This window comes from Rahnella rivi (assembly GCF_019049655.1).
GTDB classification, from domain to species: domain Bacteria; phylum Pseudomonadota; class Gammaproteobacteria; order Enterobacterales; family Enterobacteriaceae; genus Rahnella; species Rahnella rivi.
The window spans coordinates 115,344-173,014 of sequence record NZ_JAFMOX010000063.1; the positions used below are offsets into that span (position 1 = coordinate 115,344).

Below are 57,671 nucleotides of genomic sequence, written 5' to 3' on the forward strand. Positions count from 1 at the left end.
CGGGTAGCGACCCGTTTGGCCGGGCTCCCGATGTGGTCAGGCGTATCAGGTAGTTCAGATGAGAGTGACAAAAGGCGTTCTCCGACGGTCAGATGAGTTATTAAAAGTCTTTTAATAAGTGCCGAGTATATTGGCGTCCGGAAACTAAAGTCAATGCGCGCCGGTCTGCGTGCTGAAGGCGACGTGACGGTTATAGTTGTTTAACGTCAGTTCGGTGATGCCTTGCAAGTAATCCTGACGCATCGACGGCCTGTACACCAGTTCAGGCATATGCTCCTGTGGAATGTGCTGGTGGCAGCGCGCGAGTAATTCCGGGATGAGCGCCTGGCTGATTTTCGGGCCGGACAGCGCGATAGTCATTGGGTTGATGATCGCCGCCAGCGAGACGATGACTTTTGACATTTCGTCGGCCACCGGCAGTTTATCCATCCCGCTGAACGGCAGATTAGACACCTCACCGGCAAACTGGCTGGCACCCTGCAACACCTGCCCGTTGATCACCATGCCGCAGCCGAGGCAAGGCACTTCCGGTTTGAAAATATAGGCCACCGGCGCAGTGATTCCGGCGCAGCTGCTGCGATAAAAGCCGTAGGCGGTGTAGTTCATGTCATTGTCCACCTGCACATAAATAGCGAAACGGTCGCGCAGCTCCTGCTCCACCGGCACACCGGCGAAGGCGCTGATGTCGCAGGTCGCGACCTGCCCTTTCACCACCACCCCCGGCAACCCCAGCCCCAGCGCGGTGATGTTCGGATACTGTGCCAGGATACCGGCGACAAGGCGATAAAACCCCTGCCGGTCCTGTGGCAGAAACCGCTCTTCACCCTGCGCCAGACATCCGCCAATGGCAGTATTCACGGTCCAGACGATCTGCGCTGCGGCGTCACTTCCCTGCACATAAATACTGAGCACCGAGAAATAATCCGGGTTGTACGCATACCGCTGCGCAGGGCGGCCACCGCGCGACACTTCACGTTCCAGCGCCAGCACTTCACGGCTGCCGCTCAGTTCATTCAGCACGGTGCCGCAGGTGGCGACGCTCAGCCCCGTCGCCACCGCCAGCTCAGCTTTGGTCGCAGAGCCCAGTGATTTCAAAGCATGGGTGACCAGCACCACATTATTGATTTTCATTTCACGGGTTGTACGGTTGAGCGGAGTAAACATATGGCCTCGGGCAAACAGGTAAGAATGGCGGGTAATTTAGCACAAAGTGGAACCGGTAAGCGCCTGCGGTTACCCCATGTTCAGCACGCGTCGGGTGAGTTCTGTCTCGGCCACGCCTTCGTCATGCCCGTCGGTAAAACAGGCACCGGTCACCGCTTCGTGCAGATCCGGGAAGTGATAGACCGCATTCACGCACGACGGCCCGCCGCCAGAATGCCCCACAGACCGCCCGCTCTCGCCCATTGCTCCGCTCATCAGCCCCAGCGCGTAACCGCATTCGGTCCATGGCCGACCTGCAAGGGCACCGGCGAGAAGACGGGTCACCTGCATGTCGGCCAGCGACGCCGCGCTCAGCAGGTTGCCGCTGAATAATCCGTGCAACAGTCTGGCCGCGTCGCGTACGTTGCCGGTCAGGCAGCCGTGATACACCCAGCCCGGATGGTAAGTGCCGGCGGCGGCGCAGTGAAGCCGGGCGAACTGTTCGCGGGTGGTGGCAAGGGTTATGCTGGTCAGCCCGAGCGGTGTCGTGATGAAGTCAGCCACCAGTTGCGCAAAACTCCGCCCTGATGCGGCTTCGATGTGTTCCCTGGCCAGCATGTAGCCGACATTGGAATAAGACCAGCCCTCGCCTGGCGCAAACAACATGCCGTTGGCTAACGTGGCACTCAGTAACCTGTCGCGTGACCAGGGTTGATCACCGGCAGCCACCGCGGCGTGATAAGCCTTCAGCGCGCCGTAATCCGGCAATCCGGCGGTGTGACTGAGCAGTTGGCGCAGCGTGTAAGCCCCGCCGTCAATCCCTCTGTCCAGATCCACCGCACCGTTTTCACGCAGCTTCAGCGCACAAATCGCGATCGCGGTTTTGGTGAAGCTCCAGTAAGGAAAGCGGGCATCGGCATCGCCTTCGCTCCTTTCCTCACCCGAGGCGGAAATACAATACGAATGGAATTCAGGCATGACTGACCTCATGACATGAAAGAAAACGGGCGCTGATGAAAGCGCCCGTCGGGTTATAGTACTTTACTCAAAAATTCACGGGTTCGCGGATTTTCCGGCGCGGTAAACAGTTGCTCAGGCGGCCCCTGTTCCTGAATCACGCCCTGATCGATAAACACCACCCGGTCGGCCACTTCACGGGCGAAGCCCATTTCGTGCGTGACGATCACCATCGTCATGCCTTCCAGCGCCAGCTGTTTCATCACCGCCAGCACTTCGCCCACCAGTTCCGGATCCAGCGCCGACGTCGGTTCATCGAAAAGCATGATCGACGGTTCCATCGCCAGCGCACGGGCAATCGCCACGCGCTGTTGCTGGCCGCCGGACAAACTGGAAGGCCAGGCGTCGATTTTGTCGATCAGCCCGACTTTTTGCAGCAGCTTTTCGGCACGCGTGACCGCTTCGGCTTTCGACAACCCTTTCAGCGACATGGGCGCCATGATCAGGTTTTCCAGCACGGTCATGTGCGGGAACAGATTAAAGCGCTGAAACACCATGCCCACGCCGGAACGCAGCGTATTCAGATTGGTTTTCGGATCATGCACCGCAAAACCGTTCACCACCACTTCACCGCCGTTAGGCTTTTCCAGCGCGTTCAGACAGCGCAGGAAGGTGCTTTTGCCAGAGCCGGAAGGCCCGATAATGCACACCACTTCTTTCTCTGCGATGTCACAGGAAATGCCGCGCAACACGTGCGTTTCGCCAAACTGTTTCTGTAAATCCTTAACGTGAATCACTTTTGCCAAACCTCTTTTCCATGTGTTGAACCAGCAGCGAGAGCAGGAAAGTCAGCACCCAGTAAACCAGTGAAATGGTCAGGTAGGGTTCCCAGTAGGTGGCGTAAGCGCCGGAAACGGTACGCGCGGCGTAGGCCAGATCGGCCAGACCAATCGCCGAAGCCAGCGAGGAATCTTTCACAATCGCGATAGCGTTATTCCCCAGCGGCGGCAGAATGCGGCGGAATGCCTGCGGCAAAATCACTTTGCGCATGGTTTTGCCCCAGCCCATCCCCAGCGCACGGGATGCTTCCATCTGACCGTTGTCGATAGACTGAATACCCGCACGGAAAATCTCGGAGACATAGGCTCCGGCGTTCAGGGTGATCGCCACCACGCAGGATAAAAACGCGCCGTAATCAGACCGTAATGCGCGGGCAAACTCCGAAGACATCAGGCCGTTAGCGACCAGAATGCCGTCACGCGGATTGATAAACAGCGGCACCAGCGCAAAGTGAACCACCATGATCTGCACAAACAGCGGCGTACCGCGAAACGCACTGACGTAAATGCGCACCGGCCATTGCACGGCAAAGCGCAGAATGTGTTTCCACGGGCCGTCGTCGGCGCGCGCCATGCGGCCGAGGCCGAGCAGCAACCCCCAACTGGTGCCTAAAATGACGCAAATAATGGTGCATTTGATGGTCATCAGCGCGCCCTCGACAAACAGCGGCGCGTATTCTGAGATTATCTCCCAGCGAAATCCGGTCATACCTGTCCTTGTTCAGGGGCGTGTTACCGCCCCTGATTAACGTTGTTCGTGTTGAAAATATTATTGAGCGGGAAGCGTTGGAACGTTCTTATCAAACCAGGTTTCGTAGATTTTCGCGTAGGTGCCGTCAGCCACGATTTTCTTCAAACCGGCGTTGATTTTACCCAGCAACTCGGTGTTGTCTTTCGCCACCGCAATACCGAAATACTGACGCTCAAACTTGCTGTCCGGCACCAGTTTCAGGGCTTTTTCAGGATGGGATTTGATGTAGTACTTCACCACGCCCACGTCGCCGACGGCTGCGCCGATGCCGTCTTCCGCCAGTTCCTGCAACATCAGCGGCGTGTTATCAAAACGTTTGATGTCGGTGCTGTTTTTGCCGAGCGTGTCGGACACCACAATATCCCCGGTGCTGGAGTTCACCACGCCCACTTTCTGGCCTTTCAGCGCGGCAACGGAATCTACTTTAGAATCCACAGGCACCACGATGGACTGTTCGGCCGGGAAGTAAGGCGCGGAAAAATCGACCATCGCTTTACGTTTGTCGGTAATGGTGATGCCGGAAATGATGATGTCGCGGTCGCCGGAATTGAGCGTAGCGAAAATACCTTCCCACGGCGTGTTCACCAGTTTGATGTCAAAGTTTTCCGCTTTGGCAATGGCTTTGATGATGTCGATATCAAAACCTTCCAGCTGTTTCTGGCTGTTTTCATATTCGAACGGACGGTAAGTGCCGCCGGAACCGACAACGTAGGTCGTCTGTGCGGCAAAGGCTGATGTGATTAAAGAAGAAAGCAGACACCCGGTGAGAATTAAGGACTTAAGCATGGTCACTCCTGTGTGATTGTGTTTTTATGCATATAATTTGCATAAAAATACACAAATTGACGAAGCGCTTCAACTTAAAGTTGTGTGGCGGTTACAAACTGAAGAGAAGATTGTTCCGAGTTCCCCGTCATCGCATTCATCTCAATCCTCAGATCGGGTATATTGATACGCAGATCACAAAAATCCCTCAAAGGAAGATACCGAACTATGAGTTATCGTTTTACCCTTGCTGCCGTTGCAGCCGTTTTTGCCCTCACAGGATGCGCAAAACCGAAAACCGCCGAACAGGCACCGGCTTTCGATTTCGGCTCGACGCGGGTAACCGTGACGCATATCCCGACGAAAACCGATGATGGCACCAAACTTTACGTGACCGTGGATGACAAAGACGCCGGAGCGCTGGGCGTCGGCGAGTCTCTGGAGGTCAAACTGCCTGAGGGCAAACATAAAGTGGGTGGCTATGCCCGCTCACTGATTGGCCGCGTGTCGATTTCCCCTGTCGACGTCACGACATCCAGCGATGTGATTAGCCATGTCACCTATTCTGTGGCGGATCTCAAACCCACCTTCTTAGTGCGTGCCGCCACACCGGTGCCGAAACCTAAGTCAGAATCCATTCCGGCAGAACCTGTTCCTTCACTGCCGAATATTCAAATGGAAGCCCCGGCAGCCGCTGAGCAAACGCAGGCGGCAACGCCAGCTACACCGGCGACCACTGAGCAAACCCAGGCCGCAACGCCAGCCACACCGGCTGCCACTGAACAAACGCAGGCGGCAACGCCAGCCACACAGGCGACCACTGAGCAAACGCAGGCCGCAACGCCAGCCACACCGGCCGCCACTGAGCAAACGCAGGCCGCGACGCCAGCCGCACCGGCCACCACTGAGCAAACGAAAACTGTGACGCCAGCCGCACCGGTCACCAATGAGCAGGCGAAAACCTCACAGGAATCTGCCACTCAGGACGTCACAAACCTGACGCAAACCCCGCAGGCGTAGCCCTCTTATCACCGCGTATTCAGCCTGAATACGCGGTGATAGCCGTCAGAATTTCACCACAGCCCCCAGCTCGATCACCCGGTTCGGCGGAATATGGAATTGCTCCGGCGCGCGCAGCGAGTTGCGCTGCAACACCTGGAACAGTTTACCCCGCGCTTTCAGATACCACGGACGCGGATCGCCGAGAATAAAGGTATCGCGGGACATAAAGAATGACGTTTCGTTCATGGTACATTTCAGCCCTTCCAGCCCGCAGCGATACAAAATATCCTCTACGTTAGGTTTTTCACGCCAGCCATAATTGGCGATCACCCGCCAGAAAGTCGGAGAAAGCTGTTCAATGTTCACGCGTCTCACGTTGTGCACATAAGGCACATCCGCCGTGATCATGGTCAGTAAAATCACCCGCTCATGCAGGATCTTGTTATGTTTAAGATTGTGCAGTAAGACCAGCGGGACCTCGTACAACCCGCGCGACATCACCACAGCGGTGCCGGGCACCCGTTTCGGCGGCGCCTTTTCCAGCGAGGTGATCAGTGCTTCCAGCGCTTCCGGATCCTGACGCAACCGGCGCAACAACCGCGAACGCTCCGTTTTCCAGGTCAGCATAATCAGCAAAATGGTCAGGCCGATCACCACCGGCAGCCAGCCGCCGGAGAACAGTTTTGTCAGGTTAGCGGCAAACAAGGGTACGTCAATCAGCAGCATCAGCGTCATCACCAGCCCGCCAGCCCAGGTTTTCCATCCCCAGTTTTTCACCATCACAATCCCAATCAGCAAAGAGGTGATGACCATGGTGCCGGTGACCACAATCCCGTAGGCCGAAGCCAGATTGCTGGAATGTTTAAAGCTGAGAATGGCGATCAGTACCGCGACGTAAAGCAGCCAGTTGACCACCGGGATGTAAATCTGTCCGGATTCGACGTCAGAGGTATAGATGATGCGCATCGGAGGCAGATACCCCATGCGCACAGCCTGACGCGTCAGGGAGAACACGCCGGAAATCACCGCCTGCGAGGCAATCACCGTCGCCAGCGTCGCCAGCACCAGCAGCGGGATCAACGCCCAGCCGGGCGCCAGAAGGAAAAACGGATTCTGGATAGCGTCAGGGTGGCTGAGCAGCAACGCGCCCTGACCGAAATAATTCATCACCAGCGCCGGGCCAACCAGCACAACCCACGCGATGCGGATCGGTTTCTTACCAAAATGCCCCATATCCGCGTACAAGGCTTCGCCACCGGTTACCGACAGCACCACCATGCCCAGCGCGAAGAACGACACCGTTTTGAATTCGACAAAAAAATGCAGCGCCCAGTAAGGGTTCAGCGCCTGCAACACGTCCGGGTTGCGCATAATCCCGCCGATCCCCAATATCGCCAGCACCACAAACCACACCACCATCACCGGCGCAAAGATTTTTCCCACGCTGCCAGTGCCGTTTTTCTGAATGAAGAACAGCAGTGTCAGCACCGCAACGGCCGCCGGAATGATAAAGCGATCGAAAGACGGCGCAATAAGCTCCAGCCCTTCAATGGCGGAAAGCACGGAGATTGCGGGCGTGATGACGCCGTCGCCATAAAAGAAACTGCCGCCGACCAGGCCGAGAAACATAATGACCGGCACCCAGCGCGGATTCAGGTGACGCACCGCCAGCGACATCAGCGTAAGGATCCCGCCTTCCCCGTCGTTATCCGCGCGCATCACAAAGCTGATGTATTTCACTGACACCACCAGCATCAGCAACCAGAAAATCAGCGACAAAAATCCGAACAGCGAACTTTGGGTCAGCGTGATCCCGGACTGCCCGGTCAGACATTCGCGCAAGGTATAAAGCGGGCTGGTACCAATATCACCATAAACGACACCGATGCAGGCGGTCGTCGCGCTGAGCAGCGACGACTTATTTTGTATGTGTTTCATGCGTCTTCGCCATGTTTTGGGGAAGCCTTTGCGGCCCCATTCACGCAGTATAGATGCTGGTGTGAATTTGCCCTGCTGCGGGCAGAAAAATGCCCATAACTCAGAGAAATAAGCGGATTTTTTCAGCGCAAAGCGTGACCGTGTTTGGTGTTTTGACAAGAATGTGTCTATTACTTTAATGCCGTTACCCTGCGGGGTGACATTGTTTGTCCGTCCTTATCGCCCAATGTCTGAGGTCAATCCCATGGTGAGCGAGAAAAGAAAACCGCCAACAATCAATTTGCCGCTGTGGAAAAGGCGTGAGGAGATGGTTGCCTACGCGCTCTCAAAAAGTGTGCCCTGGTTTGCGTTCATCAACTTCAGTTTCGCGGTCATCGTTCTGTGCCGCAGCCAGATTTTCGGCCATGCCGATGCCGCCGTTCCCCCGGTACCCGCCTCTGTGCTGGACATCATCGATATCACCATGGGCGTGGTGATCGCCCTGGCGGCGGGCAGCCTCGGCGTCGTCTTTATCGGGGAAAAGCGGCTGACGTCGTTACGGTGTCTTTTGTTCGATCTGGTGTTCCTGCTGACGGGGGCAATCTGGGCATACAGCTGCTACTACTTTGTCACCTTATGGCAGTTGCCGGTGTCGTATCCGCTGGTCATTATTCTGATCCTCACGGCACTGTCAGCACTCTACTTTTATCCCCGCGGATTATTGCTGTACGCCACCCCGCTGTGGTTATCCGCGTTACTGTCCAACATCAGCCTATATTCAGATCTTAATTTGCGGTTTTTCGTTATCTGGTGTCTTTTCTCGCTGATTCTGATTTACGGGCGTCATATTTTGCAGCACTGGTTCGATGAAAACTGGCAACGCCATCAGGATAATCTGGTGCTGATCTCTTATCTGGACACGCTGGCCAGCCAGGATCCGCTGACTGAAACCGCCAACCGGCGCGGAATGGAAAGCCATCTGGACATGGCGGTAGCTCAGCGTCTGCCGTTTGCGCTGATCATGCTGGATGTCGATTATTTCAAACGCTACAACGATCACTACGGGCATCAGGCCGGCGATCACTGTCTGGTGGCGATCGCCCGCGCGCTGAAAGACGCCGTGCGCACCCCGAAAGATCTGGTCGCACGCTATGGCGGGGAAGAGTTTCTGGTTCTGCTGCCAGGCGCATCCGTTGAGGAAGCCATCGCCGTGGCTGAACGTATTCGCGCCAAAATCAGCGAGCAGGCCATGCCTCACGCGCAATCGCAGGTGAGCGAACACGTCACCGTCAGCATGGGTGTGACCGGTTATGATCACGGAAAACGCGTTGCCGAACTGATCGCCGCCGCCGATGCCGCGCTCTACCGGGCAAAAGAACAGGGCCGCAACCGCTGGTGCCAGTAAGCAGCGTTGATTTTGCAGATTCAGACGATGGGAAAGCCGGACGCAGGAAAAAATCTTTCCCACCCGTCAGCGGCTCATCCGTCACCCGCCGCTGCCTCCTGCTCAAAATAAGACCCGCTGCATAATTAAGCGGGCGCGTAAATTATTATGATAACTCACGTTTTTCCTCCTCAACCACCAATACCCTTGCATTTTTGAAGCCTTTTCATACAAATATAGCCTGTGCTAACATTCTTAACGCATGCTATAACTGATTGAATATTATGGTTTTTTTATTTTATCTTCTGTGGCAAACTGCACGCCTCTTTTAATAAGGCGCCTTTTGTTTGACGAAAGGCCTGACTGGTCTGTTTTATGCAATTTTATACGGTCGTTATTCTGGCGTTCGGCATGTCGATGGATGCGTTTGCTGCGGCAATCGGTAAAGGCGCATCCCTGCACCGCCCGCCGCTGAAAGAAGCGTTACGCACCGGGATTATTTTTGGCGTGATTGAAGCCATTACGCCAGTGATCGGATGGGCCATTGGCCTTGCAGCCACTCAGTTCATCATGGAGTGGGATCATTGGGTCGCGTTCACCCTGCTGCTGGTGCTGGGCAGCCGTATGATTATGCAGGGATTTAAGAAAGATACCGGCGAAGAAACAGAGATACCGCACCGTCACGGATTCTGGCTGCTGGTCACCACCGCCATTGCCACCAGCCTTGATGCGATGGCCGTGGGCGTCGGCCTCGCCTTCCTGCAGGTTAACATTCTGGTGATGGCGCTCGCCATCGGTGCCGCCACCACCATCATGGCCACCTCTGGCATGTTGCTGGGCCGTTTTTTAGGGGCGGCCATCGGAAAATGGGCCGAAGTGCTGGGTGGCGTTGTGCTGATAGGCATCGGCACGTCCATCCTGGTCGAACACCTCGGGCTGCTGAACTGATCGTTCAGAACGCCAGCTGAAGACATGAAAAAAGGGAACGCCGGTTCCCTTTTTTGCGTTTTACGCCTGCTCAGATCCTGTCAGCTTTTCGCCGCGGTCACCGGTAACACCGAACCTTTAAACGTTTCACTGATGAACTGCGCCACCTGCGGCGATTGCAGGTCTTTTGCCAGTTGCTTAATCCGTGGATCGTTTTGCAGTTTCTCCGTGGTCACCAGAATATTGGCATACGGGTTGCCCTGCGCTTTCTCCAGACCCAGCGCATCCTTCGCCGGGCTCAGCCCCGCTTCCAGCGCAAAGTTACCGTTAATCACTGCCAGATCAACGTCCGGCAAAGAACGCGGGATCTGCGGGGATTCCACTTCCAGAATTTTCAGGTTCTTCGGGTTAGTGGCAATGTCGCGCGGCGTGGCCTGATTTTTAGCCGGATCGTTAAAGCCGTCCTTCAGCGTGATAAGCCCCTGACTTTGCAACAAATACAACGCGCGGCTCAGATTGGTTTCGTTGTTAGGCACGGCGACGGTGCCGTTTTGCGGCACATCCGCATAGCTTTTATGACGGCTGGAATAGACGCCCAGCGGCTCGATGTGAACCTGCGCCGCCACGACAAACTTCACCTTCAGCGCCTTTTCCTGTGACAGCAAATACGGCACATGCTGGAAATAATTGGCGTCAATATCGCCATGCGCCAGCAGTTCGTTAGGGTTCAGCCCGCTGGGAATTTCGATCACTTTCAGATTCAGGCCGGGGTCAATTTTCTGCACATACGCCAGAATTTCGGCGTGCGGCACGGCATCAGCCTGCACCCGCAACGGCTCCGCGGCCCAGGCCGAAACGGAAGAAAGTAACAACGCCACAGCCGACAAACGTCCGGCAATAGAAACGGGGGCAGAAGACGGCAGAACAAGATTTTTCAGCATAAGCATTCCCTTCAGATAAGCCTTTAGAATAAGTGTGATGGCGGCTTTTCGCCCCGACGGGCGCACCCCAGACACACCTATGCTGACACATCCTGACAGCGTTACTTATGCGCATTTCTCTCTTGGATATCTGGAAAATTGAGATGCCACTGAGGCTGCCGTTTCACCGCCCCGCGCCGCGCACCAGCGATCCGGCGCCAATCTCACCGATGGTCTTCGCCCCGGTCAGCGTCATTGCTACACGCATCTCCTTTTCAATCAGGTTAAGCAAATTAATCACTCCCGCCTCACCCGCTGCGGCCAGCGCATACACAAAGGCGCGACCAAGCAGCACGCTGTCTGCGCCGAGCGCAATCATACGCACCACGTCCAGACCGGTGCGGATGCCGGAATCCGCGAGAATGGTGATGTCACCTTTCACCGCATCGGCGATGGCAGGCAGCGCGTGGGCGGTGGAGAGCACACCGTCGAGCTGGCGGCCACCGTGGTTGGACACCACAATGCCGTCAGCGCCGAATTTCACCGCGTCTCTGGCATCTTCCGGGTCCAGAATGCCTTTAATGATCATCGGGCCTTTCCAGAACTCGCGGATCCACTCCAGATCTTTCCATGAAATGGACGGGTCAAAGTTCGCCCCCAGCCAGCCGATATAATCTTCCAGCGTGGTCGGTTTCCGGCGATAGGCGGAAACATTACCGAGGTCGTGCGGCTTGCCGTTCAGGCCAACATCCCACGCCCATTGCGGGTGCATCACCGCCTGCAACATACGACGGGCGGCTGCGTTCGGGCCGCTCATGCCGGAATGGGCGTCGCGGTAACGTGCGCCCGGCACCGGCATATCCACGGTAAACACCAGCGTGTTGACGCCTGCGGCCTGAGCGCGCTCCAGCGCATTGCGCATAAATCCGCGATCTTTCAGCACGTAAAGCTGGAACCACATTGGCCGGTCGATGGCCGGCGCAACCTCTTCAATCGGGCAGACGGAAACGGTGGAAAGGGTGAAGGGAATGCCTTTTTTCGCCGCCGCGCGCGCGGCCTGCACTTCGCCGCGGCGGGCATACATGCCGGTCAGACCGACGGGCGCCAGGATCACCGGCATCGCCAGTTTTTCACCAAACAGCTGCGTCTCAAGGCTCAGATCTGACATGTTTTTCAGGACGCGCTGACGCAGGGCAATATCAGCCAGATCGGCGGTGTTACGTCTGAGCGTATGCTCGTTGTAAGCCCCCCCGTCGATGTAGTGAAACAGAAATGGCGGCAACTTACTTTTTGCCGCAGCGCGGTAGTCCGTCGATGCTGAAATGATCATGATGTTTTCTCGTTGTCTTGCGCTCTTTTTAGCGGCGCTGTAGGGGTGTCAGAAGTGTAGTTGATAAACACAACCCCTGAGAAAACAATGACAACGAATGCGGGTGTTTTTAAGGTCAGAAATACTGCGGGGTGAAGGAGAAGTTTACCGGCAGGAAATATGGGGAATTGGAGCGAAATATGAGTGCGCCACTAACGGCGCATTTTTCGGGCGATCCTGATAATCAGAAAGTACCCCGCCAAAGAGAACAGCATCGAACATGCGATCCAGGTCAAAACCCACAAATCATCAAAATTTTCCTGATTTACATCACCATACGTCCATTCTGCAAAACTATTGGCCGTATCCAGACTGATAAATGTAGCGGGATCAATAAGCATGGCTCCGGTGCAGAACAGGAGAACCAGGAGTGCAGACTTAGCTACCCAGCGCACAAGTGTCAGCATGGCGAAATCCACCGTAAACGACTTCTATATATCCATATGCCATGAGATCTTTCATGCAGGGCACTTCCATCAGCCTGGTATGCAGCAGCGCATTTCTCAGCAGGGCGAAATCTGAATTGTTGGCCAGTGTTATACAACCGTCAGAGAGTATCCCAGGGTGCAGGCGAAAGTGCTCTCGCTTAACGCCTTCAATCCAGGTCATATCGTCTATGCTCCGGTCATCAGGATAGAGTGCAAACCACTCTGAACGTCTAAACTCCGCGCCACTGTGATATTTGTTATAACTGTCTTTTACCCACGCGACTTTTTTTGAAAAAAAACCACCGCCCCCTCTTTCAACAACCCAATATCGGCCCGTGGGTATTGGTCCATTTCCTGCAATTTTTCCGCACCCTCCGCGATTGCGATAGGCCCCATTCCCTGAAAATGCCATGAACGTCCCCACACCACTGACACTAAGGGGGGAATAATCGGCATCGTTGATCACAAATTTCCCTTGTATAGCCATGAAAACTCCTTGTGAAATTTAGCTAAAAGAAAAACACGGTAATCACACCACAAAAAACAGGCACTTAAAATGCTTTATTTGATAATAAACTTCTGAAAAGTCAATATATTACAACATCCACTCATTGCCCAAAATGGCATTAAGGGCATAACGTAAAGCTCGTTTTTTTTAAGGAAATGACAACCATGCCAATACCCGCTTATATGTGGCTCTGCAATGACGGTGGTGCTGCTATTAAAGGTTCTGTGGATGTTGCAAATCGGGAGGGAAGTATTGAGATCATCGGTTTCAGCCACGGTCTGAATATTCCCGTCGACAGCCGTAGCGGCAGTATTACCGGAACCCGCACCCACTCTCCGATGATGCTTGAAAAAGATTTCGATTCATCGAGCCCTTATTTGTATAAAGCAGTCGCTAAAGGACAAACGTTAAAGTCCGCTGAAATCCGCTGGTATCGCATTAATGATGCCGGCAGGGAAGAGGTTTATTTTATTATGACGCTTGAGGGGGTGAAGATTACCGGCGTAAATCCGGGCATGCCCAACGTGAGAATGTCCGGAAATTCGCAGCTTAATCAGGGGTTCGGGGGCCGATGATGTAAAAAACCACTCTAACGAAGTAATTATATGAAATATGGGTATTTATTTGGCAATTCACTATTAATAGAATTCCTCCTCTCCCAATGGCTGAAAACCGGAGCTGTTTTAGGATCGGAGGCATTCCGGATACGTTCCAGCTTCTGGGAACTTAATCGACGTGATACGTGGGATAATCTATATAACCTGCATCTTGCCCGGTATAGAACGTATCCTTATCAGGAATAGCTATCGGCCACCCATTTTTCATGCGTTTAACGAGATCTGGATTGGCTATGAAAGGACGCCCAAATGCAATTAAGTCGGCAAACCCCTCTCTGAGTGCCATTTCTGCACGCGCCTGTGTATAGCTGCCTGCGACGATAAGAGTTCCCTCGTAGGCCTCACGAAACTTTGTTAGAAAACCAGCAGGAATGGCCTGAGCTCCGAGAGATTCCTGATCGCTCAAATGCACATATGCGAGATGTCGACGACGCAGTTCGATACCTAAAGATAACCAGGTATCCTGCTCATCATCAAAGCTATGCATATCCTGCAGGCGGCCAAAGGGTGCAATACGGATACCTGTCAGATGACTCCCGATGGCTGCAGAGATAGCATCCACAGTTTCCAGCGTAAACCGCAGACGATTGGCAATATTACCGCCATAACGATCTGTTCTGTCGTTAAGTCCACCATTGATAAATTGCTCGAAGATGTAGCCGTTAGCTGCGTGGATCTCCACTCCGTCAAAACCCGCCTCGATGGCATTTTTAGCTGCCTGAACGAAATCCTGTGTCACCCGCGGGACTTCATCCGTTGCTAATGCGCGGGGCTGGCTGTGAAATACGCGTACAGACTGACAGTTATCACCAGGAATGTGAGTGGTGCAGCCTTCTGCAACGCGTGAGACGGAGCTGACCGGGGCCTGCCCATCAGGCTGGTGAGCAATGTGTGAGGAACGTCCTACGTGCCAAAGCTGGATGAATATTTTCCCACCCTGCGCATGTACTGCCTCTGTCACCTTTTTCCATCCCTCTATCTGTTCGTCAGTGTAAATTCCCGGCGTGTAAGCCTGTCCACGGCCTTCCATTGAAACAGGTGAACCTTCGGAAACAATTAAACCTGCTGTTGCGCGCTGGCGATAGTAGGTGACCATACTGTCAGTGGGAACAAGGTCATAGGCCCGCGATCGGGTCATTGGTGCCATAACGACACGATTATTAAGCTTTATTCCATTCATTGTATAGATATTCAGCAACTCACTCATTCTGTCTCCTGACGCCATTTCATGGTAAAAATCTGTTAGCAACGATCTTATCCTTATTTAAAGGCCATGATTACCTGGGCAAAAAGCCCCTCAGTGTTGAGATAAAGGAACCAATATTTGTGACGGCACAACTCAATGGCGTACAGGAATTTACTGAAGTTGTCAGAAAAGGCAGTTTCGTTGCTGCAGCTGAGGGTTTAGGCGTGACGCGCTCTGCACTCAGTAAAAGCATCAAGCGTCTGGAAATCCGCCTGGGGGTTCGCTTACTCAACCGCAGTACGCGAAGCCTGTCGCTGACGCCGGAAGGTGAGATCTATTTCAATCGCTGCACTGCTGCTATGGATATGATTTCAGATGCTGAAAGCATAATAGAGGCGGGGATAGTGGAGCCGTCTGGACTGATGCGGCTGACGGTTCCCGTGGCCTTTGGGCATCTTTTCATTATGCCCTTACTCAATATCATGGCGTTAAAATACCGGACCCTGAACATCGAAGTTGATTTCAGTGATCGGGTTCGCGACCCGGCGACAGACGGCTTTGACCTCGCGCTGAGGCTTGGTCCCCTGCCTGACTCAGGTGATTTGGTTGCCACCCGCCTTGGCGAGCAAAAGCTTATCATTTGCGCCTCTGAGGGATATCTGGAACGAGCAGGCACCCCCATTGATCTTCGTGAGCTTTCATCACACAGATGCATTTCAGGGTTACCGTCAGACGGGCAAACTTACTGGCTAATCCGGGGCAAAGAGGGACACGTTGTAAGGCATGTTGTTTCCTCAGCCTACCGTTTTAATAATGGTCAAGCCATGCTGGAAGCGGCTATTGCCGGATGTGGGGTGACGCAACTTCCTGACTGGTTATGTGGTGATGCCATCAAAAAGGGGCAGCTTCGTGCAATTCTACCCACATTTCAGGCACCGCCCACCCCCATTTCTGCAATGTGGCCCAGGACTCACACGGTCCTTCCTAAAGTGAGAGCCTTGATTGAAGAACTGAAAAAAGAGTTGCCGGCACGCTTGTCGAGCGCGCAGCGTTCATCTGTTGCGCGGTAATGCAGTATCAATGCCGGATACATCGTCTGTTGAAAGCCAGCCAGGATTATATTCGCTCCAGCAAATTGACCACTGGTTGTGAGCGTCTTTTTCCATTCCAACACGGTAATGCGCGCCGTAGATTTTGCGACCCACTGAATCATGCGTCTTCTCGGCAATAACCCGGCCTATTATCAGGAAGGCCGACTGGCGATCGGGGTGGACACATACTTTCAGAGGTTTACCAAAATGCTGCATCCAGGGCCACGGAAGCCGGAAGGCTTTCATGGCGGCAATGATATTTCGTCTCCCGGAGATATAGCCCAGGGGGGTAAAGTTACCCGCGGCGTTTTCACTAAAGCATGTGCTGAAAAGTGTGAAATCTGCCTGGTCCAGCGCCCACGCGTAGCGATACCAGATATCGATCACCTCCTGTTCGTCACCCGTAGCACGGTGGTTTTCTGGCACAATATGCCAGGGAGCATCAAGTTCACTGATAATGGCGACTGGCGGAAATCCCTGATGCCAGCCGGACTCTTCAGCCGGTAGCTGCCATCCCGATAACAACTGTCTTGCACCTGAGGTCCAGTGTATCTGGAGGTGAAGGGTATGGATCACAGGTTGGGCTTCATCTGTGCCAGCCCTCATCACGACCGTCCCCCCGAACCGTACCGGGTTATGACGTCCGGAACCTGTGCGCGAAGCCTGTCCGTGCAGGTATGCACTGGCGACGTAATCTTTATCGTTCCTGCGCTCAACGGTGTTTGTCAGCGTAACGGACACGTTGTCCAGGTCAGCAAAGTCATTTTGCAAAAGGGCGGTGACATTTTCACGGCCGGAAACGGTTCCACGATGACTGCTGACTAATCTGACCGAGGGGTCCAGCCATTGGCTATTGTCGGAGCAAGCGTTACCGGACCAGGCTTCACAAAACGTATTCAGGCTCTGCACTGAAGAATGAAATAAACAGTTCATTTATTACCCTGCATTTATTCAGAAGGAAACTCGGGTAACACAAATTCTGCCATTTCAGCCATCACCTCGGCTGCTGGCCGTGTCAGCGGTTTCAGATTTAACGCAACGTGGTTTACTCCCTGGCGCTCCTGCTCCTTCCATAGCTTTATCAGCGCATTGCGGCCGACGGTGATGCCATTCATCAATCTGCGAAGCGGCGCGTCAGGGTTAGCATCCAGGTCAAAAAAGGTGGCATAGCCATAAGGTCTGAAACGATTGTCGTCGTAACCGCCACACCAGAATTCAAGCAGTTCCGGGAGCGTTGAGAAATCACTCAGATGCCATATCCATCCGTCGCTTTCCTCTGCTATCCAGCTCAGGTCCTGCCGTGCTCGACCAACCACAATCATTGGAATGCGGGATTTAAAGGGTTTGGGAATAAGATCAAGGTTGCCTGAAAGCTTGCCGTAGTACGCCGTTTCAGCCACCGGGAAGGACGTCTCACAGACGGTTTTTATCAGACCAAACGCCTCGCGATAACGTTCGGCCCGGTTATCGTAATCGGCACCAAACGCAGGGTATTCAACAGCGCGATCCCCGCTGGATAGCCCCAGCAAAAGGCGTCCACCACTTAGCTGGTCCACTGAGGCTGCCTGCTTGGCCAATATAATCGGGTCCCTCAGGGGTAACACCATACCGGTGGTACCCAGCGTTATGCGTGTGGTTTGAGAGGCAAGAAATCCGAGGTAGACCATGGGGTCAAGCATCTGTCCTGTGTCACCAAACTGTGGATCATAAAAGGGCACATCTCTCATCCACAGAGCGGAAAAACCGGCGTCATCAGCAAATTGTGCCAGCGCCTGATGATCCTGCAGGGTCGGAAAAGGCGAATCCGGATAACCTTCAAGCGGCATAATAAAGCCAAATGTCAGACTACCCGGGCGGAATACGCGCTTATATGCGCTATGTGAGGCAAGATCCGACGGATAGGTTGGTTGTGTCTGTAGAGGGGGCATTTACACTCCTGACGGGCGCAGTCAGCTGCGCCCGTTATTTAGTCAATCATCAATGATGATTACTTCGCTGCATCACGTAGAGCCTTTTCAATAAAGGCGACTGAACTCTCAAGCGCCTGTACCGCTTCTGGCTGCAACGTGGAGAAGAAATGCCAGGCGTGGAACATGCCCGGCCAGACTTCCAGATTTACGCGTACGCGGTTATCACCCAGATGAGTTGCCAGACGCATCGCGTCGGTCAGCATCAGTTCGTTTTCACCTATCTGAACGAGCACCGGCGGCAGGCCCGTTACATCAGCAAACACCGGTGATGCCATTGGATGGTTAGGCAATGCATCGCCGAGGAACGTACGTGCGAGAAAATCAAGACCTGCTTTGGTGTTTAGAGGATCAAGGCCTTCTCTGTTGGTCATAGAGACACCCGTGTGCTCAAGGTTAGCCCAGGGTGAAATAGCGACCCCGCCGGCTGGAAGCGGCAGGCCCTTGTTGCGTGCCGCAACCATAACGGTAACCACCATCGCGCCGCCCGCAGACTCACCCGCCAGCACGATTTTGCTGGCGTCAAAGCCCTGTTCAATCAACCACTCATATGCACGAACGGTATCGGTAACGGGCGTAGGGAAAGGATACTCCGGTGCCAGTCGGTAATCTGGCATGTAAACCCGTGCGCCCAGCATGCTGGCATAGTTGCCACCAATACCGTGATAGCCAGCAGATTCACCGACAATGTATGCCCCACCGTGGATGTACATAACGATGGCATCGGTTTTTAGATTTTCAGGAGTCACCAGCGTTCCCGGCACTCCCCCCATATCGACCTCAGTAAAGCCAACACCTGCGGGTGCAGGATTTTTAGCCAACATACGGGTATAGGCGTCACGCACTTCACTCATTGGCGTTACGGTATCTTCACCCGTAAGGATTGGTCCCAGACCGGCCAGGCTTTCTGACCATTCTTTTACGGCTTTCTTAGTTTGTTGATTCATCATCGGTATTCCTGTTTGTATTTGCGTTAAAGTGGAACAGGAATATATAATATACCAACATTTGGGGAATGTGCTTCCCATATAAGGGTACAACAACGCCCGTATTGGATGAGAAAAATATAGTATGGAGATCAACAGCATTGGTGATATCGCCGCGTTCGTCGCGGCTGTAAAAGCCGGGAGTTACACACACGCCGCAAGTTCCCTTGGGCTTACACGTTCTGCGATTGGTAAAAGTATCGTCCGGCTCGAAACGCGTATGGGGGTTCGTCTTCTTAACCGTACCACCCGAAGTCTGAGTCTCACCGATGAAGGGAGGGTCATGTTTGATCGTTGCCGCCAGATACTCGAGGACCTGGAAGAGGTCGATGCCGCCATGGCCATGCGCAGGGGTAAGCCAACGGGGACTCTCCGGCTGAGTGCGCCGCTTTCTTTTGGGCAGCGACATATCCTTCCCATTCTGGATATTTATCTGAAAAAGTGGCCGGAAATTCGTGCCGAAGTGTCCTTTAGCGACAGGTTTGTTGACCTGATAGAGGAAGGCTTTGATATTGCCATTCGTATAGGTGAACCTCGCGATGACTCACGTATTCTTACCCGCACGATTGCTTCGCAGCATATTGTCACTTGTGCATCCCCCGAATACTTATCTTCACGGGGCGTTCCGGAAACACCCGCAGACTTAACCAGGCATGACACTATTTTTCTTCTGAGTGCAGAAAAGAGACGCAGCTGGCGGTTTGCGACTCCGGAAGGCACTTTTGTTTATGAAGGGCCCGGGCGACTAAACCTCGACAATTCGGAAGCCATGCGGGCGTCGGCAATTTCCGGATTTGGTATCGTTCACTTACCGACCTATTTGCTAGGGGAGGATTTGCGTAGCGGTAAGCTGATACCTGTGCTTGAGGAGTTTCCTTTCCCTCCGGAACCTATTCGGCTCATTTATCCCAGTAAACGACATTTATCACCGCGAATTCGGGCCTTTATTGACCTGCTTGTCGAAAGCTGGGAGCAAGGATTACCCTGGGAATAATGCTTTGATAATAAACTCATTATTTTTAACTTGAACCAGAAAATCACGATCCAGAAGCGCCGGTCGTTAAAGCTTAACAATTCAAGCATTATCGCAGGCGGGGGACAGGACAGACCGCCCTGGTACGATTAACGTCATTCTGATTTTTCTCGTTCGGAAGACGAAACAGGACTGCGTAATACGATGGGATATTATGAGAGTCTGATACACTGCGAAATTCGCGCGGTATGAAAGCGGATTGTCATTGGGGGATCATGGAAGACCTATCCTGTTGGAGGCACAGTAAGTGATGATGAACTCCATGATTTGAGCCTGTGGCTGAAGAAAGTTTTGGCTTAGTCAGATTGCACTTGTAGTGGTTTACTGAAACTGCCCACAATGGATGCTGACCAAATTCAGTAAACGACTACAAGTGCGTAGAAACCTGTCAGACGGTGTTAACTTTATGCTAACGCCGACATGACCGACGCGCTATCGACGTACTGCTCCATGGTCATAATTTTCCCATCCTCAAGGCGATAAAGGTGCGCAAATGATGCCGTCATCGCCTTGCCGGTTATTTTATAAACGCCGGAGTAAATCCCAAAAGCAGCAACATAGTTACCGTCAGCAAGAAACGTATGCGTCTTTGCCTGATAGTCTGTCCACTCAGTTGCCAGTCGCTGAAATACGTTAGCGATTATCTCTTCTGCACCGGTGTAAGTCCCTGCATAGGGGAACCCAGCCGCTTCAGTCCATGTCGCATTGGGCGACAGGACAGCAAGCAGGTTCTTTCCATTTTCTTCAGAGGTACCTTCATAAGTCGCGCGTATAATTTCCACATTACTCTTCATTATTCTATCCCCAACTCATTTCGCCCTTGGCGACTTTTGCACCAATTTGTAAAGCGACACTCATGCCAGCATCAGGATAACGTTTTGTCATGGCTGCAATCAGTTCGCTACTGTCGCTGGCCAGACTTAGCTCGTTCTCAAAAGCCAGAAGATAGTCGCGGGTATAGGTTATTGCTGAAATATCGGTAGCACCCTCAGGTAACATATGCCCTGCGATGACCGTAGTGGGATGTCTGGATGCCATGGTGTCCAGATTTTTTATCCAAAGTGCGCGACCCTCTGGACCTTGAGTGTCGGCGGTCCACACATGGGTACCAGAGAACACCAGTACACCGCCAAAAATGGCGTTAAGCGAAGGTACCCAGAGATAACGACGGTTAGCGAGGCCATCAGCATCAATAATTTCGAGGGCCTGGCCTTCGAGAGATAACGCATCCTCGTCAAATACCTCGGGCATAACGATGTCTGACAACGTTTGCGGGCCGTTGTCCTGGAGTTGTGGGCCCCACACTGCCAGTTTCTTATCAACACTTTTCTTAATGGCATCGATTGTCGACGATGCGGCAACGACACGAGCTTCCGGAAAGGCTGCTCTTACCGGACCGAGGCTAAAGTAGTAATCAGGGTCGCTTTGGCTAATATAGATTGTGGTCAGCTTTTTACCTGTTTTCTGGATAGCCTCTGCCAGCAGTCTGCCATCGGCGAGCGTAAAACCACCGTCAATAAGTACGGCTTCCTTATCGCCAGAGATCAGCACTGGCGAGCGATAAAAACCGTGCTCGCCGGCAGGAAAATGTGTCCAACTCAGGGGAATGTCCCTCCCTGCATCAGGGATGTTGGTTTGTAGTGTCATCGTATTTTTCGCCTTCTGTTAAAGTGGTAATTAGGTGAGCATTGCTTTCACCAGACGTTATGAATCCACTAACTGACGTACCCATTCATGAGGGTTTGAAAACAATATGCTTGAGTTTAGCATCCAGCGCTTTGAGCCGGATTCGGCAATAAAAGTGGGAACACCGCGTGCGCCAAATTCCCGCATTAATCGTTTCGCACGCTCAGTACGAATATGGTTTGCTTCGAGCAAGTCTGCTGCAGGATCCAACACTTTCTTCGCCGCATTTTCCAGACCCTGAGAACTTAACACACCCGCAAGAACCGACAATGACGTGACGTCAAGCCCCTCAACATAACGAGCGTGTTGTATTGCTTTCAGCGCTTCAATTTCCCGCGAAGGGTTTGACAGTGATACTGCAGTAATCGCAAGCGTGGCTGAACCACTGTCAAATTTTTTCTGCTGGCCATGAAGCACTTTTTCGCGATAAATCTCGGAAAAAGGCTGCCCGGTGATATTAGAAATTCGCTGGTCGTTTTCCCACGCAAAAGCAGCAAATTCATTGTTCATGGGACGTGCGCCGGCATCTGAAAACAGGCCGGTTGGCATGAACTCAAGTTTAATGCCCGGAATGTCATTTAGTTCAGTAAGCACAGGTGACGCGCCGTAGCACCAACCGCAAAGCGGATCGAATAAGTAATTAAGAATCATGTTCACAGGTGCCCCCTATTTTTAAAAGTAACTCATCATAGAAAACTTTTATTGGATATTAAATACATCCATGGTAAACAGCTTGTCATCTAAAAACATACAATTGGAATGCGGTAGTGAGAAAACTGGGAAATATCAGACGCCTTGCCTACTTTGTCTCCGTGGTTGAGGCTGGCTCATTTACTGCAGCTGCCGAGCGTTTGGGTATAACTAAAGCGGTAGTCAGTCATCAGGTCGCGCGTCTTGAAGAGGAGTTGAACACCACTCTTCTTATCCGTACTACTCGTACCATTCGCTTAACGGATGCGGGAAAAGTCTTTTATGAGCACTGTGCGTCTATTCTACGTGAAACAGAGGAAGCCTTTGCAGAGTTAGACGCACTGGTGGCAGAGCCTTCTGGGACATTGAGGCTGACAGCGCCTTTTGACTATGGGATCAGCGTCGTCGTTCCAGCTATCACGGCATTCAGTCAGCGCTATCCAGACTGCAAAGTTGATGCCGTGATAAGTGATAACAAGTTTGATATCGTGGACAAAGATATAGAAATAGCCATCCGTGTGGGCTGGTTAGACGACTCATATTTGCAGGCAAGGAAAATCGGGCACTTCCGGCAGTTGCTGATAGCCCCGCGCAATATGCAGCCGCAGCTAGAAAAAATTAATAAACCACAAGATATCAAACCACTGCCTTTTATAGCCAATACAGCTCTGCGTGAACCTTCTCAGTGGCATTTCACGCTGAATGGATCGGATCAACAAAGTGTCAACGTTCAGCCCTCGATATTCATTAATAACACACTGGCGGTCCGTGAAGCGGTGAGAGAAGGTGCTGGCATCTCTGTGTTGCCGGATTACGTTGTCAGTGATGATCTTATTTCTGGCCGCTTAATTCAGGTGCTCCCAGAATGGGAACTACCTTCAGGTGAGATTCATGCAGTTTTTCCCGCATCTCGATTTCGCCCGACAAAGGTTCGCTCATTTTTAAATATATTGATGGAGAAAGATAAAGAGCGCTGATTGTGCTTATCTTTTGCATGCCAGCTTAGATTCAGGAATACGCAGCATACCGGTCATCGTGGCAATTTCAGCAAACGTAGACGTGTTTTCTTCCACGAAGATGGCAATACCAGGTCATCAAGGCTGAGCGCTCGTAAGGGAGGAGTCTTCCTCAGACGACGTGGTCGATTTCCGGGAAATTAGCATTCATAATAACATCTTTATTTTCCTTTAATATTGAGTTTACGTTTGAATTTTTCGCATTCAATTTCCGGCCATCATGCATAGATGGGCCCGGATGATAATTTTTTCCGTCTATATTATTTAGTATTTTATGCTCCGACCCATGATTTTGGCTGGCTCCTTCCCGCGAAATACGCCGATAAAGCAATACACGCACTTAAAACACTGCACAAACAAAGATAGGCATTCAGGGCTGTTTCCTGGGGGAAATGATCCATCATCACACTCAGCGAAAACGGCAGCCAGTTACCCACGTATCCCACAATGTAAAGAAGGTTTATCAGGTGGTGCCGCTGACTCTGTCTGGCGACCACATTAACGATAGTGGCGGCACCGACCAGTATTGCCCCATAGGCGAATCCTTCGAGCATCACGGCTATGAAAAGAAGGAAGGGATCCGTTGTGTATACACTGCAGAGGACGAGCAAAACCGCAGAAAGTTGGGTAACAATTCCGATTTTCAGCGACGAATAATGGTGTTTTTTTCTCATCACTATCTGGGTGATACCTGCAACCAGCAGGAATACCGACAGTGAATAGCTTACCAGCTGCACGCTGGTAACATTGAAGTAGGTGCGGGCGAGGGTGGGTCCCTGGGACATAAACGTGGACGCCATCGCCCATGAAAGAAATATGGCCATGCAGCAGACGATGACGTCCCGGAAAGAGAGTACCTTATGACCTTGAGCTTTGATATTTTTCCGTTCACCGGTTACGGGTGTACTGTGCCTGTTAATCATCAGACGACTGCCCCTGATCGCAAATACTGACGCTGTAACCAGAATAAAAAGAATTACGTAGGGAGCCTTAAGTACATAAAAACCGCGATGCACGATTTCCCCCGTAATTAATGGGCCAATAGCCTGTCCAAGGATCAACGAGGCAGAAGCCGTCAATGCCGCAGTATTACTTACTTCCGTATCAAATAATTTAATCAGCGAGCGGTTAATATAGGCCATTAAAATACCTGAACCCAGACCGGTAACAAAACGGCCTAGGATAAGTATCATAAAGTTATCTGCGAGCATCATCAGTAGTGATGACAGCAAAACGCAGGCCAGACCTGCATACAGAGGTTTTGTATACTGCTCAGGCCTGATATTAACCCTGGCGGTAAATGCAAGCGCTAAAAGGACTCCAGCCGCGTAGACGCCAAAAACCGCCATTATTTGAGAAGCGCTGAAACCATATAAACTGATGTATACGGGATAGAGAGGAGTGGGAAGACTGCTGCTCAGCATGCCGGAAAAGAAAGCCAGGGCCAGTGCAATCCCTGCATGCGATGTTTGTTTGTCTGACATAGTAATATCTTCAGTCCTGGAAAATGGATTCGTTCTGTAAAAATCCATAAAACAGTAACACGATCCCTTAGCGACGGGATTCGAGCAGCAGGAATACCCACTGTGACGTAGTTTCACAGTGAGTATTTAAATATGACCTTGGGGACAAGTAGTAAGGGGCTGGCTGAAAATTCAAATGCTCCAGGGATGCAGGGCTATCTGTTTTTCCATGAATTCAATAAAACAGCGGATGCGCGGGCTGAGATGCTGCCTTTTCGCGTAAATTATATAGAGCGGCTCTCTGACAGGAGACTGGAATGCCTTCAAAAGCGGTATTAATCTTCCTTCTCTGATATCCCGGTGAACGTGAAAGTCAGCCAGGCGGACGATACCTTCTCCCTGAATAGCCAGATCTCGCAGCAAATCGCCCTGCGACAGTGAGGCAACCGGTTTCACTGGGAATATGATGCTCTGATTGTCTTCGGTGAATACCCACTGGTTCCAGTGGCTATCGAAATTAAAGTGGAAACAGCGATGCTCCATCAACTCACGGGGATGGGAGGGTATCCCGTACCTGGTGATGTAGGCCGGCGAAGCGCAGGTAATCCACTGACTCTCACCGATACGACGGGCGATACGGGAAGAACTCGCAAGTACACCACCATAAATGGCGAGATCCAGCCCTTTATCAAATTCATCCCGGTAAACCGGCCCCGTTTCAATATCAACGTCGAGGTCGGGGTAGGCGTCAATAAACGCGGGCAACCATGGAAGGATATGATAACGGGCGAAGGTGGTCATGGTACGGATTTTCAGCTGCCCGCTGATGCGTGATGGCATATCTTCTGCCAGTGAATCAGCCTCAGACATTGCGTCAACGACTGCCCGGGCACTGTTAAGATAAACGTGCCCCTCTTCGGTCAGCGTTAACGTTCTCGTCCCGCGATGAAAGAGCCTTACCTGTAATCTCGCCTCCAGCCGGCTGATGAGTTTACTCATTGCTGAAGGCGTCAATCCGTTTGCCCGCGCGGCGGCAGAAAAATTGCCGTATTCATACGCCCATATAAATGCAAGCAACTGATTATAATTATCCATTATGTCCCGGGTTATTTATGTGAAGATGTTTAGAGCTTCCGAGGCAGGAACCTGAAAAATTTTCATTTGTAGCGTCTGACCATCAGGAACGGCGCTGATGACTTTTCAACCGAAAGTAAGTTGCCCGAGAAATGCCGGTTTTCTCCATCACCAGCTTAATGGGAGTATCAAGGTGAATAAGTTCCAGAGCCATTCCCGATCTTTGATGAGGTTTTCGCCCAAACTTAACTCCTGCCGCCATCGCGACCACTCTGCCCTCGTTGGTACGCTCTAATATTCGTTCGCGTTCCGCCTCTGCAACAGCGGCAAGGATCTGAATCACCATTTTCCCCATCGTGCCTTCAGTACTCAGTCCATTCTCCAAAAATCGAATGGCTATTCCCTTTTTATAGCAAGCATCAACAATGTGGATCATATCTGCGGTATTGCGGCCAAGCCGGTCCATTTTGGTACAAATGATGATGTCGTCTTTTTCCGCTCGGGCAAGTAGCCGTTGTAGTCCTTCGCGTTCGTCCGTGGCTCCCGACATCATATCAGTAAAAATTCGATCATCTCTGACACCTACAGATTTCAGCTCTGTGATCTGCGCCGTCAGTTTCTGATGGCTGGTTGATACTCTTGCATATCCCAGTAATGCCATATTGGTCTCACAAATCGATATTGATACTGCGTAGTATCATAAGGCATAAATCACGATTTTTGATACTCATGTTTGAAGTCGTTTTGAGAGGTATCAAAACTTATAATATTTGAGATGGTAAAAAAAAGAACAGAACTCCCGTTTACGAAAGGATGCGCAATGAGTGATGACTTTCTTACCAGCGAACAGACAGAAAACTACGGTCGCTATGTGGCAGACCCAAATGAGGTTCAGCTGGCTCGGTATTTTCATCTGGATGAGCGTGACCTTGCTTTTATTAATCAGCGACGGGGAAAACATAACCGGCTGGGGATTGCACTTCAGCTGACTACGGCGCGCTTTCTGGGAACGTTTCTTCCTGATCCCCTTCAAATTCCCTCATTCATCCGTTTTTACATTGCGGCACAGTTGAACATCAGCCGACCAGAGATCCTTTCCCGGTATGCAGAAAGAGAAAAAAATCCCCGCTGGGAGCATCAGGGGCTTATCAAGCTCTATTATGATTATCATGATTTTGGTGATTTCCCCTGGTCATTCAGACTGAAGCGTTTGCTCTATACTCGCGCCTGGCTCAGCAATGAGCGTCCAGGTCTGCTGTTTGATTTTGCTACCGCATGGTTGCTGCAAAATAAGATCCTGCTACCCGCAGCCTCGACTCTGACAAGGCTGATTGGCGAAGTACGCGAACGGGCAAGTCGACGATTATGGCGAAGGCTGGCTTTGTTGCCTGACAGCTGGCAGAAAACACAACTGGACGGTTTACTTGAAATACCTGAAGGGCAGCGTATATCGGTGCTGGAGGAGATGCGAAAAGGTCCTGTCACTATCAGTGGGCCGTCATTTACAGACGCCCTGGAGCGATATACCCGACTGCGTAGCATGGAGTTTTCCCGGCTGAATTTCTCCGGTCTGCCTGCCATCCAGCTGCGGAATTTGGCCCGTTATGCCGGAATGGCTTCGGTGAAATACATTTCAAGAATGCCTGACGAACGGCGACTGGCCGTGCTTACTGCGTTTGTGAAAGCACAGGAAATTTCGGCGCTTGACGAGGCCGTGGATGTGCTGGATATGCTTATTCTGGATATCACGCGTTCTGCAAAAAATATCGGGCAGAAAAAGCGGCTCAGAACCCTAAAAGATCTTGATCGTGCCGCGCTATTACTGGCACGGGCATGCACGTTATTACTTGATGAGAACACCGATGAAGCAGCTCTGCGGCAGGCTATTTTTCGCCGCATACCAAAGGACAAACTGGCTGAATCCGTCGGCAAGGTAAATGAGCTGGCGCGCCCGCAAGATACTCATTTTCAGAATGAAATGGTGGAACAATATGGACGGGTGAAGCGCTTCCTGTCCGCGATGTTGCGTGACTTACACTTTCAGGCCGCCCCAGCCGGGGAGCACACGTTGTCAGCAATCCATTATCTGGCCGAACTGAGTGGCTCAAAAAAGCGAATTCTCGACGATGCACCAGAGCAAATCATTTCCGGCCCCTGGAAACGTCTGGTCTACGACAGAGATGGTAGGATTCTACGAGCGGGTTACTCGTTGTGCCTTCTCGAGCGCCTTCAGGATTCTTTGCGCCGTCGTGATCTCTGGCTGGAGAACAGTGACCGGTGGGGGGACCCGCGTCAAAAATTGCTTCAGGGAGCTGAATGGCAGGCACAACGCATCCCGGTATGTCGGGCGCTGGGTCATCCATCAGACGGAACTAAAGCAGCAGAACAATTGGCTACGCGGCTTGATGACACATGGAAATCAGTGGCTTCACGTTTTGCCTGCAACGCAGCGGTCAGCATAAGCAATGAAGGTAAGCATCCCTCACTGACGATTAGCAATCTGGATAAACTGGATGAGCCACCGGCACTGATACAATTGAATCGTCGGGTAAGAGAACTGATCCCTCCGGTTGATCTGACTGAGCTGTTGCTTGAAATAGATGCCCGAACCGGTTTTACCCGCGAATTCAGCCACGTCAGTGAATCAGGTGCTCGGGCGCAGGATCTCCAGGTCAGTCTGTGCGCAACACTGCTGGCAGAAGCCTGCAATATAGGGCATGAACCCCTGATAAAGCATAATATTCCCGCGCTTACTCGCCATCGTCTGAGCTGGGTTAAACAAAATTATCTCAGGGCAGAAACGCTGGTCAGCGCTAATGCACGGCTGGTTGATTTTCAGTCCACGCTGCCGCTCGCGGGGTACTGGGGAGGTGGTGAGGTTGCCTCCGCAGATGGTATGCGTTTTGTCACACCGGTTAAAACGGTTAATTCCGGACCAAATCGTAAATACTTTGGTTCAGGACGCGGTATCACCTGGTACAACTTCGTCTCCGATCAGTACTCCGGTTTCCATGGCATTGTGGTTCCCGGTACGCTTCGTGATTCCATCTTTGTACTGGAAGGGCTTCTGGAGCAGCAGACCGGGCTGAATCCGGTAGAAATTATGACGGACACGGCAGGATCCAGCGATATCATTTTTGGCCTGTTCTGGTTACTGGGCTACCAGTTTTCCCCTCGTCTGGCCGATGCAGGCGGGGCGATATTCTGGCGGGCAGATAAAACGGCACATTATGGTGCCCTGAATGAGCTGGCCCGGGGATGTGTTGAACTGTCAAAAATAGAATCCCAATGGGATGAAATGGTGCGAATGGCGGGCTCACTGAAGCTTGGGACCATCCATGCATCAGAGCTTATTCGTTCACTGTTGAGAAGTAGCCGACCATCTGGCCTGGCTCAGGCGATTATGGAAGTGGGCCGGGTCAACAAGACGTTGTATCTTCTCAACTATATCGATGATGAGGATTACCGGCGTCGGATCCTCACTCAGCTCAACCGGGGAGAAGGACGCCATGCAGTGGCTCGAGCCATTTGCTACGGACAACGTGGTGAAATTAGAAAACGCTACCGTGAAGGGCAGGAAGATCAACTCGGTGCTCTGGGTCTGGTGACCAATGCGGTTGTGCTGTGGAACACACTTTACATGCAGGAGGCGTTGTCACATCTTCGCAAATCGGGGGAAACACCTGAAGAGGAGCATCTGGCAAGATTATCGCCGCTGATACATGGCCATATAAATATGCTGGGGCATTATACGTTTTCGTTACCGGAAGATATTCTGAAGGGCGAGTTAAGACCGCTAAATTTCAATACAAACAATGAATTAACCTCTTAGCGTGGTTTTTTACATCATTGGACCTCGAACCCCAATCACGTGGAATCGGTATCACTGATGTACAACAAAATTACCTGGCACTACGTCGATGGTAATGTGAAGTACACCGATGAATGGAATGTCCGGTCATGAAAAAAGTGGGGTTCGCGCCCCACTTTCACCGCACAATACACATCGGTTTCCCCGACGCGGGTTCGGGATAGATTTGCGCGTCGATATCGAACACCTGCGACAGAAGAGCCGGTGTCATGACCTGTTCCGGTGTGCCCTGCGCGATAATGTTACCTGCGACCATCATCACCAAGTAGTCACAGTAACGGCTGGCCTGATTCAGGTCGTGCAGCACCGCCACCAGCGTTTTTCCCTGCTGATTCTGGCTGCGCAGCAGATTCATCAGCTCAACCTGATGGCTGATATCAAGATAGGTGGTCGGCTCGTCGAGCAGCATCAGCGGCGTGTCCTGCGCCAGTACCATTGCCAGAAACGCACGCTGACGCTGCCCGCCGGACAGCTCGCTGACCCGCTTTTCGGCAAGATCCGTGATGTTCGTTTCCTGCATCGCCCGTTCGACGGCGGCCTTATCCTGCTGCCCCAGCCTTCCCCACATATTTAGCCAGGGGCTGCGTCCATAACCCACCAGTTCACGCACGCTGATGCCTTCCGGCGCACTATGCTGCTGCGGCAGTAACGCCAGTTTGCGCGCCAGCTGGCGGCCAGGCAGCGCGGATAACGCTTCCCCGCCGAGATACAGGGTGCCGGATGCCGGGGTCAGCAGGCGTGAAAAGCATTTCAACAGCGTGGATTTACCGCAGCCGTTCGGGCCGATCAGCGCGGTGATCTTCCCGGCCGGGAGGGTCAGCGACAGGCCGTTAAGGATGTTTTTTTTGCCGTAACCGGCAGTCAGATTGTCTGCACTGAGTTGCATAATCAGCGGGTTCTCATTAATAACCAGAAGAAATACGGCGCACCAATCACCGCCGTTAATACGCCCGCGGGCAGTTCCAGCGGCGGGTGCAGGGTTCGCGCCAGCACATCCGCCAGCAGTAAAATCAGCGCCCCCACCAGCAGGGACGCAGGGATCAGCACACGGTGGCGGCCGCCCACCAGCCGGCGGGTCAGGTGCGGGGCGACCAGGCCGATAAAGCCCACCGGCCCGCACGCCGCAACGCTTATCGCCGCCAGCGCCACCGCCAGCAACAGCACCCACCGCTGCACGCGGGATACGCGAATACCCAGCGTCGCAGCACTGTCGTCGCCGAGCGCCAGCACATCCAGATCGCGGCAAAACCACAGGCTCAGCGGCATCAGGAGCAGCAACCACGGCGCGACGATCTCAACGAAATTCCAGCCACGTCCCCACAGGCTGCCGGTCAGCCACAGCAGCGCGCTGTTGATCTCCATCGGGCGAGACAGCATCAGGTAATCGGTCAGGCTGGCGTAAAAGGCGGTCAGCGCCACGCCCGTTAATGCCAGCCGCAACGGCGCAGAGCGCCCGGACACCAGCCTCAGCAGCACAAAGGCCGCAATACCCCCGGCAAATGCCAGCGGCGGCAACCACATGACAGAGAGCGAAGGCAGCAACATCAGCGCCCCCACCGAGGCTAATCCGGCGGCATGATTGACGCCGAGAATGTCCGGCGAGGCCAGCGGATTGCGGATAATTCCCTGCACCAGCACGCCGGAAAGTGCCAGCGCCGCACCGATCAGTATTGCCAGCAGCGCACGTGGCAGCCGGTACTCCGTCAGCGGAAAATGGTTGCTGTCAGCAGGTGAAAGCGCGAGGCGCATCTGTTCAAACGTCAGCGTGTGCGTGCCGTAACGCAGGGACATCACGAAGGTCAGCAACAGCAGCGCGCTGAGGATGAGGAATACCGTCAGCTGGCGGATCACGTGCGCGTCCTCACCAGCCAGACGAAGAACGGCGCGCCGATCAGCGCCAGCACCACGCCCGCCGGTAGCTCGCCCGGCCACGCCAGAAAACGGGCCAGCAAATCGGCCAGCAGCATCAGCGTGGCACCAAAAATCATGCACAGCGGCAACATACGGCGCAGGTCGTAGCCAATCCAGTAACGGGAAATGTGCGGCACCAGCAGGCCGATAAACGCCAGCGGTCCGGCGACGCTGACGCAGGCACCGACCAGCAGCAACACCATCAGATTAAGGGTCAGACGCAGACGCGGCAGGTTAACACCCAGCGTCTGTGCGCTGTCATCGCTGACCTGCAACAGGTTGAGGCGGCTGGCGAGCAACAACACCCACGGCGCGATGATGGCGGTGAACGGAAACAGATGCCAGAACTCCGGCCAGCGTGCGTGCGCCACACCGCCGGCCAGCCAGCTGAGAATGCCGTAAGCGTGGTCTTCGGAGAGGATCAGCGTGGCTTTTGCCAGCGCGGCGCACAGCGCAGATACCGCCACACCCGCGAGGATCAACCGGCTGCGATCCCCGGCCTGTCGCCAGCCGCCGCCCATCAGCATGACGGCGCCCCAGCTGACGCCGCCGCCAAGTGCGGCCACCAGCGCGATGCTGAAACCGGAGAACAGCTGCGGGCTGAGCGCGCTGACCACCACCATCGCCAGCGACGCGCCCGCGTTAATGCCAAACAGCGAAGGCGACGCCAGCGGATTACGGGTCAGGGTTTGCAGCAAACTGCCCGCCAGCGCCAGACTTGCTCCCAGCAGCATCGCCACCAGACTGCGCGGCAGGCGCAGGTTCAGCACCAGCGCCTGTGCAAGGGAAACCGGCGGGCCGGGCAGCAAGGCGCGCAACGATTCCAGCGCGCCAATGGGCACCGCAGAACGGCAAAAAAGCGTCAGCCAGAAGCTGACGCCCAGAACGAGCAGAGGCAGCGTCCAGCGCCCCCCCGTAAACAGGCGTTTCACTGCCATCATGGTGCGGTGTTAAGCGCCTGATGATGCAGGATCTGCACCGTGTCGCGGGCGATCTGTTCGGCGGCAAACAAGCCGCGCATCCGCGCCCAGACGTTACTGTCCACCGACGCCACCTGTTTTTGCTGCGCGGCTTTCATCATCTGCCACAGCGGATCCTGCTGCCACTGGCGCACGATACTTTCCTGACGGTAATGCGCGACGATCAGCCAGTCAGGGTTGATCGCCAGCAGTTGCTCGAAGCTGATGTTCGCCAGCGGTTGCTGGTTCACCGGCTCCGGTACCTTCAGGCCGAGCGAGGTCAGCACGCTGCCGGTGTAGGAATCCCGCGAATGCAGGTTGAACTGCTGCTCGCGCGAAGTGCCGAACACCACCTGCGTGCCTTGTGGCAACTGCGCGGCAAACGCCTGCATGCGCTGATGATGTTCCGTCAGACGTTGCTGCATCAGCGCATCTTTGCCCAGCACTTTGCCGATGATCGCCGCCGACTCCAGATTCTCGCGGTAGGTTTCGTTACGGGATTTCAGCAGCAGCGTTGGCGCAATGCCTTTCAGCGCGGCGTAAATGCCGCTGTGGCGGCTGCTGTCGGCGATGATCAGGTCCGGTTTCAGGGCGGCAATCGCCTCAAGGCTGGGCTGCGATCGCGTGCCGACCGATTGCCAGACGCCGATGCGCTGACGCACCTGCGGCAAAATGCGGTCCGCATCGTTATCGTCAGCCACGCCGACCGGGCTGACATCCACCACCGCCAGCGCGTCCACAAAGGACAGCTCCAGCACCACCACACGTTTTGGCGTGGGATCCAGGGTAAAACTGCCCTGCTGATCCGTGACCGTCACGGCCTGGGCGCCACCGAGTGAAAAACATAAGCCGATAAAAAGCGCAAAGCGGGAGAAGAAAGACATAAAACCTCTGTGCGGTTAACAGGAAAAACCGGGCGCAGCGGCGCTACGCCCGGCGGGCATGGAACAATCAGAACTTCAGGGAACCCTGCATATACAAGGTGCGCGGCTGACCGGCATACAACCCTTTGTTGTTGTCGTCATAGGCGCGGGTGAAATATTCATGGTCGAAGATGTTCTTCACGCCGAAGGCCAGATTCAGGTTCGCCATGTCTGCGCCAAACTGATAACCGGCGCGTGCGCCCCACAGCATGAAACCGGGAATGCGGCCGGTGCTGCCATCGGCACTTTCCTCAACGGTGTTGGCGTTGTCAGCAAACTGACCGGACTGGTATTCACTGTTGACGTTGAAGAACCAGTTGCCCGGCGTGTAATCCAGCCCCAGCGTGCCTTTGTTTTTTGGCGAGAACGGCACCTGATTACCGTGCGTATCGCCCTCTTCGCGGATCACCGCGTTGACGTAGGCATAGCTGGCGTAGGCAGAAACATTTTCCAGTGTCGGGGACAAATCTGACAGGTCGTAACGGATCTGGCTCTCCAGCCCGGTGTGACGGGTTTTACCGCGCGCGGTCACGCTGTCGGTGGTCTGGTTGGAGTCGTACTGATTGTTGAAGTTGATCAGGAACAGGCCGACTTCCGCTTTCACAATGCTGTTATCAAAGCGCGTGCCCAGTTCCCAGGTGCGGGCTTTTTCCGGCTCGATATTGCCGCTGTCCACCGCTTTGCCAATCTGGCTGTACTGCACGGTGCCGAAAGATCCTTCGGTGTTGCCGTAAATATTCCAGGCATCATTCAGGTGATACACCACATTCAGCGCGGGCAGCGGCGCGTTGTAGCTGATCTCCTGCTTGGTGCCTTTGATGTAGTTATTCTGATACGACTGAATATGTTCGTAGCGCATCCCCGGCGTGATGGTCCAGTCGCCGACGTCGATACGGTCATCGACGTAAAATGCGTTAGCCTGCGTGCCGGACTGGGTATCGCGATCGTACGGGCTGTCGCCGGTCGGCAGGACGCCGGATTTGGCCGGGCTGTAATAGCGCAGCTCGTGGGTGGATTCGCTGACGTAGCGGTAACCGACGCCCACTTCATGCGCCGTCTGGCCGAGGTTGAAGCTCTGGCTGTAGCGCGGTTCGATGCCGCGGACCCAATACTGGCGCGGGGAAAGGGTCAGGTTTTTGCCCTGATCGAGATAGCCGCTGCGCAGCGTGTAGGTATAGAAGCTCTGGATATTGAATTTATGCTGCTGATCCGGCTGATACTGATAGCCAAAACTCGCCAGCTGGCGGCGTCCCCAGAATTCATCGTAAGGGCGCGTCGACTGAAAACGGTTGGCGTTGTAATCGGCGCGGGACAAACCGCCCGGCATTTCTGCGCGGCCTTCGTAATATTGCAGCAGGCTGTTAAAGGTGTGAACGTCATTGGGCGCGTAACGGGTTTTCAGCATCACGTCGTCGATTTTGGTCGCGCTGTGTTCGCGCCAGTCGCTGCCGCGCGTGCCGGAATACAATAACGCGCCGCCGAGGCCGTTATCCGCCGTGCCGCCAATCATCAGGTTACCGGTGCCTTTCGGGTCGTTCTGGCTGGAGGTCGGGCTGTAAGTGCCTTCCGTTCCGGCTTCGATGCCGAAATCTTTCGGAATGGCGCGGGTAACGAAGTTCACCACGCCGCCGACGCTTTGCGGCCCGTAACGCACCGCGCCGCCGCCGCGCACCACATCCACCGCGTCCATGTTACCGAGCGAAACCGGCGCAAGGGAAAGCTGCGGCTGGCCGTAAGGCGCAAACGGCACCGGAATGCCGTCCATCAGCACGGTGGAACGGCTGGCGAGGCGCGGGTTCAGCCCGCGGATACCAAAATTCATCGCCATATCATGGCTGCCGGTGCCGTTATTTTCCGGCGCATTCACGCCCGGAATGCGGTTCATCACCTCACGCACCGTCGTCGCGCCGGTTTTGACAAAATCCTCACGGCGGATCACGTCGCGCGCCCCGCCATGTTCAAACACGTCGTTTTCACGCGCATCAGCCAGCCAGTCGCCGACCACGGTCAGGGATTCCGGCTCCTGAACCGGCGCCGGAATGGCCGCCAGCGTAAACGCATTGTTACCCAATGATCGGGCTTCCAGCCCGCTGTCTGCCAGCAGCGCCGTCAGGCCGTCATTGAGGGTGTAATTTCCCTGTAAACCCTTGCTGTGCTTGCCGCGCGTCAGCGAAGAATCCACCGACAGCGTGATCCCCGCTTTTGCCGCAAACTGATTGAGTGCCGTATCGAGATTGCCTGCCGCAATCTGATACGACGCAGACTGAACCGCCGCCGCCGCAGGCAGCGCGGTGATCAGCGCAGCAGGAAGGATCGCGCAGTGAATGGCCATCGCCAGTGGTGTTGTGTTGCCAAAAGAACGCAGAACGCGTGAGCGTGAAATGGACATACCCTCTCCAGATTTTATGTTTTTGCTGTGTGTTTTTTTCAGTGCTGCATAGGAGTCGGATGAGAATGCAAAAGGGACAATCGCGAATGCGATTATTTATCATTTTTATTTGCAGGTGGTATTACGGCAGCATTACGCGGGCACCACGTTCACCCAGTAGCGGGTCAGGGTGTGGATCCTGACGGGTAACGTGCGTGAAAGAATGTTGAGGACCGCGTCGGTGTCGTTGAGCGGGAAAGTGCCGCTGATGCGCAGATTTGCAACAGCGGGGTCGCAGCTCAGATGGCCGTGACGGTAACGCGCCAGTTCATCCACCACTTCCGCCAGAGGCCGGTCGCTGACGCTCAGCACGCCTTTGCTCCAGCTGCCCGCTCCGCCCGAAAGAGCCGTCACCTCGCCAAATGCGCTGGCGGTAAAACGGACGGTTTGGCCTTCGCTGACCTGCAAGCGCTGGCCCGGCAGCGTGATTTCCACCGCGTGTTTCAGCACGGTCAGGCGGGTCGCGTCATCAAACTGGCGGACGATAAATTCCGTGCCGAGGGCGCGCAGCATGCCCTGCTGCGTTTGCACCAGGAAAGGCCGCGAGACGGGCTGCGTATCCTGCGCGGTGATGATGCTGATTTCGCCCTGATGCAGGCGGATCAGCCTCTCTTGCGGGGTAAAACGGATATCGGCGGCGCTGGCGGTGTTAAGCGAAAGTTGGGAACCGTCTTGCAGACGCAGCGTTTTGATTTCGCCGGTGGCGGTGCGCGCATCCGCCAGCAGGCCTTGTCCGGCGGGCGTCTGCCACGCTTTCCAGCTGCCGCCCAGCCCGAGCAGCACCAGCAATCCTTTCAGCACGCGGCGGCGGGTGACCTCCGACTGCTGGCGCGCATGATTGAGCGTCTGATAACTGAAGCGGCCAGGCATGCTGTGCAACTGACCCTGTAAGGATTCCACCCGCTGCCAGGCCCAGCGGTGGTCTTCGTGCTGCGCCAGCCAGCGTTGCCATTTCTGATTTTGTTGCGCCGTCACCTCGCCGGAGCACAAGGTGGCGAACCACTGCGCGGCCATTTTCAGCGCCAGACGCTGATTATCGGTAAGGGAGGACGTCATTGCGCTCAGCCATGTTCCAGGCTGAACAGCAGACAATGCTCAGTGGCTTTCGCCATGTACTTTTTAACCGAACTGACCGAAACGTTCAGACGCCGGGCGATCACCGGATAGGTCAGCCCTTCCAGCTGGGAGAGCAAAAAAGCCTGACGCACTTTTTCGCCCAGGCCGTCGAGCATCGTATCGATCTGTTGCAGGGTTTCGAGCAGGCACTGGCGCTGTTCCGGCGATGGCATATGCGCTTCCGGCATAAGCGCCAGCATGTCGAGATAAGCGCGTTCCAGCGCGTTGCGGCGGAAAAAATCCACCATCACCCGGCGGGCAATGGTGCAGAGAAAGGATTTGGGTTCGCGAATTTCCTGCGCACTGTCGCCGGTCAGGACGCGCATAAAGGTGTCCTGCGCCAGATCGTCGGCGTCATTGGCCGACCCCAGTTTTAACCGGAGCCAGTTTTTCAGCCAGCGGTGGTGCGAGCTGTAGAGCGCTTCAAACGCGCGGGCGGGCGATACGGCAGCGTTGATGGACATAGAAAGTTACATAACCAGACCAGAAATTCACCATTGGATAATAATTGATAATAGTTATCATTACAATCGAGGATCCTGCGCCTTTTCCCGTCGGGCCTGCGCAAATGTGAAAAGAAAACCGACATCCCGCGCATTAACACACTAAGCTTGGAGGAGACACGCGTTACCGGTGCCTGTTCCGATATGCCTCCCTGCCCCTGACCTCTTTATCTCACTATGTGAACTCTTATCGCAGCTCAGGCAACTGCCTTCTCGGGTCCGCATAAGGAATGTTGACGTGAAAAATGCTGTCTTCAGTTGGTTCAAAAGTAAAGGAGCACCACCTGTATCACCGGCCACCCGACGTCATCGCGCCAGCGCGCTTGAACAGTCCACGCCGATCCGTGCCGAGCTTTTTTCGGCAGACCAGATGGAACGCTACGGCGGAAAGCTGGCCCTCTCGCATAAGTTATCCAAGAAGAAACTCCCCTACTATCTGCTCAAACGCCTCGATGACAATGAGAAGGTCCTGACCCGCAGCTGTCTGATCCTCAGCAGTGGCGAAAAAGCCAGTATCACCCCCGCCGGTGAATGGCTGCTGGATAACTACTATCTGATCGAAGAACAAATCCGCGTGGTGCGTCAGCTGTTGCCGAAAAACTTCGGCAAGGGTTTGCCCTCGCTGGGATCACCGCATTTTTGCCCGCGCATTTACGACATCGCCACCGAGGTGGTCAGCCACAGCGACGGCCTGTGGGACATTAAAACCCTGACCCGTTTTCTCTCCACTTATCAGAGCGTCAGGCCGCTGACGCTGGGTGAACTGTGGGCGTTTCCGGGGATGTTGCGTCTGGCGCTGATAGAGAATCTGCGCCGCGTGAGCATTGAAGTCGCCAACGCCCAGAAAGAACGCAATCTGGCGGATTTCTGGGTCAATAAATTGCAGGACAGCGCCGAAAACGATCCGGCCAGTCAGATCATTGTGATTGCCGATATGGCGCGCACCAATCCGCCGCGCACCAGTGCGTTTGTCGCCGAACTGGTGCGCCGCCTGCAGGGCCACGGATCCATGCTGGCGCTGCCGCTGACCTGGGTGGAACAACGTCTGAGCGAAGTCGGCCTGACGCAGCGCGAAGTCATCGACAAATTCAATCAGCAACTGGCGGCAAATCAGCTTTCCGTCAGTAACAGCATCATGGGGTTACGCCAGCTCACCGAAATGGACTGGGCGGATTTCGCCGAAAATCTCAGCGTGGTGGAGAAAATCCTGCGCGGCGATCCGGCCAGTATTTACGCCACCATGCATTTCGACACGCGTGACAATTACCGCCATCAGATTGAACGGCTTTCGCGTAACTCCCGTCATGATGAAGCCGCCGTCGCGGCCCGCGCCGTGGCGCTGGCGCAGCAGGCCGGCGGCACTTACCAGCAGCAACACGTCGGGTATTACCTGATTGGCCCCGGCCGACCGGTGCTGGAAAAAGAGTTGCAGGTGCGCTTTTCGCTGCTTAACCGCGCGCGCGCCAAACTCAGCCAGACGCCGCTGCTGTCGTGGCTGGGCAGTTTGTTACTGGTCACCACCGCCGTCACCGCCGATGCGCTGTACCGCTCCGGCCATCCGGGCAATAACTGGCTGTGGTGGGCATTGCTGGTGCCGGTAATGCTGGTCGCCAGCCAGTTTGCCCTTAATCTGCTCAGTGAAATCACCACCCGCAGCCGCACGCCGCAGCCGTTGCCGCGTCTGGAATTTGTTGGTGGCATTCCTGAAAGCGCCAGCACGCTGGTGGTGATCCCCTGCCTGCTTGGCAGCCGTAAAAATATCGACGCACTGATCAACAGCCTCGAAGTCTGTTATCTCGGCAACGTGTTGCCGAATCTGAATTTCGCGCTGCTCAGCGATTTTCACGACAGCGAAGAGCCGCACAGTGAGGACAACGATACCCTGCTGGTGTATGCCCGGCAGAAAATCCAGCAGCTCAACAGACGTTACACCGTCACGCAAGGCGCGCTTTTCACTTTGCTGCACCGTGACAGCGAAAAGAATGCCGCTCAGGGCGTGTGGATGGGTTATGAACGCAAACGCGGCAAACTCAACGCGCTTAATCTCTGGTTACGCGGCCACGGCGAACCGTTTTCGCTGATCGAAGGCAGCACGCAGGCGAATTTGCAGCAGGTGAAGTACGTGATCACGCTCGACAGCGACACCGTCCTGCCGCGTGCCACGGCGCATCAGCTGGTGGCGGCGATGGCCCACCCGCTGAACCATCCGGTGTATGACGAACAGCGCCATCTGGTGGTGTCCGGTTACGCCATTCTCCAGCCGCGTCTGGCGGAAGAGATCCCCGCCAACGGCCAGGGGCGCTATGCCGCTTTGTGCAGCAGCGTGCCGGGCAACGATCCTTACTCGTCGATGTCGTCAGACATTTATCAGGATTTGTTCGGCGAAGGCTCTTTTGTCGGCAAGGGGATTTACGATGTTGATATGTTTATCCGCGCCAACGAAAACACCTGCCCGGAAAATCTGGTGCTCAGCCACGATCTGCTGGAAGGCTGTTACGCCCGTTCCGGCATGCTCAGCGATGTCGTGCTTTACGAGCAATATCCCGATCATTATCTGGCCGACGTGGCGCGTAAAACCCGCTGGATCCGTGGCGACTGGCAACTGCTGAACTGGCTGCGTTTTCGTGTCCGTCAGGAGGACGGGCAGCGCTGCCGCAATCCGCTGACCACCCTTTCGCGCTGGAAATTGTTTGATAACCTGCGCCGCAGTCTGGTCGCCCCGGCCTTTTTGGTGATCATCTTTTGCACCGTGGCGCTGGTGCCAAACAAAATGTACTGGTTTGGATTTATCGCCGCGATGCTGCTGTTTCCGGTGCTGGTCGCGCTGGTGCTGGATTTACTCAATAAAGGCCCGCGCCGTTCGCTGCTCCCCCATCTGAAAAGCGTGGCCTCCGCCACCCTCAGCCGCCTGTCGCGCATTTTCGTGACGCTGATGACGCTGCCGCATGAAGCGGTCTACTCGGTGCAGGCGATTTTACTGACGCTGTGGCGGCTCAACGTCAGCCACCGTAAGTTGCACGAATGGGCCAGCATCAACGTCAGTGAGAAAAGCCGCGCGCAGTCGCCGGAATATTTCTACCGCCGCATGTGGGCAAACCCGCTGGCCGGGATTGCGCTGGTGATGTTGCCCACGCTGACCCATTCTTCGCTGGTCTGGGCGGCGCTGCCACTCGGCATTCTCTGGTTCCTCGGGCCGCGCGTCATGTGCTGGCTGAGCCAGCCCGCGTCACGTCCGGCACCCGATCTGGACGCACAGCAGCGTATTTTCCTGCGTCAGGCGGCACGTCAGACCTGGTCATTCTTTGAGACATTCGTCAATGAGCAGGAAAACTGGCTGCCGCCGGATAACTATCAGGAAATCCCGCAGCCGGTGGTGGCGCATCGCACCTCGCCGACCAATATCGGCCTCTCTTTGCTGGCCAATATTACCGCCTGGGATTTCGGCTACATCACGCAGGGCGAAGTGTTACTGCGCACCAGCCAGACGCTCGATACGCTGGATAAACTCGAGCATTATCGCGGCCATCTGTACAACTGGTACGACACGCGCACGCTGGAACCGCTCAATCCGCGCTACATTTCCAGCGTTGACAGCGGCAACTTCGCCGGACATCTGCTGACCCTGAGCACCGGCCTGCACCTGTGGCGTGTGCAACCTGCGGTTAACCTTCCGCAATGGCTGACCGGCCTGGAAGACACGCTGTATCTGGCCGAAAATAAAAACGGCGCGGCCGCCATGGCAAAACTGCGCGAGAGCTGGACGCAGGCCAGTACGGCGCAGGGCGAGGAGATCTTTGTTCACCTGCGGGCCATGCGGGCGCTGATCGCCACCTCGTCGGAAGGTTATCTGCCACGGCTGGCGGAACAGCTGGATGCCGGGCTGGCCGAGTGGTCTGCGTTTTATGGCTGGCTGTCGCCACAGGCTTACCACGAGCCTCTGCCTTCGCTGTTATGGCTGGCGCAGCAGGATGCCCTGAGCTCGCCGCAACTTTCCCGCGCCATCGGGCTGGCGCGTCAGCGTCTGGACATTATCGGTGAGCTGGAACAACGCCTGAACGATCACGCGCACATGGATTTCCGCTTCCTGTACGACACCAACACCCATTTGCTGACCGTCGGTTACAACTGCGATGCGCATAAAATGGACAGCGGAAAATACGATCTGCTGCCGTCTGAAATTCGCCTGACCAACTATGTGACCATTGCCACCAACCAGCTGCCACAAAAAAGCTGGTTCGCGCTGGGCCGGTTATTCACCGTGATCGACAAACAGCCTTCGCTGATGTCGTGGAGCGGGTCGATGTTTGAATACCTGATGCCGCAGCTGGTGATGCCCGCTTATCCCGATACGCTGCTGGTACAAATGTGCCAGACCGCCGTTGACCGACAAATCGCCTGGGGCAAGGAGAACAACGTGCCGTGGGGGATTTCGGAGTCGGCGTACGCGGCCTTTGATCTCAACCAGAATTACCAGTATCACGCCTTTGGTGTACCCGGCCTCGGGCTGAAGCGCGGGCTGGGCGAAGACATGGTGGTCGCGCCTTACGCCACCATGATGGCGCTGATGTTCCGTCCGCAGGAGGCTTGCCTCAATCTGGTCGAACTGGAAAACTGCGGCGCGCGCGGCGAATACGGCTTTTACGACGCGCTTGATTACAGCCCGTCGCGGCTGGTTCGCGGGCAGATTTACATCGTGGTGCGTTCTTACATGGCGCACCATCAGGGAATGGGGTTCCTCGCGCTGGCGAACGTGTTGCTCGATTCCCCGATGCCTGCGCGCTTTGCAGCGAATGCGGCATTTCAGTCCGCCCGCCTGCTGTTGCAGGAACGCGTGCCGGATGCGGTCGAGCTTTACAGCCCGCGCCGTCACTTTGAGTCGCACGACAGCACGCTGCAAAAGGTCAACGTCGAACTGCGCGAATTCACCGACGTGGACAGCCCGACGCCGGAAGTTCAGCTGCTCTCCAACACGAATTATCACCTGATGGTGACGCAGGCTGGCGGCAGCGTCAGCCGCTGGAAAGATCTGACGTTAACCCGCTGGCGGGAAGATGCGACGCGGGATCATCGCGGCATCTTCTGCTACCTGAGCGATCCGGCCACCGGTGAAATCTCCAGCAATACCTGGCAGCCCGCAGGCAAACAAAAAGGCACTTATCACGCGGTGCTGACAGACTCCGGGGCGGAGTTCACCCGTACACAGGGTTCGCTGACCCTGAAAACGCACATCGTGGTGTCACCGGAAGACGACGTGGAAATCCGCCGTATGACGATCACGCACCACGGACGTCGTCCGCGTACGGTGGAAATCACCACCTATGCGGAAGTGGTACTGGCTCCGGCGGCCAACGATGCCACCCATCCGGCGTTCAGCAACCTGTTTGTGCAGACCGAACTGGTGCCTGCGCAGGAAGGGATTTTGTGCCACCGCCGCCCGCGCGAGCCGGACGAGCATTGCCCGTGGATGTTCCACATGATGGCGATCCACGGTCCGGTCGAACGGGAAACCTCGTTCGAAACCGATCGCGCAGCCTTTATCGGACGCGGCCACACCGCGGCGCATCCGCAGGCGTTGCAACAGCCCGGCAAACTCAGTAACAGCGCCGGTGCGGTGCTCGACCCCGTTCTGGCCATCCGCCAGCGTATCCGCCTGAAACCCGGCGTGCCGGTGGTGGTCGATATGGTGTATGGCATCGGCGACACCCGCCTGCAAAGCCTGGCGCTGCTGGAAAAATACCGCGACCACCATATTGCTGATCGGGTATTCGAAATCGCCTGGTCGCACAGTCAGGTTGTTCTGCGCCAGCTCAACGCCACCGAAGATGACGCCGGGCTGTTTAACCGTCTGGCCGGTGCGTTGCTGTTCGCCAGTCAGGAAATGCGCGGTGATGCTCAGACCATTATCCATAACCGGCGCGGGCAGTCCGGCCTGTGGGGGCTTTCACTCTCGGGCGATCTGCCGATCGTGCTGCTCACCCTCTCCAGCAGCGAAAACATCAATCTGGTGAAACTGCTGATCCGCGCGCACAACTACTGGCGGCTGAAAGGCCTGAAAGTCGATTTGGTGCTGCTCTCCAACGATCCGGGCGGTTATCAGCAGGCGCTGCAAAACCAGATCCTCGGCCTGGTGGCTTCCGGCGCGGGCTCCAGCCAGACCGATATTCCGGGCGGGATATTTGTGCGTAACGGCGAGCAGATCTCGCAGGAAGACCGCACGCTGCTGATGAGCGTGGCGCGGGTGGTGATCGACGACCGTCACGGTCCGCTGACCGATCAGCTTAACCAGCGGATGCAAATGCCGCACGCTTCCCAGCAGGCTCTGCTGCCGGTTCGCAGCGACGATGACATCAGCCCGGTGGCCGCAGAACCGCGCGGCCTGACCTATTTCAACGGCACCGGTGGATTCTCCCCTGATGGCCGTGAATATCAGATCCTGCTCAACGAAGGGCAAAACACCCCGGCGCCGTGGTCAAACGTGCTGGCGAACGCCGATTTTGGCACGGTGATTTCAGAAAGCGGTCAGGCGTATACCTGGTATGAAAACGCCCACGAATACCGTTTAACGCCGTGGGAAAATGACCCGGTCAGCGACAGTTCCGGCGAAGCGTTTTATTTGCGTGACGAAGAGAGCGGCAGCGTCTGGTCACCGGCACCGTTGCCGGTGCGCGGCGCGGGCGGTTATGTCACGCGGCACGGTTTTGGTTACAGCGTGTTCGAACACACCGAACGCGGGATCGCCAGCGAAATGACGGTGCTGGTCGCCGAACATGCGCCGGTGAAACTGATCATGCTCACCCTGACCAACGTCTCCGGCCGTCCGCGCAGGCTGTCGGTCACCGGTTATGTGGAATGGGTGATGGCCGATCTGCGCACCAAATCCGCCATGCACATCGTCACCTCGCAGGCGCGTGTGACGCAGGGCTGCGGCGTGCTGGCGACCAACCATTACACCAGCAACGGCGGCGAACGCACGGCCTTCTTCGCGGTGACCGGCGCACACTGTTCGGTCAGTGGCGATCGCCGTGAGTTCTTTGGCCGTGCCGGTTCACCGGCCTCTCCGGCGGCCATGAAAAACCAGCGGCTCTCCGACCGCACGGGCGCAGCGATGGATCCGTGCGGCGCGGTGCAGTCGGCGACCACGCTCATCGACGGTGATCAGCGCACCTTTACCTTCGTGCTGGGTCTGGGGCAAAACGCCAATGACGCCGAAGCGCTGATCCGCCAGTTCTTGCAGGAAGGCGAGGCGCAGGCCGAACTGGATCGCGTGCATCAGCACTGGCATCAGGTGCTGGATAAAATTCAGGTCACCACGCCGGATCCGTCGGTGAATTTACTCGCCAACGGCTGGCTGATTTATCAGACCTTAGCCAGCCGGATCCTGGCGCGCAGCGGCTATTATCAGTCGGGCGGCGCGTTCGGTTTCCGCGATCAGCTTCAGGACACGCTGGCGCTCACCCACGCCGCACCGCAGCGCATGCGCGAGCAGATCCTGCTGTGCGCCTCGCGGCAGTTTATCGAAGGCGACGTCCAGCACTGGTGGCATCCGCCAACCGGCAATGGCGTGCGCACGCGCTGCTCAGATGATTATCTGTGGCTGCCGCTGGCCATCAGCCATTACATCTCGGTGACCGGCGATCACGACATCGCGGAGCAGCAAATTCCGTATCTCGAAGCACGTTTGCTGGCCGCCGGTGAAGAGTCTTTCTATGAGTTACCGGTGGTCAGTTCAACGCATGAAACCCTCTGGCAGCACGGGGTTCGCGCACTGAAACACGGCCTGAAAATGGGGCAACACGGCCTGCCGCTGATGGGCGCGGGCGACTGGAACGATGGCATGAATCTGGTCGGCCTTGGCGGTCGCGGTGAAAGCGTCTGGCTGGGCTTCTTCCTGTATGACGTGCTGCAACGCTACGGCGCACTGGCAGAAGAACGCCATGACGAAGACACCGCCGCACTGTGCCGCGAACAGTCGGCACTGCTGAAACACAATCTGAACGAACACGCCTGGGACGGCGACTGGTATCTGCGCGGCTACTTCGACAGCGGCGAAACCCTGGGCTCACATCTGAATGACGAATGTCAGATAGACGCTATCGCCCAGAGCTGGTCTGTGCTTTCCGGTGCAGGTACGCCGGAACGCACCGCCAGCGCCATGCACTCGGTCGATCAACGGCTGGTGGATAACGACGCCGGATTGATCAAACTGCTGACGCCGCCGTTCGACGGCAACGGCCCGAATCCAGGCTATATCCGGGGTTATCTGCCAGGCGTGCGCGAGAACGGCGGGCAATATACTCACGGTGCGATTTGGGCGGTGATGGCCTTCGCCAAACAGGGCAATATCGAACGGGCATGGGAGCTGATGTCGATGATTAACCCGATCAATCACAGCCTCAGCGCCAGCGACGTCAGCCGCTATAAAGCCGAACCTTATGTGATTTCCGCCGATATTTACTCGGTGGATCCGCACAGCGGACGCGGCGGCTGGAGCTGGTACACCGGCTCGGCAGGCTGGACATATCGTCTGATCACCGAAGCCCTGCTCGGCATCACCCGCCACGGCGACGCGATCGCCATTCACAGCCATCTGCCCGCCGCCTGGCCGGAGATCACCGTCTCTTATCAGCAGGGTAGCAGCCATTATCAGATCACCGTGCGCCGCAGCACCGGCGAATACCGCGTACTGCTCGACGGCCAGGTTCTGGAAAATGACCGAATTCCGCTGGTGGATGACGGGGCTGAGCATCAGGTGGAGGTGGAACTGGGCAGTTAGATCATACCGATACTCTCAGAGGCCCCGCACTGCGGGGCTTTTCTTTTTTCCACACAAGCTAAGCCAATAAAGTCCGTCGCGCGGGCATCTTTCTGCTGTTAGGTTGAGAAAAAAACCGAGGAGAACACCATGAGCACACTTCCTGTCGCCGTCATTACCGGCGGAACCAGCGGTATCGGGCTGGCGATTGTCCATAATCTGGCACGCGACCATCGGGTCTTTGCGCTGGGGCGGAATAAAGAGAGCCTGCTGGCGTTGCGGCTGATTGAAAACGTTGACGCGGTGGAAATCGATTTACTGGATTTTACCGCCATTGAACACTTTATCCGCGAGCTGCCGCAGATTGATGTGCTGGTCCATTCGGCGGCAATCTCCAAACCCCTGCGTGTTGAAAACGCCACCCCGGAGGACTGGCAGCAGCAATTTTCCATTAACGTGTTTGCGCCTGCACAATTCACCCGGCTGGCGCTGCCCGCGCTGCGAAAACAGGAAGGTCAGGTGGTGTTTATCGGTTCGGGTTCGGGCACGAAAGCCGACGGCGGAAATACGGTGTACTGCGCATCGAAATTTGCCCTGAATGCGCTGGCTCATGCTCTCCGGCAGGAAGAAAGCGAACATGGCGTGCGCGTATCCACCGTCGCGCCGGGGCCTACGGATACGCCGATGAACCGCAAAACCCGCGAAAGTCAGGGAGATTTTGCGGCCATCGATCCGCGGGATTACAGCACACCCGAATCGGTTGCGGCGGCGGTGCGTCTGGTGGTCAGTGCCAGTGACGATACTCAAATTACCGATATCGCCGTCAGACCACGGCGGGATAAAGCCAAACGCTGAGACTGCTTGAATAATGCGCCGGGCCGGAGTGCTGGCGCATGGCTTTACAATAATAACGTCAGTCCGTAATATCCCCCCGTCTTATCTTTTTGACCTGCCTTATATTTATCAGCACGCCCGCTTCAGGGATATTCCTCATGAATATGCCAGGAAGAATGCTTTATTTATATATAGCCAAAAGAATACATATAAAGTTTTTATTAAAGGAGTAATAAAAATGCGCAAACACACGCTGTTATTAATGGTTCTTTTCTCTCTGCCCCTTTTAAACCCGGCCAGTGCAATCACCATCAAACCGGGTGAATGGGCAGTCGCCAATGTCACCGGCACGCTGGGTAAAATCTGCGTATCCCCGACAGAATCACTCCTTCTTAAAACGATTAATCGAAACGTTAAATTTAAGGATAGCAATTGCGAAAATTACTATACAAATAACACCGCGCACCGGGTAGTTGTTAAGAGAACCTGTATTCTAAAAGGGGTGAAATCATCCGCGACGGTTGTCATGACTGAAATTAATGAAAATAAATTCCACGTCAAAGCCCAGGCACAAAAAGATAAAAATAACCACACCACATTCAGAGGCGGCTCAGGCGTTATACGCTTCACGTCAAACAAATGTTCTTAATCTGAAATAATCCCTTTCCGGCATTCTGACTTAAGCCCGGTTAGCGACACACTCGTCTGATAACGGCAGGGGATCCCGCGGCGCGGCGAAACGCACTCCTTGATGCAGATCATCGAAAGCGTGGTTTTGATTTGATCGAATGATAATCATTATCGTTTAATGCTCACCGATACTTGATTCTTCAGGAGAAGAAGAACCCTATGAGCTTAGACCTCACGCGCTTTTATGCTGCCGAACAGGGGTTGCCGTTTCCCGACCGCCGGGCGGTGATGCCCTGGCGGCCACAGCAACCCGTCGCGCCTCAGGATATTCCCGCGCAGTGGCAGGCGCTGTGTCAGCAGACACTTGCGGCCAATAAGCGTCTGGTATATCTGCATATTCCCTTCTGTGCCACGCACTGCACATTCTGCGGGTTCTATCAGAACAAACTCGAAGCAGAGGCGACGGAGCAATACTGCGACTATCTGATCCGCGAAATCGAACAGGAAGCTGGCTCGCCGCTGCATCAGTCCGCCCCGGTTCATGCGGTCTATTTTGGCGGCGGCACGCCCACGGCGCTGAGCGCGACACAGTTGCACCGCATCATCAGCGCGCTGCGACGCCTCCTTCCGCTGGCGCCGGACTGCGAAATCACCGTCGAGGGGCGCATTCTCAACTTTGACGATGAGAGAATCGATGCCTGTCTGGAAGCCGGTGCCAACCGTTTTTCCATCGGCATTCAGACGTTCGATACCCGCATCCGTCAGCGGATGGGCCGTCGCGCCAGCCGTGAGGAGGCGATCCACTTCCTGCAAAAACTGGGCGAACGCGACCGCGCCGCGGTGGTGTGCGACCTGATGTTTGGCCTGCCGGCACAGACGCCCGCCTCATGGCGTGAGGATTTACAGATTGTGCGTGATTTGCCGCTCGACGGCGTCGATCTGTATGCGCTGAACCTGTTGCCTTCTACGCCACTGGGCAAAGCGGTTGAAAATCACCGCGTCACTTTGCCCGATGTCGCAATGCGCCGGGATTTTTATCTTGAAGGCGAAGCCTTTCTGGCGCGCGATGGCTGGCATCAGATCAGCAACAGCCACTGGGCGCGCACCACGCGGGAGCGCAATCTGTACAATCTGCTGATCAAACAGGGCGCAGATTGCCTGGCATTTGGCAGCGGCGCGGGCGGCAATCTGGGCGGTCAGTCGTACATGACGGCACGCAGTCTGGAGGCGTGGTATCAGCAACTCGATGCCGGGCAGAAGCCGATCATGATGATGACCGCCGGTGCCTCTGACGAGCAGCGCTGGCGTCTCGATTTACAAGGCGGCATCGAAGCAGGCCGCTACGATTTGAGCCGCATCGTTGAAGACCCGCTTCCCCTCGAACCTTTATTAGAGCAATGGCAGCAATGCGGCCTGATGAACCGTCACGGCGCACGCTTTGATCTCACCCCCGCCGGACGTTTCTGGGCCAGCAATATGTTGCAGGCGCTGCAAGATCTGATCCCACAACTGACTTTACGGAGTGCCGCCCATGCACACGGATAAACTGCAAACCCTGATCGACTTTTTAGCCACAGAACCCGATGGCACCGTGGAAGATATTGCCCGCGAATATGGCATCGCGCCGCTGAACGTGATCCAAAATTTACCGGGAAGTTATCTGTTTTCAGGCGCACATTTCGACACGGTGTGGGACAGCATCACGCAATGGGGAGAGGTGACGACGCTGGTCAACAATGATGACCTGATCCTCGAATTTCACGGTGCGCTGCCGACCGGCACACACCGCCACGGCTATTTTAATCTGCGTGGCAAACAGGGGCTGAGCGGGCATATCCGCGCGACACATTGCCAGCATATCGCGCTGGTCGAACGACCATTTATGGGAATGAGCACAGCAAGCGTCTGGTTTTTAAACGCTGCCGGTTATGCGATGCTCAAGGTTTTCGTGGGACGCGACAGCCACCGCCAGCTTTTGAACGATCAGCTGACGGCGTTTCGCGCGCTTCCCGCCATGCTGGCTGAAAGAGAGAGTGTAATTTGACGACTTTGCTGATTTTTGGCGCCGGCAGCGGCGTCGGTGCAGAACTGGCTGCCTTGAGTGTGCAAGAGCGCCCGCTGGTGGCGCTGATTCGCCAACCTGAACAGGCAAACGCCTTACGCCAGGCGGGCGTCACGGTGATTGAAGGCGATGCGCTTAACCCGCAGGACGTCTTGCTGGCCTGCCAGACCGCCGGGGCGCAGGCGCAAATTGTCTCCACGCTGGGCGGGAAACACTCTGATTACCACGCTAACCGGCTGATCATCGATACCGCCGAACAGACCGGTATCCGCCAGATGGTGCTGGTCACCTCCATCGGCTGCGGCGACAGCTGGTCTACCTTGTCTGACCGTGCAAAACAGGCGTTCGGGCAGGCGGTGCGGGAGAAATCGCTGGCGGAAAGCTGGCTGCAAACCAGTACGCTGCAAGGGTGCATCCTGCGCCCCGGTGGCCTGACGGATGGCGAAGCGACCGGCCAGGCGCAACGGCTGGAAACCGAAGCCCACGGGCGCGTTCGCCGAAGTGACGTCGCGTTGCACATTCAGCAACTGCTCAATAGCGGCGAGGGATGGGGTAAAATTTACGCCCTGATCGATCCGTCTCTGGCGGGTGCCCGCTTCTGAGAAGATGCCCCTGACGGGGCATTTTTTTTTCAGGCAGATAACACCTGCATCAGATAGTTTTTGTCACGCAGGCCGACGTCGGGATGCTGAATGAGCAGCGCCCGTAATGCTGTTTTTTGGTGCGCCGTCGGCTCAGTGTAAAAGCGGTTTAAGCGCGTCGTCCATTTTGCCAGCGCCTGTCTCATCGGTTCACGTTCAGCATTCCCGGCTTGCATCAGCATAAATTGCAGACCTTCCCACAACCCGAGGCGAGCGGATAATGGCAGATAGAGCCCGAGATGTTCAGCTGATGGCGCGGCCGCCTGACTGCGTAAAATATCCTCCAGCGTCAGGAAAAACTTGCGTTTTGCATACTGCCTGCCGGCCCGTTTCGCCACGGAATAAGCCGGGTACGACATCGCCTCAAGCAACAATTCCCTGGCATTTTCCTGCAAATGATCAACGGCAATGTCCAACGCCGTTTTGTACAGCGCGGTACTGTCGCTTTTCAGGCAATCCAGGGCCAGCGCCAGCACATCCTCATATTTCTGCTCGTCCAGCGCCCTGAGTGCCACGCACCGGCGGGACAGGTTCTGAGTCGCATCGTTAAACACCGCCAGACTGTGCGCCACGGGGGAATGACCGCGTTCAGTCAGCACTTTGGCCGCACGTTTGCGCACCAGTTCGTTGTTATCATGCAACAGCATCAGCAGCATCGTGACGGGCACGTCAGCATTTTCATCCATCACAACAGCAAGTGCCACCTGCCTGACCGGCGCATAGCGGTCTTTTAGCAGCGTCAGCAGATCTTGTTCGTTCCGCCTTCCGGACTGACCAAGCCAGGCGCGGGTGGCGATCAGTCTGACAGACGGATTTTTATGACCCTGCGTGCGTTCAAAAATAACGTCCACAGTAAACAGTTGCTGTTCCAGCATCAGGCCAAGCACCAGTCTGGCGACATCCGGTTTGGCTGAGTTCAGGCCTTCCATCAAAACGGCGTTATTCTCTGGCCGGACGAGAAAGCGGTGAATTTCTTCCAGCAGCCGTGCATGGTCATCACGCTGGCTGCTAAGTAACTTGCCGAATTCAGGCAGACACTCCACCAGCCATCGGGCACCTTGCGGAACCATAAACTGGCGGATGCTCTGGCGTGCGGCATCACGCACCTGACTCACCCAGTCATTCGCCCGCCTGATGATTGCCGGCAATGCCTCTCCGACTTTCATTCTTCCCAGACAGAGCACCGCCCGCTGGCGAAGATGCCCGTTATAGTGGCGGGTCAGGCATTCCAGCCGTTTCAGAGGGTCCGTTTCACGGGCATAAGCGTTATCCCAGTTAGCCGGATCGCTCATCAGCGCCTCGATTTGCTGTAATAAATAGTATTCCGTTGCCACCGCTAATCTCCTTTCCTGCCTGATTCAGTCCATCATTGTTTTCGAATACCTTACGGATAATGCTAAAGAGATGCCATAACGTTGAGTATGAAGGTATATCTGCCATCTCATTAAAAAGCATAAACATACAGGTATTACCGTGCCAGTCAGACCCTCTCTGCTACCAGCCCCCACACCTCATCACAACACCAGCCTGAAGGAAAAAGAGGCAATAATGACACTATGAAATGACACCAAAGACTGGCTATGGTGTCACTTTTTGGTATCATATGCGTTATGCAAATAATGACTGCCGTACCTAATCCCCGGCTGACAGGGTTGTCAGCAAAGCATAAACGGGTTCTTGTCTCTGTATTTTCCAGACCGGTAAATCCGTCAATTAAATGGTCAGATATAGAAGCCCTGCTAGGAGCACTGGGCGGAGAAATTGAAGAAAGGGAAGGCTCGCGTATGGCGGTGATTTTGGATGATGAAGTTCAGGTCTTCCACCGGCCTCACCCACAACCGGAAACTGATAAAGGCGCGGTGTCTTCCGTCAGAAAATGGTTAGAAAGATTAGGATATAAACCATGATGAACAACACAATGAAAATCGACGGTCACATTGCCGTCGTTACCTACGATCCGGAAATTGAAATGTTCCGTGGCGAATTTCTTCACCTTAACGGGGGTGCAGATTTCTACGCGGACAGCGTTGAAAAGCTGAAAGAAGAAGGTAAAACATCGCTGCGGGTTTTTCTGGAAGTGTGTGAAGAGAAAGGTATCGCCCCGGTAAAAACGTTCAGTGGCAAGGTGACTACCCGGCTGGCACCTCCACAACATGCGGCATTAGCACTGGCCGCTCAAGCCACAGGGCGTTCAATTAACGATTTGCTCAGTGAAGGCGCTGATCTGGTGTTAATGAAGTATGAATACTCTGCATTGATCGCTCTCTAGCCCGCAATACAAAAAGCCGCTCATTCTCCTGAGCGGCTTTTGATTGACTTAACCGGTCACTCAATCTTTTGTCGCAAACTTCAGCAATACCACGCCGGAAAAAATCAGCAGCGCGGCGACGACCCGCAGCGGGCTCAGGCTCTCGCCAAACAGGGTCACGCCGAGGATAAAGGCGCCCACTGCGCCGATGCCGACCCAGACGGTGTAAGACGTGCCGAGCGGCAGGGTTTTCATGGCAACAGAGAGCAGCGCGAAGCTGAGCAGCATAAAAACGATGGTGATAATACTGGGAACAAGGCGGCTGAAACCGTGAGACTCTTTCATCGCCACCGACCAGACCACTTCGAAAATTCCCGCGAAAAACAAATATACCCAGGCCATAACCTGTCCTTTTTACCGTGCCAGGGTCGTCCCTGAAGAGTAATGCCGAATCTCTGGTCGTCCAGTCAGCGTTGTGAAAGAAAATTATAACGCAGAGTTTCACACCGGCACAGAAAACTGGAAACACGCGCCGCGCTGTGGCTCTTCAATCAGCCGGATATCGCTGCCGTGCAGTTGCAGAATGCGGCGCACAATCATCAGCCCGAGCCCGCCTGCCCGGTGTTTATTGGCACTGAGGATCGACGGCCTCACAAACAGGCTGTCTTTCAGCTCCGCCGCAATGCCCGGCCCGGAGTCTTTCAGTTGCACCATCACCTGCCCTTCACTCTTCCATAGTTTGATTTCGATAGTGCCGCCTTGCGGCGTGTGGCGGATGGCGTTATCCAGCAGATTGGTCAGCACGCGCTCGATCATACCCAGATCGGCATTCACCAGCGGAATGCCCGGCGTGATATCTGCCAGCAGTTTTTGCCCGCGCGTTTCGGTCGCCAGTTCGAATTTCTGGAAGACATCCTGCACCAGTTCGCACAGGGAAAACGGCTCTTTTTGCGGCTTTACCACGCCATATTCCAGACGGGCCAGTTCGAATAACTCCTGCGCCAGACGCCCGACTTTTTTACTCTGGGTCAGGGCAATGTTGAGATAACGCTGCCGGTCTTCGTTGCTCAGGTGGTCCGATTTTACTGACAGCGTTTCCAGATAACCGTGCAACGAGGTCAGCGGCGTGCGCAAATCGTGGGAAATATTGGCGATAAATTCACGGCGCTGTTGATCCTGCACCATCAGGCTTTGCCATTGCTGATCGATACGTTTTGCCAGCGCGACAAACGCCAGTTGCAGCTGCGCCACTTCATCGCGCGGCGCACCGGCCGGCGGTTCACTTTTCGCCAGTGCCTGAATGGCGGCCATACCGCCGCTGTCAAGCCGGGCGATCTGTTGCGTCAGTTTACGCACCGGACGCGTCACCCAGCGGAATGCCAGCGCACCGGCCAGCAGGCCAAACAGCGCCACCAGCCCCATCGAGCGCAGCGCCAGATAAATGGCCGACTGATATTGTGCGTCGCTGGTCAGCGCGGTGTATTCATCACCCAGCAGGACAATGTACACGTAGCCTTTGGTCACGCCGTCCACCTGCAACGGCGCGGCGCTGAACACCTGACGGGTTTGCGGGTCACGCGGGTTGTCGCCGTACACCGGCATTTTCGCGCCCTGCAACAGCGCGGTGACCGGTTTCAGATCGATTTTTTGCTGTTGCAGCCGCCCCGCGGGCGCGGCATTACCGACGATGTTGCCGTTGTTATCGAGCAGATACACTTCGACGCTCGGATTCACCGCCATCAGCTGGTTGAACAGCGAATGCACCGCTTTCGGATCCCAGTCGCCCTGGCTGAGCAGCGGATTATTGGCGGCGATCTGCGTGGCAAGATTGGCCGACAAACGCTGGATCACCGCCTGACTGTACTGATTGCTCGAGCGCACCTGCATGTAGCCGGAAAGCGCGCAGCAGGCGATCAGCAGCAAGGTAAATACCAGTGTCAGTCTTTGTGCCAGCGTGAGATTTTTCATGATTTACCCTTGCGCCTCTTCAACGGAAGACGCGAATTTATAGCCTTTTCCCCACACGGTCAGAATACGTTCCGGCTCGGCCGGATTGGTTTCTATCTTGATGCGCAGCCGGTTAATGTGGGTGTTCACCGTATGCTCATACCCTTCGTGCTCGTAGCCCCAGACCTGATTCAGCAGGCTGAGGCGCGAAAACACTTTGCCGGGATTTTTGGCGAAGAAATACAGCAGATCAAACTCACGCGGCGTCAGCTCCACCGGCTGATGATTGAGCATCACTTCGCGAGCGATCGGGTCTATCGCCAGCCCGGAGAAACTCAGCGTGCCCGCATCCATCTTCATGTTGCGGCTCATGGCTTCCTGACGGCGGAACAGCGCCTTGACCCGCGCCACCAGTTCGAGCATGGAAAAGGGTTTTGCCAGATAGTCGTCAGCCCCCAGCTCCAGCCCCAGCACGCGGTGTACTTCACTGGAGCGCGCGCTGATGATGATGATCGGCGTGTAACGCGTCATGTTGCGGGCGCGGCGACAAATCTCCAGGCCGTCAACGCCCGGCAGCATCAGATCGAGGATCAGGGCATCCCACCCGCCTTTTTCCAGCAGCGCCACACCCAGATTGCCGTCAGCGGCGTGGGTAATTTCATAGCCTTCATCACGCAGATGCAGACTGAGTAAATCCGCAATATCACCGTCGTCTTCGACAATCAGGATCTTCTTCGTTTTATCCATTTTTTCTCAACCCTTGCTTCCAATCTCTTCCCTGAGTCTACACAAGCGAATGCCTCAGAGTTATCACATTTAATTTAACTTTGCGTGAGGTCTTCGGGAACAAATCCGCCGGATACTGATGACATCAACAGGGCAGATGGCGGGCAGACATCATGACAACACACACAACGTTACCTCCGGCGGTGAAACCAGCCCCGGCCACGATTCATCCCTTATGGCTGCGTCTGACGCACTGGCTGAACGCGCTGGCGGTGCTGATTATGGTGACCAGTGGCTGGCAGATTTATAACGCTTCGCCGCTGTTTGATTTTGATTTCCCTTCCACCGTGACGCTCGGCGGCTGGCTGGGCGGCGCGATTCAGTGGCATTTCGCCGGTATGTGGCTGTTTGGTTTTAACGGATTGTTTTACCTGCTGATGAATATTTTCACCGGCCGCATGAAACAGAAATTCTGGCCGCTGACCCCGCGCGGTATTTTCAACGATCTGCGGGCGGCGCTTCGCGGCACGCTGTCACACAGCGATTTACGCCACTACAACATGGTGCAGCGCGCTGCCTATGTGTTCGTGATGTTTGACGGCATCGTGCTGGTGCTTTCCGGGCTGGTGGTGTGGAAATCGGTGCAGTTTCCGCTGCTGCGCGAACTGATGGGCGGCTTCGATACCGCGCGTTACGTGCATTTTCTGGCGATGGCCTCGCTGGTGGGATTTGTGGTGCTACATGTAGTGATGGTGGCGCTGGTGCCAAAAACGCTGATCGCCATGATCCGCGGACGTTAAGGAAAACCCGATGAAAAACATCATCAAAAAAAGTATCAGCCAGATTTTTAGCCCGTCGGACAGCGAAGCCATTGTGCAGGAAGCGCAGAAACAGATTATCCGTCAGCTGGATGCCCCCTCGCGTCGCCTGTTTTTACAGCGCGGACTGACCCTCGGCGGCGTGGCGATGCTGACCGGTTGTGACATCAGCGATAACGCCAGCGTGGAAAACGCGCTCGGTAAGATTTCGGGCTTTAACGACCGCGTACAGGGCTGGCTGTTCGGTTCGACACGTCTCGCGCCGGTGTATGCCGAATCGATGATCACCCGTCCGTTTCCGTTTAATGCGTTTTACGCCGAAGACGATGCACCGGAAGTCGACGGCAACGCATATCGCCTGAAAATCGCCGGTCTGGCGCTGGATAAACGCGAATGGTCCCTGCCGACGCTGTACAAGATGGCGCAGGTAAGCCAGGTCACGCGCCACATTTGTGTTGAAGGATGGAGCGCGATCGGTAAATGGGGCGGCGTGCCGTTCGGGGATTTTCTCCGCCTGATTGGGGCAGATCTCACGGCAGAATATGTCAGCTTTAAATGCGCAGATCAGTATTACACCAGCATTGATATGGCGACGGCGCTGCATCCGCAAACCCTGCTGGCGCTGACTTATGACGGTCAGATCCTGCCACGAAAATACGGTTTCCCGATGAAACTGAGAATGCCAACCAAGCTGGGTTACAAAAACCCCAAGCATATAGAAGTGATTGAAATAACGAACACATTCACCGGTGGCTACTGGGAAGATCAGGGCTACAACTGGTTCGGCGGAAGCTGAACACGCCACACAAAACCTTTGTCTCTTAAAACCTGAAAGAAGGAATGACCATGAAAAAATTAACCGTAATGATGATGTCTGCTTGTCTGATGATGGGTGCGGTCAGCACCACTTATGCCGCTGACGCCATGGCGAAAAAAGACACCATGGGCCACATGTCGAAAGACTGCATGAAAAAAGACAGCATGAGCAAAAATACCATGGCGAAAGACAGCATGGGCAAAGACTGCATGTCCAAAGATCACATGAAAAAAGACAGTATGTCGAAAGACTCTATGTCGAAGGACAGTATGTCCAAAGACAACATGTCTAAAGATGCAATGAAAAAAGAGCCGTCCGGCCAGTAATCCGCCTCTCCCTGCCTGAACCTCAGGCATAAAAAAACGCCTCCGTCTGTTACAGCGGAGGCGTTTTGCTTTGTCTTAGCGGAGCAAAAAAGTTATTTCGCGGCAGTGGAAGCCAGACGGATCTGAATATCGTTATCGAGATTATTCACCCAGTGATTATACCCGCGGTGGATTTCACCCTTCTCTGCCAGCAGATTAGAACTGCTCACATAATTAATGGTGTAGCTGTTTTGGGTGTAATTAACGCGGATATTCGCCACGTGATCACGGTTGTTCAGACGGCCATTGATCACGCCAGGTCCGCCAGCAGTCATGATCCAGCCACGGTTTAATCCGGCGCTCATGATCGCGGTTTTAATCTGGTCTTCCGAATTATGCGTGGTAATGGTGGTGTGTGGCGTTAATACCGGTTCAGTACGCGAGCAGCCTGCCAGTGAAAA

At 55.0% G+C, this 57,671-nt stretch carries 52 protein-coding genes and 1 pseudogene (2 of these 53 cut by a window edge); 20 read left to right on the forward strand and 33 right to left on the reverse strand.

All coding sequences use genetic code 11. The features are described from left to right. The 6 genes from J1779_RS17040 to J1779_RS17065 form a co-directional block, all read right to left on the reverse strand. Positions 1 to 71: the 5' portion of an MFS transporter gene (locus tag J1779_RS17040; protein ID WP_056775098.1), read on the reverse strand. Its footprint begins 1,102 nt before the window's first position; the window shows 71 of its 1,173 coding nt (coding positions 1–71); it begins with the start codon at positions 69 to 71; the stop codon falls past the left edge of the window. A gap of 79 nt (positions 72 to 150) precedes the next feature. Continuing rightward, positions 151 to 1,164, reverse strand: a complete 1,014-nt coding sequence (locus J1779_RS17045; RefSeq protein ID WP_217204334.1) for an ROK family protein — start codon at positions 1,162 to 1,164, stop codon at positions 151 to 153. A 69-nt stretch (positions 1,165 to 1,233) separates the two neighbouring features. Further along, positions 1,234 to 2,121: a serine hydrolase domain-containing protein gene (locus J1779_RS17050; RefSeq protein WP_217204335.1), complete on the reverse strand. Its 888-nt coding sequence runs from the start codon at positions 2,119 to 2,121 to the stop codon at positions 1,234 to 1,236. A 53-nt stretch (positions 2,122 to 2,174) separates the two neighbouring features. Further along, positions 2,175 to 2,897 (reverse strand): amino acid ABC transporter ATP-binding protein, encoded by a 723-nt coding sequence (locus J1779_RS17055; RefSeq protein ID WP_056775167.1) that lies wholly within the window; start codon positions 2,895 to 2,897, stop codon positions 2,175 to 2,177. Beyond that, positions 2,884 to 3,648: an amino acid ABC transporter permease gene (locus J1779_RS17060; protein WP_056775108.1), complete on the reverse strand. Its 765-nt coding sequence runs from the start codon at positions 3,646 to 3,648 to the stop codon at positions 2,884 to 2,886. Before J1779_RS17060 ends, J1779_RS17055 begins: the two co-directional genes overlap by 14 nt. A 60-nt stretch (positions 3,649 to 3,708) precedes the next feature. Further along, the gene (locus J1779_RS17065; protein ID WP_122096901.1) at positions 3,709 to 4,476 is read right to left on the reverse strand and encodes a basic amino acid ABC transporter substrate-binding protein; all 768 of its coding nucleotides are present in this window, start codon (positions 4,474 to 4,476) and stop codon (positions 3,709 to 3,711) included. 207 nt (positions 4,477 to 4,683) lie between these two features. Between J1779_RS17065 and J1779_RS17070 the strand changes: the two genes are divergently transcribed. After that, positions 4,684 to 5,475 (forward strand): hypothetical protein, encoded by a 792-nt coding sequence (locus J1779_RS17070; protein WP_217204336.1) that lies wholly within the window; start codon positions 4,684 to 4,686, stop codon positions 5,473 to 5,475. A gap of 45 nt (positions 5,476 to 5,520) precedes the next feature. Here the strand turns inward: J1779_RS17070 and kup are convergent, their stop codons facing one another. Further along, entirely contained in the window at positions 5,521 to 7,395 is a 1,875-nt protein-coding gene (gene kup / locus J1779_RS17075) for a low affinity potassium transporter Kup (RefSeq protein ID WP_122096899.1), read from the reverse strand. 244 nt (positions 7,396 to 7,639) lie between these two features. Here kup and J1779_RS17080 point away from each other — a divergent pair, with 244 nt between their 5' ends. Beyond that, a complete protein-coding gene (locus J1779_RS17080) occupies positions 7,640 to 8,779 on the forward strand; it encodes a GGDEF domain-containing protein (RefSeq protein ID WP_238485194.1) in 1,140 nt (379 codons plus the stop codon). A 354-nt stretch (positions 8,780 to 9,133) separates the two neighbouring features. Further along, the gene (mntP, locus tag J1779_RS17085) at positions 9,134 to 9,706 is read left to right on the forward strand and encodes a manganese efflux pump MntP (RefSeq protein WP_056775123.1); all 573 of its coding nucleotides are present in this window, start codon (positions 9,134 to 9,136) and stop codon (positions 9,704 to 9,706) included. Positions 9,707 to 9,786: 80 nt separating this feature from the next. Here the strand turns inward: mntP and J1779_RS17090 are convergent, their stop codons facing one another. The 4 genes from J1779_RS17090 to J1779_RS17105 form a co-directional block, all read right to left on the reverse strand. Then, positions 9,787 to 10,626, reverse strand: coding sequence for a MetQ/NlpA family ABC transporter substrate-binding protein (locus J1779_RS17090; protein ID WP_217204337.1), 840 nt, complete (start codon positions 10,624 to 10,626; stop codon positions 9,787 to 9,789). 163 nt (positions 10,627 to 10,789) lie between these two features. Beyond that, entirely contained in the window at positions 10,790 to 11,935 is a 1,146-nt protein-coding gene (gene lldD, locus J1779_RS17095) for an FMN-dependent L-lactate dehydrogenase LldD (RefSeq protein ID WP_217204338.1), read from the reverse strand. A gap of 191 nt (positions 11,936 to 12,126) precedes the next feature. Further along, positions 12,127 to 12,381 carry a hypothetical protein gene (locus J1779_RS17100; RefSeq protein ID WP_162997902.1) on the reverse strand — a complete coding sequence of 85 codons (255 nt, stop codon included), beginning with the start codon at positions 12,379 to 12,381 and terminating at the stop codon, positions 12,127 to 12,129. After that, positions 12,353 to 12,889, reverse strand: a complete 537-nt coding sequence (locus tag J1779_RS17105) for a DUF2778 domain-containing protein (RefSeq protein ID WP_183849275.1) — start codon at positions 12,887 to 12,889, stop codon at positions 12,353 to 12,355. The genes J1779_RS17100 and J1779_RS17105 overlap by 29 nt, the downstream gene beginning before the upstream one ends. A gap of 185 nt (positions 12,890 to 13,074) precedes the next feature. On the opposite strand from J1779_RS17105, the gene J1779_RS17110 reads away from it, so the two are divergent. Then, on the forward strand, positions 13,075 to 13,485 hold the full coding sequence (locus J1779_RS17110; protein ID WP_274388818.1) for an Hcp family type VI secretion system effector: 411 nt from the start codon (positions 13,075 to 13,077) through the stop codon (positions 13,483 to 13,485). A 151-nt stretch (positions 13,486 to 13,636) separates the two neighbouring features. Here the strand turns inward: J1779_RS17110 and J1779_RS17115 are convergent, their stop codons facing one another. Continuing rightward, positions 13,637 to 14,734 carry an alkene reductase gene (locus tag J1779_RS17115; protein ID WP_217204339.1) on the reverse strand — a complete coding sequence of 366 codons (1,098 nt, stop codon included), beginning with the start codon at positions 14,732 to 14,734 and terminating at the stop codon, positions 13,637 to 13,639. A 119-nt stretch (positions 14,735 to 14,853) separates the two neighbouring features. Here J1779_RS17115 and J1779_RS17120 point away from each other — a divergent pair, with 119 nt between their 5' ends. Beyond that, entirely contained in the window at positions 14,854 to 15,783 is a 930-nt protein-coding gene (locus J1779_RS17120) for a LysR family transcriptional regulator (RefSeq protein WP_217204340.1), read from the forward strand. Here J1779_RS17120 and J1779_RS17125 read toward each other — a convergent pair. The 3 genes from J1779_RS17125 to J1779_RS17135 are packed head-to-tail and all read right to left on the reverse strand — an operon-like array spanning position 15,766 to position 18,721. Beyond that, complete coding sequence (locus tag J1779_RS17125; protein ID WP_217204341.1) at positions 15,766 to 16,737, reverse strand: nuclear transport factor 2 family protein; 972 nt, start codon at positions 16,735 to 16,737, stop codon at positions 15,766 to 15,768. The genes J1779_RS17120 and J1779_RS17125 overlap by 18 nt on opposite strands. Before the next feature lie 14 nt (positions 16,738 to 16,751). Further along, positions 16,752 to 17,732 carry a TIGR03571 family LLM class oxidoreductase gene (locus J1779_RS17130; protein ID WP_217204342.1) on the reverse strand — a complete coding sequence of 327 codons (981 nt, stop codon included), beginning with the start codon at positions 17,730 to 17,732 and terminating at the stop codon, positions 16,752 to 16,754. A gap of 59 nt (positions 17,733 to 17,791) precedes the next feature. Further along, positions 17,792 to 18,721 carry an alpha/beta hydrolase gene (locus J1779_RS17135; RefSeq protein WP_112288739.1) on the reverse strand — a complete coding sequence of 310 codons (930 nt, stop codon included), beginning with the start codon at positions 18,719 to 18,721 and terminating at the stop codon, positions 17,792 to 17,794. Between the two features lie 121 nt (positions 18,722 to 18,842). On the opposite strand from J1779_RS17135, the gene J1779_RS17140 reads away from it, so the two are divergent. Continuing rightward, the gene (locus J1779_RS17140; protein ID WP_217204343.1) at positions 18,843 to 19,751 is read left to right on the forward strand and encodes a LysR family transcriptional regulator; all 909 of its coding nucleotides are present in this window, start codon (positions 18,843 to 18,845) and stop codon (positions 19,749 to 19,751) included. Positions 19,752 to 20,194: 443 nt separating this feature from the next. Here the strand turns inward: J1779_RS17140 and J1779_RS17145 are convergent, their stop codons facing one another. Genes J1779_RS17145 through J1779_RS17155 form a run of 3 tightly spaced genes read right to left on the reverse strand, consistent with a single transcriptional unit; the run spans position 20,195 to position 22,127 of the window. Continuing rightward, on the reverse strand, positions 20,195 to 20,584 hold the full coding sequence (locus tag J1779_RS17145; RefSeq protein WP_133625271.1) for a nuclear transport factor 2 family protein: 390 nt from the start codon (positions 20,582 to 20,584) through the stop codon (positions 20,195 to 20,197). A gap of 4 nt (positions 20,585 to 20,588) precedes the next feature. After that, positions 20,589 to 21,437, reverse strand: a complete 849-nt coding sequence (locus J1779_RS17150; RefSeq protein WP_238485195.1) for an MBL fold metallo-hydrolase — start codon at positions 21,435 to 21,437, stop codon at positions 20,589 to 20,591. A gap of 57 nt (positions 21,438 to 21,494) precedes the next feature. After that, a complete protein-coding gene (locus J1779_RS17155; RefSeq protein WP_238485208.1) occupies positions 21,495 to 22,127 on the reverse strand; it encodes a DsbA family protein in 633 nt (210 codons plus the stop codon). A gap of 116 nt (positions 22,128 to 22,243) precedes the next feature. On the opposite strand from J1779_RS17155, the gene J1779_RS17160 reads away from it, so the two are divergent. Next, on the forward strand, positions 22,244 to 23,143 hold the full coding sequence (locus J1779_RS17160) for a LysR family transcriptional regulator (protein ID WP_217204345.1): 900 nt from the start codon (positions 22,244 to 22,246) through the stop codon (positions 23,141 to 23,143). 311 nt (positions 23,144 to 23,454) lie between these two features. Here the strand turns inward: J1779_RS17160 and J1779_RS17165 are convergent, their stop codons facing one another. From J1779_RS17165 to J1779_RS17175, 3 genes are all read right to left on the reverse strand, one after another. Continuing rightward, a complete protein-coding gene (locus J1779_RS17165; RefSeq protein WP_217204346.1) occupies positions 23,455 to 24,666 on the reverse strand; it encodes an MFS transporter in 1,212 nt (403 codons plus the stop codon). Between the two features lie 171 nt (positions 24,667 to 24,837). After that, positions 24,838 to 25,740, reverse strand: a complete 903-nt coding sequence (locus J1779_RS17170) for a LysR family transcriptional regulator (protein ID WP_217204347.1) — start codon at positions 25,738 to 25,740, stop codon at positions 24,838 to 24,840. Positions 25,741 to 25,822: 82 nt separating this feature from the next. Further along, positions 25,823 to 26,380 (reverse strand): recombinase family protein, encoded by a 558-nt coding sequence (locus J1779_RS17175; protein ID WP_133625266.1) that lies wholly within the window; start codon positions 26,378 to 26,380, stop codon positions 25,823 to 25,825. A gap of 159 nt (positions 26,381 to 26,539) precedes the next feature. Here J1779_RS17175 and J1779_RS17180 point away from each other — a divergent pair, with 159 nt between their 5' ends. Both J1779_RS17180 and J1779_RS25560 read left to right on the forward strand, forming a co-directional pair. Continuing rightward, complete coding sequence (locus tag J1779_RS17180; protein WP_217204348.1) at positions 26,540 to 29,551, forward strand: Tn3 family transposase; 3,012 nt, start codon at positions 26,540 to 26,542, stop codon at positions 29,549 to 29,551. Positions 29,552 to 29,575: 24 nt separating this feature from the next. Then, positions 29,576 to 29,683: pseudogene (locus J1779_RS25560) on the forward strand (type VI secretion system tube protein Hcp); the annotation flags it as partial. Between the two features lie 25 nt (positions 29,684 to 29,708). Here J1779_RS25560 and fecE read toward each other — a convergent pair. The 7 genes from fecE to fecI all read right to left on the reverse strand — a co-directional run bounded on the left by fecE (position 29,709) and on the right by fecI (position 37,391). After that, positions 29,709 to 30,476: a Fe(3+) dicitrate ABC transporter ATP-binding protein FecE gene (fecE, locus tag J1779_RS17185; RefSeq protein ID WP_217204349.1), complete on the reverse strand. Its 768-nt coding sequence runs from the start codon at positions 30,474 to 30,476 to the stop codon at positions 29,709 to 29,711. Between the two features lie 2 nt (positions 30,477 to 30,478). After that, positions 30,479 to 31,438 (reverse strand): Fe(3+) dicitrate ABC transporter permease subunit FecD, encoded by a 960-nt coding sequence (gene fecD, locus J1779_RS17190; RefSeq protein WP_217204423.1) that lies wholly within the window; start codon positions 31,436 to 31,438, stop codon positions 30,479 to 30,481. Then, the gene (fecC, locus tag J1779_RS17195; protein WP_217204350.1) at positions 31,438 to 32,442 is read right to left on the reverse strand and encodes an iron-dicitrate ABC transporter permease FecC; all 1,005 of its coding nucleotides are present in this window, start codon (positions 32,440 to 32,442) and stop codon (positions 31,438 to 31,440) included. Before fecC ends, fecD begins: the two co-directional genes overlap by 1 nt. Continuing rightward, positions 32,439 to 33,344 carry a Fe(3+) dicitrate ABC transporter substrate-binding protein FecB gene (locus tag J1779_RS17200; RefSeq protein ID WP_217204351.1) on the reverse strand — a complete coding sequence of 302 codons (906 nt, stop codon included), beginning with the start codon at positions 33,342 to 33,344 and terminating at the stop codon, positions 32,439 to 32,441. Before J1779_RS17200 ends, fecC begins: the two co-directional genes overlap by 4 nt. 67 nt (positions 33,345 to 33,411) lie before the next feature. After that, positions 33,412 to 35,772 carry a TonB-dependent Fe(3+) dicitrate receptor FecA gene (gene fecA / locus J1779_RS17205; protein WP_183849286.1) on the reverse strand — a complete coding sequence of 787 codons (2,361 nt, stop codon included), beginning with the start codon at positions 35,770 to 35,772 and terminating at the stop codon, positions 33,412 to 33,414. 132 nt (positions 35,773 to 35,904) lie between these two features. Then, positions 35,905 to 36,867 carry a ferric citrate uptake sigma factor regulator FecR gene (fecR, locus tag J1779_RS17210; RefSeq protein WP_217204352.1) on the reverse strand — a complete coding sequence of 321 codons (963 nt, stop codon included), beginning with the start codon at positions 36,865 to 36,867 and terminating at the stop codon, positions 35,905 to 35,907. 5 nt (positions 36,868 to 36,872) lie between these two features. Next, a complete protein-coding gene (fecI, locus tag J1779_RS17215; protein WP_217204353.1) occupies positions 36,873 to 37,391 on the reverse strand; it encodes a ferric citrate uptake sigma factor FecI in 519 nt (172 codons plus the stop codon). Between the two features lie 277 nt (positions 37,392 to 37,668). Here fecI and J1779_RS17220 point away from each other — a divergent pair, with 277 nt between their 5' ends. The 6 genes from J1779_RS17220 (at position 37,669) to J1779_RS17245 (ending at position 50,310) form a co-directional block, all read left to right on the forward strand. Then, positions 37,669 to 46,203: a glycoside hydrolase family 94 protein gene (locus tag J1779_RS17220; protein ID WP_420804211.1), complete on the forward strand. Its 8,535-nt coding sequence runs from the start codon at positions 37,669 to 37,671 to the stop codon at positions 46,201 to 46,203. Between the two features lie 129 nt (positions 46,204 to 46,332). Next, complete coding sequence (locus J1779_RS17225) at positions 46,333 to 47,037, forward strand: SDR family oxidoreductase (protein WP_122096886.1); 705 nt, start codon at positions 46,333 to 46,335, stop codon at positions 47,035 to 47,037. Between the two features lie 217 nt (positions 47,038 to 47,254). Continuing rightward, entirely contained in the window at positions 47,255 to 47,665 is a 411-nt protein-coding gene (locus J1779_RS17230) for a hypothetical protein (RefSeq protein ID WP_056779525.1), read from the forward strand. A gap of 200 nt (positions 47,666 to 47,865) precedes the next feature. Continuing rightward, positions 47,866 to 49,191: a heme anaerobic degradation radical SAM methyltransferase ChuW/HutW gene (hutW, locus tag J1779_RS17235; RefSeq protein ID WP_122096884.1), complete on the forward strand. Its 1,326-nt coding sequence runs from the start codon at positions 47,866 to 47,868 to the stop codon at positions 49,189 to 49,191. Next, positions 49,178 to 49,690 (forward strand): heme utilization cystosolic carrier protein HutX, encoded by a 513-nt coding sequence (gene hutX / locus J1779_RS17240; protein WP_056779532.1) that lies wholly within the window; start codon positions 49,178 to 49,180, stop codon positions 49,688 to 49,690. The genes hutW and hutX overlap by 14 nt, the downstream gene beginning before the upstream one ends. Next, entirely contained in the window at positions 49,687 to 50,310 is a 624-nt protein-coding gene (locus J1779_RS17245) for an NAD(P)H-binding protein (RefSeq protein ID WP_122096883.1), read from the forward strand. Before hutX ends, J1779_RS17245 begins: the two co-directional genes overlap by 4 nt. A 29-nt stretch (positions 50,311 to 50,339) precedes the next feature. On the opposite strand, the gene J1779_RS17250 is transcribed toward J1779_RS17245, so the two are convergent. Beyond that, a complete protein-coding gene (locus tag J1779_RS17250) occupies positions 50,340 to 51,683 on the reverse strand; it encodes a HEAT repeat domain-containing protein (RefSeq protein WP_217204354.1) in 1,344 nt (447 codons plus the stop codon). Positions 51,684 to 51,968: 285 nt separating this feature from the next. On the opposite strand from J1779_RS17250, the gene J1779_RS17255 reads away from it, so the two are divergent. Both J1779_RS17255 and J1779_RS17260 read left to right on the forward strand, forming a co-directional pair. Beyond that, positions 51,969 to 52,256, forward strand: coding sequence for a type II toxin-antitoxin system HicA family toxin (locus J1779_RS17255; protein WP_217204355.1), 288 nt, complete (start codon positions 51,969 to 51,971; stop codon positions 52,254 to 52,256). Then, on the forward strand, positions 52,253 to 52,618 hold the full coding sequence (locus tag J1779_RS17260; protein ID WP_238485196.1) for a type II toxin-antitoxin system HicB family antitoxin: 366 nt from the start codon (positions 52,253 to 52,255) through the stop codon (positions 52,616 to 52,618). The genes J1779_RS17255 and J1779_RS17260 overlap by 4 nt, the downstream gene beginning before the upstream one ends. Before the next feature lie 60 nt (positions 52,619 to 52,678). Here the strand turns inward: J1779_RS17260 and J1779_RS17265 are convergent, their stop codons facing one another. The 3 genes from J1779_RS17265 to J1779_RS17275 all read right to left on the reverse strand — a co-directional run bounded on the left by J1779_RS17265 (position 52,679) and on the right by J1779_RS17275 (position 55,291). After that, the gene (locus J1779_RS17265) at positions 52,679 to 52,999 is read right to left on the reverse strand and encodes a DMT family transporter (RefSeq protein WP_056779540.1); all 321 of its coding nucleotides are present in this window, start codon (positions 52,997 to 52,999) and stop codon (positions 52,679 to 52,681) included. Positions 53,000 to 53,098: 99 nt separating this feature from the next. After that, positions 53,099 to 54,565 (reverse strand): sensor histidine kinase, encoded by a 1,467-nt coding sequence (locus J1779_RS17270; protein WP_056779543.1) that lies wholly within the window; start codon positions 54,563 to 54,565, stop codon positions 53,099 to 53,101. Between the two features lie 3 nt (positions 54,566 to 54,568). Further along, positions 54,569 to 55,291: a response regulator transcription factor gene (locus J1779_RS17275; RefSeq protein WP_136376720.1), complete on the reverse strand. Its 723-nt coding sequence runs from the start codon at positions 55,289 to 55,291 to the stop codon at positions 54,569 to 54,571. Positions 55,292 to 55,443: 152 nt separating this feature from the next. Between J1779_RS17275 and J1779_RS17280 the strand changes: the two genes are divergently transcribed. From J1779_RS17280 to J1779_RS17290, 3 genes are read left to right on the forward strand one after another with little or no spacing between them, the layout of a single operon-like run. After that, entirely contained in the window at positions 55,444 to 56,070 is a 627-nt protein-coding gene (locus tag J1779_RS17280; RefSeq protein ID WP_217204356.1) for a cytochrome b/b6 domain-containing protein, read from the forward strand. A gap of 10 nt (positions 56,071 to 56,080) precedes the next feature. Beyond that, positions 56,081 to 56,884 (forward strand): molybdopterin-dependent oxidoreductase, encoded by an 804-nt coding sequence (locus tag J1779_RS17285; RefSeq protein WP_122096880.1) that lies wholly within the window; start codon positions 56,081 to 56,083, stop codon positions 56,882 to 56,884. Between the two features lie 50 nt (positions 56,885 to 56,934). Further along, positions 56,935 to 57,231: a pentapeptide MXKDX repeat protein gene (locus J1779_RS17290; RefSeq protein ID WP_183849300.1), complete on the forward strand. Its 297-nt coding sequence runs from the start codon at positions 56,935 to 56,937 to the stop codon at positions 57,229 to 57,231. Positions 57,232 to 57,323: 92 nt separating this feature from the next. Here the strand turns inward: J1779_RS17290 and J1779_RS17295 are convergent, their stop codons facing one another. Next, positions 57,324 to 57,671, reverse strand: partial view of a hypothetical protein gene (locus J1779_RS17295; RefSeq protein WP_056779557.1) — the 3' portion only. It continues 42 nt past the right edge of the window; the window shows 348 of its 390 coding nt (coding positions 43–390); its start codon lies beyond the right edge, outside the window; it ends in the stop codon at positions 57,324 to 57,326.

Excerpts from the sequence above, each read along its gene's own strand:
- fecR (WP_217204352.1), bottom strand. The coding sequence starts at position 36,867 with ATGACGTCCTCCCTTACCGATAATCAGCGTCTGGCGCTGAAAATGGCC.
- J1779_RS17070 (WP_217204336.1), top strand. The coding sequence starts at position 4,684 with ATGAGTTATCGTTTTACCCTTGCTGCCGTTGCAGCCGTTTTTGCCCTC.
- J1779_RS17115 (WP_217204339.1), bottom strand. The coding sequence starts at position 14,734 with ATGAGTGAGTTGCTGAATATCTATACAATGAATGGAATAAAGCTTAAT.
- J1779_RS17050 (WP_217204335.1), bottom strand. The coding sequence starts at position 2,121 with ATGCCTGAATTCCATTCGTATTGTATTTCCGCCTCGGGTGAGGAAAGG.
- fecA (WP_183849286.1), bottom strand. The coding sequence starts at position 35,772 with ATGTCCATTTCACGCTCACGCGTTCTGCGTTCTTTTGGCAACACAACA.
- J1779_RS17290 (WP_183849300.1), top strand. The coding sequence starts at position 56,935 with ATGAAAAAATTAACCGTAATGATGATGTCTGCTTGTCTGATGATGGGT.
- fecC (WP_217204350.1), bottom strand. The coding sequence starts at position 32,442 with ATGATGGCAGTGAAACGCCTGTTTACGGGGGGGCGCTGGACGCTGCCT.
- J1779_RS17130 (WP_217204342.1), bottom strand. The coding sequence starts at position 17,732 with ATGCCCCCTCTACAGACACAACCAACCTATCCGTCGGATCTTGCCTCA.
- J1779_RS17140 (WP_217204343.1), top strand. The coding sequence starts at position 18,843 with ATGGAGATCAACAGCATTGGTGATATCGCCGCGTTCGTCGCGGCTGTA.
- J1779_RS17155 (WP_238485208.1), bottom strand. The coding sequence starts at position 22,127 with ATGATTCTTAATTACTTATTCGATCCGCTTTGCGGTTGGTGCTACGGC.
- J1779_RS17045 (WP_217204334.1), bottom strand. The coding sequence starts at position 1,164 with ATGTTTACTCCGCTCAACCGTACAACCCGTGAAATGAAAATCAATAAT.
- J1779_RS17060 (WP_056775108.1), bottom strand. The coding sequence starts at position 3,648 with ATGACCGGATTTCGCTGGGAGATAATCTCAGAATACGCGCCGCTGTTT.
- J1779_RS17125 (WP_217204341.1), bottom strand. The coding sequence starts at position 16,737 with ATGAACTGTTTATTTCATTCTTCAGTGCAGAGCCTGAATACGTTTTGT.
- J1779_RS17170 (WP_217204347.1), bottom strand. The coding sequence starts at position 25,740 with ATGGATAATTATAATCAGTTGCTTGCATTTATATGGGCGTATGAATAC.
- J1779_RS17275 (WP_136376720.1), bottom strand. The coding sequence starts at position 55,291 with ATGGATAAAACGAAGAAGATCCTGATTGTCGAAGACGACGGTGATATT.
- J1779_RS17175 (WP_133625266.1), bottom strand. The coding sequence starts at position 26,380 with ATGGCATTACTGGGATATGCAAGAGTATCAACCAGCCATCAGAAACTG.
- J1779_RS17280 (WP_217204356.1), top strand. The coding sequence starts at position 55,444 with ATGACAACACACACAACGTTACCTCCGGCGGTGAAACCAGCCCCGGCC.
- J1779_RS17260 (WP_238485196.1), top strand. The coding sequence starts at position 52,253 with ATGATGAACAACACAATGAAAATCGACGGTCACATTGCCGTCGTTACC.
- J1779_RS17080 (WP_238485194.1), top strand. The coding sequence starts at position 7,640 with ATGGTGAGCGAGAAAAGAAAACCGCCAACAATCAATTTGCCGCTGTGG.
- mntP (WP_056775123.1), top strand. The coding sequence starts at position 9,134 with ATGCAATTTTATACGGTCGTTATTCTGGCGTTCGGCATGTCGATGGAT.
- J1779_RS17135 (WP_112288739.1), bottom strand. The coding sequence starts at position 18,721 with ATGATGAATCAACAAACTAAGAAAGCCGTAAAAGAATGGTCAGAAAGC.
- lldD (WP_217204338.1), bottom strand. The coding sequence starts at position 11,935 with ATGATCATTTCAGCATCGACGGACTACCGCGCTGCGGCAAAAAGTAAG.
- J1779_RS17105 (WP_183849275.1), bottom strand. The coding sequence starts at position 12,889 with ATGGCTATACAAGGGAAATTTGTGATCAACGATGCCGATTATTCCCCC.
- J1779_RS17265 (WP_056779540.1), bottom strand. The coding sequence starts at position 52,999 with ATGGCCTGGGTATATTTGTTTTTCGCGGGAATTTTCGAAGTGGTCTGG.
- J1779_RS17145 (WP_133625271.1), bottom strand. The coding sequence starts at position 20,584 with ATGAAGAGTAATGTGGAAATTATACGCGCGACTTATGAAGGTACCTCT.
- fecI (WP_217204353.1), bottom strand. The coding sequence starts at position 37,391 with ATGTCCATCAACGCTGCCGTATCGCCCGCCCGCGCGTTTGAAGCGCTC.
- J1779_RS17225 (WP_122096886.1), top strand. The coding sequence starts at position 46,333 with ATGAGCACACTTCCTGTCGCCGTCATTACCGGCGGAACCAGCGGTATC.
- J1779_RS17165 (WP_217204346.1), bottom strand. The coding sequence starts at position 24,666 with ATGTCAGACAAACAAACATCGCATGCAGGGATTGCACTGGCCCTGGCT.
- fecE (WP_217204349.1), bottom strand. The coding sequence starts at position 30,476 with ATGCAACTCAGTGCAGACAATCTGACTGCCGGTTACGGCAAAAAAAAC.
- J1779_RS17090 (WP_217204337.1), bottom strand. The coding sequence starts at position 10,626 with ATGCTGAAAAATCTTGTTCTGCCGTCTTCTGCCCCCGTTTCTATTGCC.
- hutW (WP_122096884.1), top strand. The coding sequence starts at position 47,866 with ATGAGCTTAGACCTCACGCGCTTTTATGCTGCCGAACAGGGGTTGCCG.
- J1779_RS17200 (WP_217204351.1), bottom strand. The coding sequence starts at position 33,344 with ATGTCTTTCTTCTCCCGCTTTGCGCTTTTTATCGGCTTATGTTTTTCA.
- J1779_RS17110 (WP_274388818.1), top strand. The coding sequence starts at position 13,075 with ATGCCAATACCCGCTTATATGTGGCTCTGCAATGACGGTGGTGCTGCT.
- J1779_RS17270 (WP_056779543.1), bottom strand. The coding sequence starts at position 54,565 with ATGAAAAATCTCACGCTGGCACAAAGACTGACACTGGTATTTACCTTG.
- hutX (WP_056779532.1), top strand. The coding sequence starts at position 49,178 with ATGCACACGGATAAACTGCAAACCCTGATCGACTTTTTAGCCACAGAA.
- kup (WP_122096899.1), bottom strand. The coding sequence starts at position 7,395 with ATGAAACACATACAAAATAAGTCGTCGCTGCTCAGCGCGACGACCGCC.
- J1779_RS17285 (WP_122096880.1), top strand. The coding sequence starts at position 56,081 with ATGAAAAACATCATCAAAAAAAGTATCAGCCAGATTTTTAGCCCGTCG.
- J1779_RS17180 (WP_217204348.1), top strand. The coding sequence starts at position 26,540 with ATGAGTGATGACTTTCTTACCAGCGAACAGACAGAAAACTACGGTCGC.
- J1779_RS17065 (WP_122096901.1), bottom strand. The coding sequence starts at position 4,476 with ATGCTTAAGTCCTTAATTCTCACCGGGTGTCTGCTTTCTTCTTTAATC.
- J1779_RS17255 (WP_217204355.1), top strand. The coding sequence starts at position 51,969 with ATGACTGCCGTACCTAATCCCCGGCTGACAGGGTTGTCAGCAAAGCAT.
- J1779_RS17100 (WP_162997902.1), bottom strand. The coding sequence starts at position 12,381 with ATGCTGACACTTGTGCGCTGGGTAGCTAAGTCTGCACTCCTGGTTCTC.
- J1779_RS17230 (WP_056779525.1), top strand. The coding sequence starts at position 47,255 with ATGCGCAAACACACGCTGTTATTAATGGTTCTTTTCTCTCTGCCCCTT.
- J1779_RS17150 (WP_238485195.1), bottom strand. The coding sequence starts at position 21,437 with ATGACACTACAAACCAACATCCCTGATGCAGGGAGGGACATTCCCCTG.